The organism is Cohnella terricola (genome assembly GCF_007786475.1).
GTDB lineage: Bacteria > Bacillota > Bacilli > Paenibacillales > Paenibacillaceae > Cohnella > Cohnella terricola.
The window spans coordinates 1-57,671 of the sequence record NZ_VNJJ01000016.1; the positions used below are offsets into that span (position 1 = coordinate 1).

At 55.7% G+C, this 57,671-nt stretch carries 50 protein-coding genes and 1 pseudogene (1 of these 51 running past the window's edge); 4 read left to right on the forward strand and 47 right to left on the reverse strand.

Features of this window, described 5'->3' with window-relative positions; translation table 11 throughout:
* Positions 1–298 precede the first annotated feature (298 nt).
* The 19 genes from FPZ45_RS20760 to FPZ45_RS20850 form a co-directional block, all read right to left on the reverse strand.
* Positions 299–1,627, reverse strand: coding sequence for an LLM class flavin-dependent oxidoreductase (locus FPZ45_RS20760; RefSeq protein WP_144706094.1), 1,329 nt, complete (start codon positions 1,625–1,627; stop codon positions 299–301).
* A 38-nt stretch (positions 1,628–1,665) separates the two neighbouring features.
* On the reverse strand, positions 1,666–2,199 hold the full coding sequence (locus FPZ45_RS20765; protein WP_144706096.1) for a GNAT family N-acetyltransferase: 534 nt from the start codon (positions 2,197–2,199) through the stop codon (positions 1,666–1,668).
* Positions 2,200–2,244: 45 nt separating this feature from the next.
* A complete protein-coding gene (locus tag FPZ45_RS20770; RefSeq protein WP_144706098.1) occupies positions 2,245–2,739 on the reverse strand; it encodes a DinB family protein in 495 nt (164 codons plus the stop codon).
* Between the two features lie 26 nt (positions 2,740–2,765).
* Complete coding sequence (gene solA / locus FPZ45_RS20775; RefSeq protein WP_144706100.1) at positions 2,766–3,911, reverse strand: N-methyl-L-tryptophan oxidase; 1,146 nt, start codon at positions 3,909–3,911, stop codon at positions 2,766–2,768.
* Positions 3,908–5,086 carry an amidohydrolase gene (locus tag FPZ45_RS20780; protein WP_186438489.1) on the reverse strand — a complete coding sequence of 393 codons (1,179 nt, stop codon included), beginning with the start codon at positions 5,084–5,086 and terminating at the stop codon, positions 3,908–3,910. The genes solA and FPZ45_RS20780 overlap by 4 nt, the downstream gene beginning before the upstream one ends.
* A 38-nt stretch (positions 5,087–5,124) precedes the next feature.
* Positions 5,125–6,135 (reverse strand): LLM class flavin-dependent oxidoreductase, encoded by a 1,011-nt coding sequence (locus tag FPZ45_RS20785; RefSeq protein WP_144706104.1) that lies wholly within the window; start codon positions 6,133–6,135, stop codon positions 5,125–5,127.
* Between the two features lie 23 nt (positions 6,136–6,158).
* Complete coding sequence (locus FPZ45_RS20790; protein ID WP_144706106.1) at positions 6,159–6,911, reverse strand: amino acid ABC transporter ATP-binding protein; 753 nt, start codon at positions 6,909–6,911, stop codon at positions 6,159–6,161.
* Positions 6,908–7,618, reverse strand: a complete 711-nt coding sequence (locus FPZ45_RS20795; RefSeq protein WP_144706108.1) for an amino acid ABC transporter permease — start codon at positions 7,616–7,618, stop codon at positions 6,908–6,910. Before FPZ45_RS20795 ends, FPZ45_RS20790 begins: the two co-directional genes overlap by 4 nt.
* 2 nt (positions 7,619–7,620) lie before the next feature.
* Positions 7,621–8,397: an amino acid ABC transporter permease gene (locus FPZ45_RS20800; RefSeq protein ID WP_144706110.1), complete on the reverse strand. Its 777-nt coding sequence runs from the start codon at positions 8,395–8,397 to the stop codon at positions 7,621–7,623.
* 36 nt (positions 8,398–8,433) lie between these two features.
* A complete protein-coding gene (locus FPZ45_RS20805) occupies positions 8,434–9,312 on the reverse strand; it encodes a transporter substrate-binding domain-containing protein (RefSeq protein WP_144706112.1) in 879 nt (292 codons plus the stop codon).
* Positions 9,313–9,874: 562 nt separating this feature from the next.
* Positions 9,875–11,125: a mechanosensitive ion channel family protein gene (locus FPZ45_RS20810; RefSeq protein ID WP_144706114.1), complete on the reverse strand. Its 1,251-nt coding sequence runs from the start codon at positions 11,123–11,125 to the stop codon at positions 9,875–9,877.
* A gap of 207 nt (positions 11,126–11,332) precedes the next feature.
* Entirely contained in the window at positions 11,333–11,899 is a 567-nt protein-coding gene (gene ssuE / locus FPZ45_RS20815; protein WP_144706116.1) for an NADPH-dependent FMN reductase, read from the reverse strand.
* 23 nt (positions 11,900–11,922) lie between these two features.
* Positions 11,923–12,801: a LysR family transcriptional regulator gene (locus tag FPZ45_RS20820; RefSeq protein ID WP_144706118.1), complete on the reverse strand. Its 879-nt coding sequence runs from the start codon at positions 12,799–12,801 to the stop codon at positions 11,923–11,925.
* A 163-nt stretch (positions 12,802–12,964) separates the two neighbouring features.
* Positions 12,965–13,846, reverse strand: a complete 882-nt coding sequence (locus FPZ45_RS20825) for a metallophosphoesterase family protein (RefSeq protein WP_144706120.1) — start codon at positions 13,844–13,846, stop codon at positions 12,965–12,967.
* 28 nt (positions 13,847–13,874) lie between these two features.
* On the reverse strand, positions 13,875–14,213 hold the full coding sequence (locus FPZ45_RS20830) for a DMT family transporter (RefSeq protein WP_144706122.1): 339 nt from the start codon (positions 14,211–14,213) through the stop codon (positions 13,875–13,877).
* 1 nt (position 14,214) lies between these two features.
* Complete coding sequence (locus FPZ45_RS20835) at positions 14,215–14,994, reverse strand: HAD family hydrolase (RefSeq protein WP_144706124.1); 780 nt, start codon at positions 14,992–14,994, stop codon at positions 14,215–14,217.
* 13 nt (positions 14,995–15,007) lie between these two features.
* Complete coding sequence (locus FPZ45_RS20840; RefSeq protein WP_144706126.1) at positions 15,008–16,375, reverse strand: ABC transporter substrate-binding protein; 1,368 nt, start codon at positions 16,373–16,375, stop codon at positions 15,008–15,010.
* Between the two features lie 45 nt (positions 16,376–16,420).
* On the reverse strand, positions 16,421–17,263 hold the full coding sequence (locus tag FPZ45_RS20845) for a carbohydrate ABC transporter permease (protein ID WP_144706128.1): 843 nt from the start codon (positions 17,261–17,263) through the stop codon (positions 16,421–16,423).
* A 33-nt stretch (positions 17,264–17,296) separates the two neighbouring features.
* The gene (locus tag FPZ45_RS20850; protein WP_144706130.1) at positions 17,297–18,178 is read right to left on the reverse strand and encodes a carbohydrate ABC transporter permease; all 882 of its coding nucleotides are present in this window, start codon (positions 18,176–18,178) and stop codon (positions 17,297–17,299) included.
* A 187-nt stretch (positions 18,179–18,365) separates the two neighbouring features.
* Between FPZ45_RS20850 and FPZ45_RS20855 the strand changes: the two genes are divergently transcribed.
* The gene (locus FPZ45_RS20855) at positions 18,366–18,983 is read left to right on the forward strand and encodes a GbsR/MarR family transcriptional regulator (RefSeq protein ID WP_246120530.1); all 618 of its coding nucleotides are present in this window, start codon (positions 18,366–18,368) and stop codon (positions 18,981–18,983) included.
* Here the strand turns inward: FPZ45_RS20855 and FPZ45_RS20860 are convergent.
* From FPZ45_RS20860 to FPZ45_RS25965, 3 genes and pseudogenes are all read right to left on the reverse strand, one after another.
* Positions 18,901–19,731: a lipase family protein gene (locus FPZ45_RS20860; protein WP_144706132.1), complete on the reverse strand. Its 831-nt coding sequence runs from the start codon at positions 19,729–19,731 to the stop codon at positions 18,901–18,903. The two genes, FPZ45_RS20855 and FPZ45_RS20860, sit on opposite strands and share 83 nt — an antisense overlap.
* Positions 19,732–19,832: 101 nt before the next feature.
* The gene (locus FPZ45_RS26075; RefSeq protein WP_186438495.1) at positions 19,833–19,958 is read right to left on the reverse strand and encodes a hypothetical protein; all 126 of its coding nucleotides are present in this window, start codon (positions 19,956–19,958) and stop codon (positions 19,833–19,835) included.
* Between the two features lie 13 nt (positions 19,959–19,971).
* Positions 19,972–20,691, reverse strand: a pseudogene (locus FPZ45_RS25965) (transposase); the annotation flags it as partial.
* 289 nt (positions 20,692–20,980) lie between these two features.
* On the opposite strand from FPZ45_RS25965, the gene FPZ45_RS20870 reads away from it, so the two are divergent.
* On the forward strand, positions 20,981–21,205 hold the full coding sequence (locus tag FPZ45_RS20870) for a hypothetical protein (RefSeq protein WP_144706134.1): 225 nt from the start codon (positions 20,981–20,983) through the stop codon (positions 21,203–21,205).
* Positions 21,206–21,269: 64 nt separating this feature from the next.
* Here the strand turns inward: FPZ45_RS20870 and FPZ45_RS20875 are convergent, their stop codons facing one another.
* From FPZ45_RS20875 to iolD, 15 genes are all read right to left on the reverse strand, one after another.
* Entirely contained in the window at positions 21,270–21,791 is a 522-nt protein-coding gene (locus tag FPZ45_RS20875) for an MgtC/SapB family protein (protein ID WP_144706136.1), read from the reverse strand.
* Positions 21,792–21,853: 62 nt separating this feature from the next.
* Complete coding sequence (locus tag FPZ45_RS20880; protein WP_144706138.1) at positions 21,854–22,897, reverse strand: LacI family DNA-binding transcriptional regulator; 1,044 nt, start codon at positions 22,895–22,897, stop codon at positions 21,854–21,856.
* Positions 22,898–22,966: 69 nt separating this feature from the next.
* A complete protein-coding gene (locus tag FPZ45_RS20885) occupies positions 22,967–23,515 on the reverse strand; it encodes an HAD family hydrolase (protein WP_144706140.1) in 549 nt (182 codons plus the stop codon).
* Complete coding sequence (locus FPZ45_RS20890; RefSeq protein ID WP_144706142.1) at positions 23,496–24,527, reverse strand: ABC transporter ATP-binding protein; 1,032 nt, start codon at positions 24,525–24,527, stop codon at positions 23,496–23,498. Before FPZ45_RS20890 ends, FPZ45_RS20885 begins: the two co-directional genes overlap by 20 nt.
* Positions 24,524–25,588 carry an ABC transporter ATP-binding protein gene (locus tag FPZ45_RS20895; protein ID WP_144706144.1) on the reverse strand — a complete coding sequence of 355 codons (1,065 nt, stop codon included), beginning with the start codon at positions 25,586–25,588 and terminating at the stop codon, positions 24,524–24,526. The genes FPZ45_RS20890 and FPZ45_RS20895 overlap by 4 nt, the downstream gene beginning before the upstream one ends.
* A gap of 28 nt (positions 25,589–25,616) precedes the next feature.
* Complete coding sequence (locus FPZ45_RS20900) at positions 25,617–26,762, reverse strand: ABC transporter permease (protein ID WP_144706146.1); 1,146 nt, start codon at positions 26,760–26,762, stop codon at positions 25,617–25,619.
* Positions 26,763–26,764: 2 nt separating this feature from the next.
* Entirely contained in the window at positions 26,765–27,763 is a 999-nt protein-coding gene (locus FPZ45_RS20905; protein ID WP_144706148.1) for an ABC transporter permease, read from the reverse strand.
* A gap of 98 nt (positions 27,764–27,861) precedes the next feature.
* Positions 27,862–29,835: an ABC transporter substrate-binding protein gene (locus FPZ45_RS20910; protein WP_246120532.1), complete on the reverse strand. Its 1,974-nt coding sequence runs from the start codon at positions 29,833–29,835 to the stop codon at positions 27,862–27,864.
* Positions 29,836–30,127: 292 nt separating this feature from the next.
* Positions 30,128–31,144, reverse strand: a complete 1,017-nt coding sequence (locus FPZ45_RS20915) for a LacI family DNA-binding transcriptional regulator (RefSeq protein WP_144706150.1) — start codon at positions 31,142–31,144, stop codon at positions 30,128–30,130.
* A gap of 81 nt (positions 31,145–31,225) precedes the next feature.
* Positions 31,226–32,050, reverse strand: a complete 825-nt coding sequence (iolB, locus tag FPZ45_RS20920; RefSeq protein WP_144706152.1) for a 5-deoxy-glucuronate isomerase — start codon at positions 32,048–32,050, stop codon at positions 31,226–31,228.
* Between the two features lie 19 nt (positions 32,051–32,069).
* On the reverse strand, positions 32,070–33,101 hold the full coding sequence (gene iolG / locus FPZ45_RS20925) for an inositol 2-dehydrogenase (protein WP_144706154.1): 1,032 nt from the start codon (positions 33,099–33,101) through the stop codon (positions 32,070–32,072).
* A 41-nt stretch (positions 33,102–33,142) separates the two neighbouring features.
* Positions 33,143–34,588: a CoA-acylating methylmalonate-semialdehyde dehydrogenase gene (locus FPZ45_RS20930; protein WP_144706155.1), complete on the reverse strand. Its 1,446-nt coding sequence runs from the start codon at positions 34,586–34,588 to the stop codon at positions 33,143–33,145.
* A 41-nt stretch (positions 34,589–34,629) separates the two neighbouring features.
* Positions 34,630–35,640 (reverse strand): 5-dehydro-2-deoxygluconokinase, encoded by a 1,011-nt coding sequence (iolC, locus tag FPZ45_RS20935; protein WP_144706157.1) that lies wholly within the window; start codon positions 35,638–35,640, stop codon positions 34,630–34,632.
* Positions 35,637–36,554: a myo-inosose-2 dehydratase gene (iolE, locus tag FPZ45_RS20940; RefSeq protein ID WP_144706159.1), complete on the reverse strand. Its 918-nt coding sequence runs from the start codon at positions 36,552–36,554 to the stop codon at positions 35,637–35,639. Before iolE ends, iolC begins: the two co-directional genes overlap by 4 nt.
* Positions 36,555–36,569: 15 nt before the next feature.
* Positions 36,570–38,435, reverse strand: a complete 1,866-nt coding sequence (gene iolD, locus FPZ45_RS20945) for a 3D-(3,5/4)-trihydroxycyclohexane-1,2-dione acylhydrolase (decyclizing) (protein ID WP_144706161.1) — start codon at positions 38,433–38,435, stop codon at positions 36,570–36,572.
* A 153-nt stretch (positions 38,436–38,588) separates the two neighbouring features.
* Between iolD and FPZ45_RS20950 the strand changes: the two genes are divergently transcribed.
* Positions 38,589–39,260 carry a hypothetical protein gene (locus FPZ45_RS20950; RefSeq protein WP_144706163.1) on the forward strand — a complete coding sequence of 224 codons (672 nt, stop codon included), beginning with the start codon at positions 38,589–38,591 and terminating at the stop codon, positions 39,258–39,260.
* Between the two features lie 501 nt (positions 39,261–39,761).
* Here the strand turns inward: FPZ45_RS20950 and FPZ45_RS20955 are convergent.
* The 8 genes from FPZ45_RS20955 to FPZ45_RS20990 all read right to left on the reverse strand — a co-directional run bounded on the left by FPZ45_RS20955 (position 39,762) and on the right by FPZ45_RS20990 (position 55,736).
* Positions 39,762–41,438 (reverse strand): extracellular solute-binding protein, encoded by a 1,677-nt coding sequence (locus FPZ45_RS20955; protein WP_144706164.1) that lies wholly within the window; start codon positions 41,436–41,438, stop codon positions 39,762–39,764.
* A 115-nt stretch (positions 41,439–41,553) separates the two neighbouring features.
* Positions 41,554–42,462 (reverse strand): carbohydrate ABC transporter permease, encoded by a 909-nt coding sequence (locus FPZ45_RS20960; protein WP_144706166.1) that lies wholly within the window; start codon positions 42,460–42,462, stop codon positions 41,554–41,556.
* A gap of 54 nt (positions 42,463–42,516) precedes the next feature.
* Positions 42,517–43,473, reverse strand: coding sequence for an ABC transporter permease (locus FPZ45_RS20965; RefSeq protein WP_425457034.1), 957 nt, complete (start codon positions 43,471–43,473; stop codon positions 42,517–42,519).
* A 330-nt stretch (positions 43,474–43,803) separates the two neighbouring features.
* Positions 43,804–46,092, reverse strand: coding sequence for a helix-turn-helix domain-containing protein (locus FPZ45_RS20970; RefSeq protein WP_144706168.1), 2,289 nt, complete (start codon positions 46,090–46,092; stop codon positions 43,804–43,806).
* Between the two features lie 314 nt (positions 46,093–46,406).
* Entirely contained in the window at positions 46,407–48,509 is a 2,103-nt protein-coding gene (locus FPZ45_RS20975; protein ID WP_144706170.1) for a DUF5054 domain-containing protein, read from the reverse strand.
* Positions 48,510–48,548: 39 nt separating this feature from the next.
* A complete protein-coding gene (locus FPZ45_RS20980) occupies positions 48,549–50,903 on the reverse strand; it encodes a glycoside hydrolase family 95 protein (protein ID WP_144706172.1) in 2,355 nt (784 codons plus the stop codon).
* A 60-nt stretch (positions 50,904–50,963) separates the two neighbouring features.
* Positions 50,964–52,670 (reverse strand): alpha-1,3-galactosidase-related protein, encoded by a 1,707-nt coding sequence (locus FPZ45_RS20985; RefSeq protein ID WP_144706174.1) that lies wholly within the window; start codon positions 52,668–52,670, stop codon positions 50,964–50,966.
* Between the two features lie 24 nt (positions 52,671–52,694).
* The gene (locus FPZ45_RS20990; RefSeq protein WP_144706176.1) at positions 52,695–55,736 is read right to left on the reverse strand and encodes a glycoside hydrolase family 2 TIM barrel-domain containing protein; all 3,042 of its coding nucleotides are present in this window, start codon (positions 55,734–55,736) and stop codon (positions 52,695–52,697) included.
* A 133-nt stretch (positions 55,737–55,869) separates the two neighbouring features.
* Here FPZ45_RS20990 and FPZ45_RS20995 point away from each other — a divergent pair, with 133 nt between their 5' ends.
* A complete protein-coding gene (locus tag FPZ45_RS20995; protein ID WP_186438490.1) occupies positions 55,870–56,757 on the forward strand; it encodes an AraC family transcriptional regulator in 888 nt (295 codons plus the stop codon).
* On the opposite strand, the gene FPZ45_RS21000 is transcribed toward FPZ45_RS20995, so the two are convergent.
* Both FPZ45_RS21000 and FPZ45_RS21005 read right to left on the reverse strand, forming a co-directional pair.
* Positions 56,750–57,058, reverse strand: coding sequence for a hypothetical protein (locus FPZ45_RS21000; protein ID WP_144706180.1), 309 nt, complete (start codon positions 57,056–57,058; stop codon positions 56,750–56,752). The genes FPZ45_RS20995 and FPZ45_RS21000 overlap by 8 nt on opposite strands.
* 309 nt (positions 57,059–57,367) lie before the next feature.
* Positions 57,368–57,671: the final stretch of a hypothetical protein gene (locus tag FPZ45_RS21005; protein ID WP_144706182.1), read on the reverse strand. The gene runs 347 nt beyond the window's last position; the window shows 304 of its 651 coding nt (coding positions 348–651); its start codon lies off the right edge, out of view; it ends in the stop codon at positions 57,368–57,370.

Below are 57,671 nucleotides of genomic sequence, written 5' to 3' on the forward strand. Positions count from 1 at the left end.
GAGTCATGTTGATATTCCTCCGATGAATGTTGTCTCGACAACCTCATTCTAAGAGAGAACTTTCAACATGGCTTTATTTAATGTTTACCAACAGCCATTTTACACAATTATATGGACTCTACTTCACCAATCGCCCGCAAGTCCGGAATTGCTCGAAATAATCGAGCTGCTCACTCACCAATCGCCCGCAAGTCCGGAATTGCTCGAAATAATCGTACTGCTCACTCGCTCGGGAACATCAAAGAGGTTTTGCCTCTCCCGAATGTTCAGGAGAAACAAAACCTCTCAAACTATCGCATCAGCCGCCCACCTTCGCCGTCGCGTAACGGTTCGTCGGAACCTTCAAGCCCAGGTTGCCGCGCAGCGTATCCGACTCGTATTCCGAACGGTAGATGCCGCGTTCCTGAAGGATTGGGATAACGAGCTCGACGAAGTCGCGCAGGCCGCTCGGCAGCGTAGAATGGATAATAAAGCCGTCCGCAGCTCTTTCCTCGTGCCACTGTTGGATCAAGTTCGCGATATGCTCCGGCGTGCCGACGAACGGTCCGCGCGGGGTTGCCGAACGCAAGGCGACCTGCCGCAGCGTCAGCCCCTCCTCCCGGGCCTGTTTCTTGATCTTATCGGTGCCGCTGCGGAAACTGTTGCTGCCTAGATCGCCGATGTCCGGGAACGGTTCGTCAAGCGGGTATTGCGAGAAATCGTGATGCTCGAAAAACCGTCCGAGATAATCGAGCGCGTTCTCGATGCTGACGAGTCCGGCGATCTCCTCGTATTTGCGATCGGCTTCCTCCTGCGTTCTGCCGATAATTAGAGAGATGCCAGGCAGAATAACGATATCATCTTCGGATCTGCCGTAGGCGACCGTTCGGCTTTTTACGTCAGAGTAGAACGCCTGCGCTTCCTCCAACGTCTCGTGTCCGGTGAACACGGCGTCGGCGCCTTTGGCCGCCAGGTTCTTGCCGCTTTCCGAGGAACCGGCCTGGAACACGACCGGCTGGCCTTGCTTCGATCTCGCGATATTCAATGGGCCTTGAACGCTGAAGTACTCGCCTTTATGGTTCAGGCGATGCAACTTCGCCGGATCGAAAAACACCCCTGTAGCTTTATCCCGTACGAAAGCGTCGTCCTCCCAAGAGTCCCACAGCCCTCGCGTCACCTCGAGATGCTCTTCCGCGATTTTGTACCGCTCGTCGTGCGACGGATGATCTGACTTGCCGTAATTCAAAGCCGACCCTTCGAGCGGGGACGTGACGAGATTCCAACCTGCGCGGCCGCCGCTCAAATGGTCGAGCGATGAGAACTGGCGGGCGACCGTAAACGGCTCGCTATAGGAAGTCGACAGTGTACCGACGAGTCCAATGTTGCTCGTGACCGATGCGAGCGCGGAGAGCAGCGTAAGCGGCTCGAATCGGTTCAGGAAATGAGGAATCGACTTCTCCGTAATATAAAGTCCGTCCGCGATGAACACGAGATCGATTTTGCCAGCCTCGGCGATCTGGGCCTGTTCTTTGTAGAAGGAGAAGCTGACGCTGGCGTCCGGCCGCACCTCGGGATGCCTCCAACCGGATATATTGCCTCCCACGCCGTGAATGATCGCTCCGAACTTGATTTGCTTGCGTCTTGCCATTTTCTTTTCCTCCTTTGGGATGCTTTATTTAATGGCACCTATGCGTGAAGAAGCGCGGCTTCCGCCAAGTTCAGCCGGTAGCTTTTCACGAGCGCGGTCCCGTTATGGAACTCTTTGTCGTACGCCCGTTCGAAGCCGAGCCGCTCGTATAGCCGAATAGCAGAATCCATCATATCGGACGTATGAAGATGAAGCGTATGCTCGCCCCACTCCCGCGACAATCTGGCGCTCGCACGGATCAGCTCCGTCGCGATCCCGTGCCCCCGCGCGGAAGGCAGGACGGCTAATAGCCGAATAATCGGATTATGAATCTCGAGCTGCGGAGCTCCGTAGGCGGCTTCGGAGTTATCGTAGATAAACACGCTGCCCGCGACCTCCCCGCCCAGTTCGGCGACGAGCCTTGCTTTGGTCGTCGCCGCCTCGACCGCCTCCAAGATGTTGGTCTTATACTGCGCCCACCGCTCGGGCGATAGCGTCGCTTCATATTGGCTGTAAGCCGCGACAAGAACTTGTTTTACTGCTTCCCGATCTCCATCTTCCGCAAACCTGACAACGACTCGATCGCTCTTCATTTTTCCACCCGCTTTCCCGGATTCGACTTGCATAGCATATGTCTGTCAACTTTCGCCAATCGTTTTGCGAGAGTTGGTTTCCGCTTCTATGATTCTTTCGATTTGACCGATATGGTGTCCGACATGGTCGATAAACGATTGCGCGATGGCAGCGACGGTGACGGTGTGCCCTTTGAAATTCACGCCCGTTTTGTTCCAGTCCGCTTCGGTGAGCCGCTGGAACAGCAGGCTGTTGTATAACAATAATCCCTGAAACGCGGCCAAAATATCGGAGGTCCTGCCTGCGTTCGCCCGCTGCCCCTCCACCCAGAAATCCTGGTTAAACGCGGGCAACCGAACTTCCGAACCGGCCAGCACCTCGCGGATGCGGAAGGAAACGACAATGTTATGGTCCGTCAGATGCGTCAGCACTTCCGTGACACTCCATTGTTTCTCCGACGGTTTCCATACGAGCTGCGCGTCAGTCAAGCCTTCGATCGCCTTTTGCAGACGATCGTAAGTGCGCAAATAACTGTCAATAGATATCGGGGATTGACTCATGAGCATCCACTCCTATTCGGTATGTTTTATCTCGCCTCGGGCAAGGAAAATCGGGAAACGGCAAACCGCCCGATATCCTGCCCCCAATCGTCAAGCTCGATTTTGTTCGCAAGCAGCTCTCCTACGGCGCTGGCGAATTTGAATCCATGACCGGAAAATCCCCCCGCGAGCAGGACGTTCGGGTGGACGGGATGCGTATCGATAATGAAATGTTCGTCCGGCGTGTGCTCGTATTTGCAAGCGGCGCCTCGCAACAGCTTGCCCGCCGCGCCAGGAATGAACGATCCTAGAGCCCGTCTCAAATCCGCCTCGTCCTCCGGCAAGGAGCCGAAAGGGGTAAGCGGCTCGCCGGGGCGCCATTCCTCTCCCCCGTCGTGCCGGCCGATCTTCACTCCCGAGCCGGCGATGCTCGGAAAGCCGTAGAAACCTCCGTTCTCGTCTCCGAACGTAAACCCGGGAAAACGTCCTTCGTCAAACGCGGGCGACGACGGCTCGAACCAGGCGACGACTTTGCGCACCGCCCGTATCGGCAAACGGACGAAAGGCTCGAGCGTCTTAAACCACGCACCTGCACTTACGACGACCTTGTGCGCCATGTACTCGCCTTCGTCGGTCACCACGGTGACGAACGATCGGCTCGGGACGACGTCTTTAACGAACGTTCCCGTCAGCAGCTTTGCCCCGGATTGGATCGCGAGCTTCTTGTAGGCCGCCACGCATTTGTCGCTGTACAAGTAACCCGCGTCCGGTTCGTACATTGCACGATACCGCTCGGGCAGCTGTACGCCCGGCCAACGTTCGCGGACTTGCCCGGCGTCAAGTTCCTCAAAGGTGACTCCGTGTTCTCGGGCATCCCGGAATCTTCCTTCGTAGGAATAAACCGAGGGATCCGCGATATTCAACACGCCTGCCCTGACAAGCAACTGCTCCCCGGTCTCTTCCTCGAGTTCCCGCCAACGTTCGTCCGCGCGCAGCGCCAGCTTCACGTACGTCGGCCCGCCGCTGTAGACGTGGCGAATCAGCCGGGTATCGCCGTGATGGCTGCCTTCGGTATGGGGAGGGGCGAAGGCGTCGATCAGCAGCGTCTTCAAGCCTCTTCGGGAGAGCTCGTATCCCGCGCTCATGCCCATCGAACCCGCGCCGACGACGATGACGTCATACAGTTTTGTCATGGGCGTCCCTCCTCAGCAACAGTGGATTCGGCCAAACGGGACAAAGCGTCCACGGCCAGCGAAGCGAAGAACGACGCTCCAATCGGAAGCGCGCGCTCGTCGACGTCGAAGGCGGGGTGATGCCATTCTTGAGGTCCCGACGTCCCGAGGAAATAAAACACGCCCGGTACGCGCTGTAAATAGAAGGAGAAGTCCTCCCCGGCCGGAGAAGGCGCCGGTTCGACAACGGTCAGGCCAATCGACTTGGCCTTTCCCGCCGACCATTCTGCCCACTCCGCGTCGTTCACGACGGCGGGCGGCCCTTCCAGCCAGCGAACGGCGGCTTTCGCTCCGAGCGCCGCTCCGACACCCGTTACGATCTGCTCGAACCGCTCGCGCACCTTCGCCCGCACGGCGGTATCGAACGTTCGCAAGGTACCGTCGAATACGGCCTCCTCCGCGATGACATTCCAAGCCGTGCCGCTATTCAGCCGCGTGACGCTGACGACCGCCCCGTCGAGCGCGCCGACGTTACGGCTGACGATCGATTGCAGCGCGGTAATGATGTGCGCGGACGCAACGATAGGGTCAACGCCTGCTTCCGGCAGCGCGGCGTGGCTTCCGCGGCCTTTCACTTCGACGACGAAGCCATCGGCAGCGGCCATAATCGGCCCGGCTTTGATACCGATCGTGCCGACCGGCAAATCCGGCTTGTTATGCAGGCCGAATATGGCCTGAACACCCTCTAATGCGCCGCTTGCAATCACCTGTAACGCGCCTTTCGCCTTCTCTTCCGCAGGTTGGAACAGAAAGCGAACCGTGCCTTTCAGTTCGCGCTCCCGCCGTTTCAGCAGTAGCGCAGCGCCGAGTGCGGCAGCCGTGTGGAAATCGTGCCCGCACGCATGCATTTTCCCCGGAACCGTCGAGGCGAACGGAAGCCCCGTCTCTTCCTGCACGGGAAGCGCGTCGATATCGGCGCGAACGGCGACGATCGGTCCGCCGCGCAAACCGCCGACTTCGGCGACGACGCCGGTTCTCAGCGGATATTCCGTGATGCGGATGTCCGCTTCGCGCAGCCAGCCGCGAATCGCCTCGGTCGTCGCGAACTCCTCGTGCGATAGCTCGGGATTGGCGTGCAAGTGCCGCCGGATGGAGATCAATTGCTCGATTAGCGGTTCATCCGCAACAATGCTCATCGAAATCCCTTCTTTCCTCCATGTGTACGCCCAACTCGCTAGACCGGCTGTTCCTCGAATGCTTCCTTCAGCAACCGGAACGAGCGCACCCGTAGCTCGAAGTCGGGAATGATCGTCGTGAAGATTAATTCGTCCGCGCCGAACGTCCGTTGCAGCTCCAGCAGCCTAGCTCGCACCGTCTCCTTGGTGCCTTTAGTAATATCCGCATCGCGCACTTCGGCCGTGTACGTCTCTCCCGCTTGCCGGGCGAATTCCTCCGCTTGCTCGAGCGAGCCTACATTAACCGTCTTGCCGCTGACCAGCGTCACGCGAACGTTCTTGAACTGACCGGCTAGCTCGGCGGCTTCTTCCTCCGTATTCGCCGCGATAACCGACAATCCGAGCAAAGTCCGCGGCTCTCCGCCTTTGGAATAGTTAAAATCGGCGCGGTAGACGTTGAACGCTTCGCGGGCCGCTTCCGGGTCGTTGTTGATGAAGAGGGCGAACGCGTACGGATAGCCCCGTTCCGCTGCCAGCTTGGCGCTGGATACGCTCGTGCCGAGCAGATAAACGTCCGCCGGCTGCTCCGGGAGAGGATTCGCTTGCAGCCCGGCAAGCGGCTCGCTTTCGCCGAGCGGCCCATGCAAGAATTGCTCTAGCTGGGTCAGCTTCTCCTCGAGAGACTCCGGCTCGGAAACTCCCTTCTGCAGCCCCTTCGTCGAGCGGGGCAGCCCACCGGGCGCACGGCCGATACCCAGCTCGACCCTGCCCGGAGCGAGAGAAGCGAGTACGTTGAAATTTTCCGCGACTTTATAGGGGCTGTAATGCTGCAGCATTACTCCTCCCGACCCGATGCGGATTTTCTCCGTCCGGGCGAGCAAGTGGGAGATTAGAACTTCCGGCGAAGCGCCCGCCATCTGCGGGGAATCGTGATGCTCCGATACCCAGAAGCGCTCGAAGCCGAGCTCTTCCGCAAGCTGCGCCAGCCGAATCGTGTTGCCCAGCGCCTCGGAAGGCGTCTGCCCCGGAAACACGATGCTTTGATCCAGTATGCCGAGTTTTAGCGTCATCTCTGTCCACTCCAGTCCGTTGTTTAGATTGAATAGGCGCTATCCGAGGTATACCGCGCCAGAAACTGTCGGGTTCTCTCCTCTTTCGGCGCTTGGAAAATGACTTTGGGCGGCCCTTCCTCGACGACCAAGCCCCCTTCCATGAAGACGATATGATTCGCCACGTCTTGAGCGAATCCCATCTCATGGGTGACGATGATCATCGTGATCCCTTCCCGGGCGATTTTGCGAATGACGGCGAGCACTTCCCCAACGAGTTCAGGATCCAGCGCGGAGGTTGGCTCGTCGAACAGGATCACTTCCGGATTTAACGCCAGCGCGCGGGCGATGCCGACGCGTTGCTGCTGCCCGCCCGACAGTTGGCTAGGATAAGCGTCCAGCTTGTCGGCGAGGCCGACCTTCTCGAGCAGCTCGGCGCCGATGCGGCGCGCTTCCTCCTTTGGCAGCTTTTTGACGACGACGAGGCCTTCCATGACGTTCTCCAGCGCGGTTTTGTGCCGAAATAGATTATATTGCTGGAATACCATGGCCGTTTTGCGCCTTAGCAAGTGGATGTCCTTCTTCGCCGGCTTCCGGCAATTGACGCTGAAATCATCGATCGAAATTTCGCCTGCGTTCGGTTTTTCCAAATAATTGATGCATCTGAGCAACGTCGTCTTGCCTGATCCGCTCGGCCCGAGGATCGCGACGACTTCGCCTTTCTCGACGGTCAGATCGATTCCTTTCAGCACTTCTTGCTTGCCGAAGGATTTGGCGATTCCCCTAAGCTTGATCATGCGACACCTCCGCGATTGTATCGGGTAACCTTTTTCTCCAACAGCGCCGTCAGCCTCTCGATGAGAATTGTCAGACCCCAGAATAGCAGCGCGGCGGCCAAGTATGCCTCAAAAAATTTCCAGTTGGTCGTGGCCACAATCTCGGCTTGCGCGAAAATATCGACGACCGAAACGGTAAACGCCAGCGTGGAGCCGTGAAGCATCCCGATGACACTGTTGGACAAGTTCGGGAGAGCGGCGGCGAATGCTTGTGGAAACACGATCCGGCGCAGCGCCTGCGGCGTCGTCATGCCGATCGCATGGGCGGCCTCGAGCTGGCCCTTGTTCACCGACTGTAATCCCGAGCGAATGATCTCCGAGAAGTAGGCTCCGGCGGTAATCGAGAACGAGATATAGGCAAAACCGATCATCGGGATTTGCACCGACCGGAAAGCCCAACCGAAGCGTTCCGCCAATCCGTCCACGATCAGGGGCAACCCGACGTAGATGAGCAACAGATGGGTCAGCATCGGCGTACCGCGAATGACGGTGACATAGGCCGCAGCCGCCCGATGAAGCACGGGGATGCGGTACATGCGGCAAAGCGCGATAAACGTGCCGATCGCAAATCCGCTCAACACCGAGACGACCGTAATCCGGATCGTGGTCGGCACTGCAGGAAGCAAACCGACGAATGCCGTCCAGATGAACGATAAATCCAGTTGCATGCTCAGGCCCCCCCTTTCGAAAACGCGGCTTTAACGTTCTCGCGGCGATTCAGCCATTTTCTGCGCAAGAGCACTCTCGATTCCTTAATCGTTAAGTTTTCATGCTTCAGCAAACGGCGCTCCGCGAACAGAAACAGCCTCTCAAGCGCCAAGCTGAGGATGAAGTATACCGCTGCCAGCGCTAGATACGACTCGGTGAAATGCCGGGAAATCGTGGGGAGCGTTTGCGACTTGCCCGTCAATTCCATCACGCCAAGCGTAAACGCAAGTGACGTATCCTTCAGCGTCGCGATGACCAGATTGGCTAGTATCGGCACCGATATGGCCAACGCCTGCGGAAAGACGATCCGCGTAAATGCCTTGAAGCCGGTCATCCCAACCGCGTACGCGGCTTCGACTTGGCCCCGGTCCACGGCGGTTACCGCCGCCCGAATGCCTTCGGATACAAAAGCGCCGCTATGCAGGCCGTAGACGAGAATGACGAACGCGAGCACGGGAAGTCTCGTGATATCGACGTGAACCAGCTTCAATATTTCCGGTAGTCCATAATAGAGCAGGAAGAGCTGAATCAGAATCGGCGTACCGCGAAAAAAGGAAGCGTACAGCTGCGACAACCGCTGCAGGACGGGAATCCGATAGAGTCTGGGAAGAGCGGCGAGCAAGCCGAAAATCAAGCCGAGAGCGATTGATGCGGCCACGATGATCAACGAGATCCGTACGTAAGGCAGCAGCTTCACGAAATAATCGAACACGTACTGAATATCGAATTTGGCTCCCATCTTGCGGGTCACCCCTCGCCGTGAATTTTCATTGGTCTATTGATCGGCGGTAAAGTCGTGCCCCAGCCATTCCGTGCTTAGCTTGCCAAGCGTGCCGTCCGCCTTCAATTCCTTGATCGCGCCGTCCACGGCGTCGGACAGCTTCTGCGCCTCCTCGTCGTTCTTGCGGAACATGAATAAAATGTCCGCTTCGGAGAGCGTATCGCCCGTTGTTTTCAACTTGCTTTGCGGATCGATAAGCGGTAGAGCGAAATCCGCGGCGAGTGTCGCATCCACCCGGCCGCTGACGATCTGCTCGACCGTGTCGTTGGTTCCGCCGTTTGTGTAGACGATTTTAATGGCGTCTCCGTGATCCTTGTTGTAATTCAGAACGATTTGCGCCTCCGCACTAGTCGCGCCGACAAGCACTTTCTTGCCTTTTAAGTCATCCAGCGTGTGGATCGAATCGTTATCCTTCGCGACAACGATCTTGTTTCTCCAGTGCGCGTACGGTTCTTTGTTGAATAAATACTTCTCTTCGCGCTCGGGGTTTTTCTCCATCTCGTGCGCGACGAGGTCGATTTTCTTAGTTTCCAGACTAAGGAGCAGGCTCTTGAATTCTTGCGTTTGAATGTCGAATTCGTATTGCGACAGGCGCTTGTCGATCTCTCGGACGAGTTCGACATCGAATCCGGTAAGCTTGCCGTTATCGTCTATGAAGCATACCTTCGGAAAATGCGTACCGGTGCCAACGATAATCTTCGTGACTTTCCCGGGCGTATTTCCCGAATTCGAATCGTTTGGCGATTCCGACGCCGGTCCCGATGCCGGGGCATCGGAGGAAGCGGAGCCGCCTGCGCTGTTGTTTTTGTTCCCGCAAGCCGCGAGAATAAGCGCCAAAACGAGAATAGCGACGGTCAAGCTTGTTTTTTTCATAAAATGGATCCCTCCGTTTGATCTGTTTTAAACTTATAATTCCTAGCGGTTAAGTAAGAATTATTGTTGGGAATAACAATAACATCTCCCATCTTTTTACGTCAATGGATACGATAATAGAGATCTTCTATTGATTAATAAGAAAGTCCGATCGAATGGCAAGACGCCTGATTTTGTTATAACGCCGCATAAGAAAAACCGTCAGGGATAAGTTCATTCCCTGACGGTCCTAATGAGTGTGTTCGCTCCTTTTAGTGATGTTTTCCATCGTACTTGCTCCCCATCAGTACCCCGCGAGGCGGAAGTACGATGTTTTTCATCACTAATCACCCCCTGAGGCGAATAAAAAGTGGAGGCTTGCTCCTCTTAGCGATGTTTTTCATCGTACTTACTCCCCATCAGAGCCCCACAAGGCGGAAGTACGATGTTTTTCATCACTAATCACCCCAAGAACCAAAAAACGAAAAGGATGAAGACCTGTTTCACCCCTGGAAACTTATAAATTCTATACTGTTAAAAAATACTCCCCGAATCTACCGATTCAGGGAGTACTGAGACCCGCTTAGTTTTCCGATACCGCATCCGTCCTAAGCGCTTGTTTGAAGTCGTACCCGGCGGGGTTCTGAAAAATTCTCAATCCGAACGTTGGCGCGGCAGCGAAAATATGATCGAAAATATCGGCCTGGACCGACTCATAGACGGCCCAGTTCGTATCGTTGACGAAAGCGTAAATCTCCAAAGGCAAACCGTTCTCGGTCGGCGCCAACTGCCGAACGATCAGCGTCATATCCTGACGGATTTTCGAATGCCGCTTCAAGTAGTTCTCGATATATACTCGCAATACGCCTATGTTCGTTAACTGTCGACCGTTTACTTCAAGCGACTTGTCGATACGGTTATGAGCGTTGTGCTCCAAGATTTCTCGCTTCTTGTCCTTCATGTAGTCGGTCAAATCATGAATCTTGCTGAATCTCTCGATCATCTCCTGAGTACAGAAGCCGATGCTGTTGGCATCGATAAAGACGGCGCGCTTGATGCGCCGGCCTCCCGACTGCCGCATGCCTCGCCAGTTGCGGAACGAATCGGAAATCAGCGCATAACTCGGAATAGTCGTAATCGTCTTATCGAAATTCATGACTTTTACCGTATTAAGCGAAATATCGATAACGTCGCCGTCTGCATGATATTTGGGCATCTCGATCCAGTCTCCCACCCGCACCATATCGTTGGCGGAAAGCTGTACGCCGGCGACGAGCCCCAAAATCGAATCCTTGAAGATGAGCATGAGTACGGCGGATAAGGCGCCCAAGCCGCTAAGCAGAATCAGGGGACTTTCGCCGATCAGATTAGCGATCATAATGATGACGCCAATAATGAAGACGAGAATCTTCACGACTTGAATGTAGCCGCGAATGGGCTTTTGTTTGGAAATGTCGTATGTATTGTAAATATCATTGCATGCGTTCAAGAAAGCATCGAAGACCATCATGCTTACGATCATGATATATACGGCTGCGCCCTTCTCAATAGCCGTTTGAGTATTGGGGAAGACGGGCGCAAAATAATAAATGATGATGGCCGGCACGATATGGGACAGCTTAACAAACACCTTCCGTTCCAAAAAAACGTTGTCCCATGTAAAGCGGTTTTTCATGATGAACGCGGCAATGATTCGCAAAACGATTTTCTTGGTGACGAAATTCGCCGCGACGCTTATTCCGACGATGAGCAGAAGGACGGTCAGATTCGCGAGATATACCGCGACTTGAGATGAAACTCCCTGTTCGACCATCCAATTTTTAATAGAATCCATTTACTTCTCCTTATGCATATGCGATGATGTCGATCTATTATAGCACCCTTATTCGACTTTACGCATAGGGCTTCAATCCCGAAGCCTCATGCAAAAAAGGAGCGAAGCTATGCTTCACTCCCGAGTCTATCGGCTTCCGCGAGTTGTGTAACGGTCTCGCAGACCGTTACAGCCGCCGGATAGCCATAATTTGCTCAAAAAGGACGATTACGAGTTAACGCCGCTCTCCTTGGCCCTTAGGTCGAGCCATTCGATTTCTTCGGCGAGTTCATCCGCGGACCGGTCCAAACGTTCGGCCAACTCATCCGACAGCTCGAACCCGCCGTTCTCCAGTCTCTGCACCCACTGGTCGATCGCGAATACACCTGCGAGAATGTTGCGGCTGCCCAGCACCGATAGCACTGGCTTTAGCGCGTAATCCAGGCTTAGCAAGTGAGCGATCGTCCCGCCGATAAACAACGGAAGCGTAACTTTGCCCTTTAATCCCGTTTGCGGGAGCAAATCCAGGAACGCTTTCAGGATCCCGGTGAAGGACGCTTTGTATACCGGGCTTGCGATAACGACGCCGCTAGCGGATTCCACCAGTGCCAATGCCGCCAATATTTGCTCGTCTTTAAAGTTCGCATGAAGAAGCGCCTCGGCCGGCAAATCGGCAACGCGGATATGGCTGATCTTGATGCCTTTTTCGTTCCATTTGCCTTCCACAAACTCGATTAGCCCGTTCAAGCGGGACCCCGGGGTTGGACTGCCGGAAATAATGACGATATGACTCATGAGCGATTCCTCCTATTGGATGCTTAGTTGTTTTTTAATTCCATAATAACGTTCAAGAGATGCGAATGCTCTCCCAGATTGGAGATGACATTCGTTTGCAGGGAGATGCCTTCCGTCTCTGGTACGCGAATCGGCACAAGCTTGCCTTCGGCGGTTTCTTGCCGTACGCACAATTCCGGAAGAAAAGAAATGCCGGCTTTTTTCATGACAAGCTTTTTCGCCATCTCGGAATTGTCCGTCTGAATCAAAATATTCGGGGGGCGATCCAGATTCTCGAACACCCGATGGATTCTTAACCAATCCAATGCCCCACATTCGAAAAAGACAAGCGGCTGCACTGCGATCTCCTCGACCGTAAGTCGTTCAGCCCCGACAAAGGGATGATCCGCATAAGTGTAAAGGGTAATCGGGTCCTCGTAAAACTTGACGGATTGGAGATTCGGATGATTGACGCCGCGCACAAATCCAATATCGACTTCCTTATTGAGCACCTTCGTTACAATTTCATCGGTTTTACCAGTGACAAATTTGAAATGCGTATTCGGAAAGCTTAGACTCAGTCTCGGCAGCAATTCCGGAATCATGTAGTTGGACACCGACACTGTGCAACCGATCCGGATTTCCTCAGGCAGCGAACGCTTCTGATTTACGTGCAGCTTTCCTTTCTGATACGTTAATAGAAGCTGTTGTGCGTAAGGCAGGAACCGTTTGCCTTCCTCCGTAATTTGGACCTGTTTGCCCAGACGGTCGAATAGCTTGCAATCCAACTCGCGCTCAAGCGTCTGAATCCGGGCCGTCACCGATGGTTGGGATAAGTATAACGCCTCCGCCGCCTTATTGAAGCTTCCCCAGTGGATCACATATACGAACGCTTCGATGTTTTCTATGTTAACAAAAAACACCTCCAATTGCACCGCTTCAATCAGGCTTCAATCGGGTATTATATTTATCCAATAGGATAACTCGGAATTATGAAACTGTAAAGGGGATTTTTTTGCGAAGCTGAATACAAAAAAAAGCAGCTTTTGAAAGCTGCCCGCCAACAGTGCCATCAGCAATTAGCTGCTAGCGACGAGAAGGAACCTCAAACTGCGCGCCCGGAATCCAGGTTCCTGTCGTGAAATCTCGGCCCTTGACCAACACTTTGTCCTCGTAAACGTCAACGTAATAGCCTTGGCTGCCATCTTTATGTTCGTCCAAGTCCGTCCAAAGGTAGGCGACCGACGCCGCATTGAACATGGCTGGCATCGACGCGGTTTCAACCGAACGCGCATATCCCGCTTCCAGCTCCCAATGCGTATGTCCCGTAAACAGGACGACATTCGGATAATTGGACAGAATCTCTTTCACCCGTTCGTCCTGCGTTACGCCATACCAGCCTTGCGCCTTAAACGAGCCCCCGACGGTATCGAGCAATGGCTGATGCAGAAACAGAAACTTAGGCTTATTTGCAACGCTATTCTCGGCTAGCTTAGCTTCCAGCCATGTCAGCTGCTCGTCCGACAAATCGCAAAACAGCTCCAAGCCCCGCTCCGTTCCGAGAAAAATGAAGTGGTAGCCCGCAATCCAGTGGTCGTGATAAGGCGCCTGCATACCGGTTTCCTTCAGAAATCGCCCGATCCTACTCTCCCATATTCCCAAGCCTACGTCATGGTTCCCGGTAGTCAACAGCAGCCTCGGAAGTTCCGCCGCGTTATCGGCCAATATCCGATGCAGCTCGGCGAATTCCGCGTCCAAGCCATGATCCGTCACATCTCCGACGTGCATAATGCCGATGCTGTCCGGGCAATTGACCAATATATCTTTAAGCGCTTTGTCCAAGTTGCGGTTATGAACATGTTCCGACTCCGCTCTTACATGCGTATCCGTAATGACCTGGAACGATACGATCGGCCGCTCTTCCGCAGACCGCCGCTCATCTAACTGAGAATGCTGTTGTACAGCCATCAAACCATCTCCCTAGACCCCTCTATATTCAATGCGTCTTCGCACTTATATTCAAACCAATCACGCCAACGATAATGACGAACATCCATAACAGCGAGGACAGCGGAAGCCGCTCCGCGAATAGAAAGTAGCCGGCCAAGGCGATCAGAACGATGCCAACCCCCGACCAGATCGCATACGCGACACTTACGTTCATATAATGCAGCGCGAAATTTAAGCAAGTAAAGCTCGTTCCATAAAATACGAACATAAAAATGGACGGCCACAGCCTCGTAAATCCTTCCGATAGCTTCATAGAAACCGTACCCGACAGCTCCAACGCAATTGCCAGCCCCAGAAATACCCAACCCAAGCTGCTTTCCTTCATACTAGCTCCTTCCAAACGATAGCTCGTCATAGGATGTCACGATCACATCCGCCGCTTCTAGTAGTCTTTTCCCGTCCGTCTGCGCTGTGTCGATAATGCCGATGCCAACAGCCGCGCGGGCTGCGTGCGCCATCATCATATCTCCGTTCGTATCCCCGATAACGGCCACCTGGGAGCAGTCGAGATTCAATTTCCGGCAAGCCAGCTCAACCATATCCGGAAAAGGCTTGCCCTTCTCCACTTGATCCGTACCGATCACTTCGTGAAAATAATGCCGAATATTTAGCCACTCGAGATGCCGCAGCGCCATCTCCGTTTCGTCGGCGGTAACGACCGCCAAGCGCAAGTTCCTTTGTCTGCACGCTTCCAGAAAAGACAAAACGCCCGCCATCGGCTTAACGGGGCGTTCCCTTTCCATTGCCGCATCGGCAAGTTGCTTGCATTCGTAAGCCATGCGCTTGGCATCCGCCCACGATAAACCCGACGCGTACCCTTGCGAGGCGAGAATGGAGATCAGCTCTCCGATCGTCCCCATCGCAAGCGGTCCATTGCGATCGTAACCTATAGCCAAACCGTTCCGGTCCAGCGCGATTCCCCACAAGGCATACAAATCCGCGCCGCCCCAATTTCCTTGCCGTTCTGTCAACCGTTGCGAGAAAGCCTGGAGCAGATGACAGCTCCAGGTTCCCCACATCGAGACGAAGTCCAGCAGCGTTCCATCCTTATCGAACAAAATCCCTTCGATCGGAAAACTCGACTTTCCGGCCACAAGCTCCGCCATATCGGAATCCTCCTTACTTCTGAAGCTTATCCAACGCTTTCTGAGCCGTCTCCTGCGCTTCCTTAAGCGCTTGGGCTGCCGGCATATTGCTGATTTGCACATTGTCCGCCGCGATTTTCAGCGCATCGTTGATTTTGCCGCCTGTCGGATCCTTGAACGGGCTCGATCCGTGTGCCGCTTGCATAAGCGGAACTTTGCTTTGCGGATTTGTCTCGCTGAACGCCTTGAACGCAGGATCTTCGATTGCGGACTGACGTACTGCGATATACCCCGTATTCATCGACCAGAACGCCGTGTTTTCGGTGTTCGAGAAGAAGCTGAACCATTTGAACGCCGCTTTCTTCTGTTCGTCGCTTGCTTTCTCCGGAATGCTGGCAAGAATCGCTTCGGCGACAGGTTTGCCTGCGCCTACGCCTTCCCATCCCGGCTGCTCCATCGCAGCCAGCTTCGTGAAGTCCAGATCGCCTTGGTCGCCGCTTGATCCGGTATATCCCGCAGCATTCCCCTTCATGACATCGTCGATCGTTTTGTACCAATACTCCCAGCCTTGTCCGCCGGAATGAATGCGCATGATTTTATCTTCGTGAATCCATTTGCGGAACATTTCCCACGTGTCGATCCACTCTGGCGTATCGATCGTAACCGTTTTGCCGTCCGCGCTCAGAACCGAACCGCCTTTGGCGAATACGGCATCCATCATGTTGTCCTTGCCCCACATTGGCTCCCAGCCGTAGAAGGACGTTTTCCCGCCTTCTTTTACCGTCATTTTTTTCGCGGCTTCGGCAAGAGCTTCCCACGTTTTCAAGTCTTCCGCCTTCAGGTTTTGCTTCTCAAGCGCTTCCTTGCTGTAATACATCACTTGCGTCGTTCCATACATTGGAATGAAATATTGCTTGCCGTCCACTTTTCCTTGATCGAGGAACGTCTGTACCATGTCGCCCGGATTGAAATCCGGCTGCGCCGCGATCAGATCGTCGATTTGCGCAAAGTAACCTTTGCGGGCCCAATCCACGTTTGACGTCAATACGGCTGCGGGAACGTTGCCCGCTGCGATCGCTGCTTGCAGCTTTTTCTCCGTCTCGGAGTAATCCGCTTGAACGACTCCTTTTACGATGACTTCGCTCTGAGAGCTGTTGAACTTGTCGATCAGCGTCTTCATGTTCTCGCCCAACTTGCCGCCAAGCCCATACCAGAATTCAATCGTTACCGGCTCTGCAGCCGATGGGGACTCGGAAGCCTCCGTCGTTTGGGAAGCCGGAGCTTGCGATTCGGAAGCGTCCGGCGAACCAGCGGATTTCGCGTCATTTTTCGCTCCGCATGCCGATAATAGAACAAAGCTCGATACCATAACTGCCGCGATCCACTTTTTATTCGTTAACATGTACGATCTCCTCCGCCACTCTATCCTCATTTTTTGTATTCCGGTTTAACCTTTGCTGACACCCGCTGTCAAATTGACACTGCTCATAATCGTTTTTTGCGTAAATGCGAACAATAGCAATAACGGCGCAATCGTGAATGCGCTGGCGGCCATGATCAGCGGCCATTTCAATCCGTATGCACCTCCTTCCACAAAGAAGCTGCGGAGTCCGGACGAAATCAATTGCAGTTCCGGACTTTTCGTAATGAGCATTGGCCAAAAATAGTTGTTGTATTGCTCTATGAAAGTAATGAGCGCCAATACGGCAAAAGAAGAACGCGTCAACGGAACAAGAATCGTCCACAATATCCGCAGGTGTGTCGCGCCGTCCATCTGTCCGGCCTCAACCAGTTCATGAGACGTCTGCAAAAACGCCTGACGAATGAGAAAGATCGAAAACACGCTCACGCAGTTGGACAAAATAAGGCCAGTATAAGAATCTAGCAAGCCGAGCTTGCTGAGCACCATATAGCTGGGCAAATACACCGCGGTGCTCGGGATCATGTACCCGACCAGAATGAGCGCGGTAAATGCGTTGTTCAGCCGGAATTTCATATGGGTAAGCGCATAAGCCATCGTTGCCGAATTGAATATTTGAATGATCACGATCGCTCCCGCTACGATAATGCTGTTCAGCATGTAGCGCCAGAACGGGGCTTCCACCCAAGCATCGAAGTAATTTCCCCATTGCGGACTGACCGGCCACAGCGTCGGCGGAAACTGCCAAATCTCATCGTTCGTCTTCAGCGCGCTTGTCGCCATCCAATAGAAAGGAAACGCAACGATGAACGCCGATGCCGCCAGCAGCAACTGCCGGACGAGCAGCCCCAACCTACTCCCCTTTTGCATTTCTCTCGCAACCTTTCTTTGCTCCGATTTGAATTAGGAATAATGAACCGTACGGCGCCCCACGACGAAGGATACGATCGAAAGCAGCACGCAGCCGAACACAAGAACGACGGACACGGTAGAGGCTTGGCCGATATTAAAAGCTTCGAAAGCCGATTGGTAGTAAAAATATAGGATCGTGCGGGTCGACCCCGCCGGGCCGCCTTGCGTTAAGACGTTGATTTGATCGTATGCCTGCAGCGCTTGAATGACCTGAACGACGATCAGGAAAAAGGTCGTAGGCGAGATTAACGGCACGGTAATATGCACGAATTTGCGCCAACTGTTCGCCCCATCCAATTCGGCAGCCTCAAGCATGTCGCTCGGAACGTTACGGATCGCTACGAGATAAAAAATCATCGACCAGCCTGCGGATTTCCAGATCGTCACGAGCAGAATGCCGACAAGCGCCCAATGCGGATCGTTAAGCCAAGTAATACCATGGATGCCGAACGCCCCCAATATGCTGTTCAATAGCCCGACTTCCGGCTCGAAAATCCATGACCACACGATCGAAACCGCAACGGTAGGCGTCACCCAAGGGGAAAACATAAGCGTCCGGTAAAGCCCGCCCCCCTTCATCTTGCGGTTAAGGAGCAAAGCGAGAGCCAGCCCGCACACCAATATCGGAATGACGCTCCCCAAGCAGAAAAGGACGGAAACCCGAACGGATTGGTGGAAGTTTGAATCGGTGAACAATTCCCGGTAGTTGTCGATCCCGACGAACAGCTTGTCCGGACTCATAAAATCCCATTCCATAAAGCTGAGGTAAATTAAATACACTAACGGACCGAACCAGAATACTGTAAGAGGGACCATAGCAGGCAGCGTGAATGCAAAAGCCTTGATGTTCTCCCCGCGTTGCAAAGGTTTCATAATTTCCTCCCTGTTTCAAACAAAAATGCTTTAATATTTGCTATAATACGGTTGATTACATGTGATTTCCCCTTCTGTACAAAAATTATTGTACATTCACCTTAGAAATGAATGGTTAACAGACTGTGAAATGTGATTATGATCTTTGTTAACTTTCGCAAAATAATGTAAGTAGGAAGGGTAGGCCATGAAGAGATCTAGCAGGGATAGCTTGGAGCATGCTCCTACGCAGCACAATGAGCTCCGAGCGAAGATGATCGATGCAATCGCGCAGACGATGGATTTATACGGGGCTAACTACTCTTTCGGGCAGTTGTACGGAATTATGTTTTTCGAGGACAAGCCGATGACGCTCGAAGAGATGAAATCTCATATGAATATGAGCAAAAGCAACATGAGCTACGCCGTCCGCTCTTTGACCGAGTCCAAGATGCTGACGAAGCTGAAGGAAAAGGAAGACCGCAAAGATTTGTACGTAGCCGAAACGGACTTCTACCAAGCGTTCCAAAATTTCTTCGCGTTTAAGCTGCAGAGGGAAATCGACGTCATGCAGGGAACGATTCGGTCGGTGACGCCGGAGCTTGCGGAATTGATCTTATCGGAGCATACGACGGAGGAAGAAAGGCAGTTATGCCTGAAAGACTTTCACAAGCTGCAGCATGCGGATAGCTATTACGATTGGCTGCAGCAATTCGTGGATAGCTTGAAGGAAGGGCGCCTGTTCAAACAGGAGCAACCAGGGAAGTCCGGGTCGACGATTCAAACCGATAACGGGACGGACTCGGACAAAAACCGGGATTCATAGCGTTTAAGCTTTCCACGAACCGCGGATCACGCTTGGCCAGTTCCGAGTAATAGCTGCCGATGGCATGGTTGCCGGGTACGGATCCGTTGTTGAAAGTGAGCTGTTCGGAGTCTCTTACGTGCTCGTAATGAAAGGTGATATCCCTTTTGGGCAGCGTAAACTCGGCCGGAGGCAACAGGGGAACGACGTCGAAGCGGTTGTGCACGCGGTAGCTTCGTCCGACTTTGCCCTGGAACGCGCCGGTAAAGTCAGGGTCTCCGACGCGCGGTGAAGCGAACGAATAAACTGTCGGCGCGGGAAATTCGGTATTGGCCGCCATGTCCATCCCGCATAACGTCGAGAGCGCCCCTCCCAAGCTATGGCCGGTCAAGTACATCGCTTTATCCGTATTTATTCCTTTCAGGAGGCCGAGAATGCCGTCTCTGGCCGAACGGTAAATATTCGAGAATCCTCTGTGGCTCATGCCGGCATTATCGGCCCATCGATACTTGACCTGGCTCGCCATCGCGTCGGAAACCCAGTCCGATGTCGTGCTGGTGCCCCGGAAAGCGATGATCACATGCGTGTCGGACTGAAGAACGAACCCGAATCTCTCGGACCTGCCGGTCAGCGATCTCGCATGAATCTCGCCGATCTGCTCGTAAGGGCGGGGAACGACGAACTCTCCCTTCGGATCGTTGAATTGCGCGTAGGTCTGGCTGCATACCGCAGCCAGGAAAATCGCCGTCCGATTGTCGAATCCGTCCATTAGCCGATCACCTCTCAGCATCTCTTTCGATACTGTATTAAGAAGAGCGGCTAAAGGTGCCTATTGGATTCGTTTTCGTTCCCCTCTTACGCGAAGGCGCGTTACTCTTCCTCAATCTCGCCACCGACGTGTTTCCTGATCAGCCTGGATGCCTTAGTCTGGCTGATGCCCAGCGCGTTCGCGACCTTCCTGCTGCTCCTGTGCTTCTCGTACGTCTGAAGGATCATTCCGCGCTCCAACTTTGCGGTGATACGTGCTGTATTTGACGATCGCTTCGATTTCGTTCTGATCCAATTAGTCGTAATTTTCCACGCGCACCATAACCCGCATCAGCTATGATGGTCCCTGGTAACTTGCCTAACTGCGATTTTAATTTTTCGAGATGAGGGATGAGGCTGCGTGTATCCGTCGGTCGTTTGTGCAAACTGTAGCCAACAATGAATTGATTATCGGTACCGATCTGCACATTGTAACCAGGCTTGAGCTGACCATTTCTCATGTGGTCTTCTTTCATTCGCATAAATGTGGCGTCATGATCCGTTTTACTGTAGCTGTTTCTCGTGCCTAAAATGGCTTCATGAGTCTCGTATCTCTGAAGGCAGGAAGCAAATCCCTGCGAAGCGTGCGTACCGCCTTTTTCAGCGGCTTATCTTTTGGCTCCTCTTGCTGCCGCTCTTCCAAAAAGTAATGCTGAAGCTGTACGTAGTTCTCCTCAAACGGTAATTGAAGAACCGCAGTAAACACGGTCTCCAGTACGGCTTTCATTCGCTCCGAACGAAACTGATTAATGGTGCGAAAATCCAGGCGTTTCCTGCCTGCAATCCACATGAACATGATGTTTTTGCGGACGGCTTTCGCGATTTGGCGTGAGGAGTAAAGTCGCTAAGTGTAGCCGTAAATGATGATCTTAGTAAGCATGTTCGGGAGGTAGCAGTCCCGTCCGCCACCGGGATAAGCGGCAGCTCTTGAAGGAGCGAAGCGTTTGCCTCTTGTGGGCGTGAAAACTCCTTGCAACGAGTTTGCCAATTCAGATTATCACGACCACAACCAGGGGTCCCCGCAAAGTAATCGGAATAAGTTGCAAAGCTTTTCTTCACTTTGTGGGGTGGAGCAGCAACCGTAAAGAGACACATCCCCACAAAATATGATGAGGTGTCCCTAAGTCAATGGTATTGGGACACCCTCTTTTTGTCTTTGATTTGCCTTCTCGGGCCGATATCCATCATTTACGGTCTGCGAGACCGTTGCAATGCCCGTGGACGGGAGTTCAGTGTCTGTAACGGTCTGCGAGACCGTAACAATGCCCGTGGACGGGAGTTCGGTGTCTGTAACGGTCTGCGAGACCGTAACAATGCCCGTGAACGGGGGTTCAGTGTCTGTAACGGTCTGCGAGACCGTAACAATGCCCATGAACGGGGGTTCGGTGTCTGTAACGGTCTGCGAGACCGTAACAATGCCCGTGGACGGGAGTTAGGCGGATTGGAATCGTGAAATTTCACGATTTGTAAGTTCGCGCACGAAAAAAAGGGCAGCCCATATCACTTATGGGACACCCTCATTTCCTCTCGCTTATCGCGCATCTTCGACTGGGCCTTGTCGTGCTCCCACTTCTCGATCCAACCACCGATCCGAACGAATCCGAAGATAACCGCGATCGTGAACAGCACGATCCCGTAGAAGCCGGCTCCAATGCCGATGCCGACACCCCCGGCGAAGAGGATCATCGCCGCGGAGGTCAGGCCTTTCACTTCGAACCCCGACTTCATGATCAATCCTGCCCCGAGAAAGCCGAGCCCGGTCACGATCTGCGCGGCAAGGCGCATTGGATCCATCATTGTCCGATCGTGAAGCACGCTGTACTTGTCGACGCTTTCCAGCGAGACAATCGTGATCAACGCGCAGGCGACCGTCACGAACGTAAACGTTTTAACGCCGGCGGGCTTACTCTTGTGCGTCCGGTCGAACCCGATGAGCAGTCCTAGTGCCGCGCTGATCAAAATGCGAAAATAAACTTCATGCTCTCCGAAAAATTCGGAAACGAACCGCTCTAAATGCTCCATGAAAGGACAACCCCTCTTGGTGCTACTAATAGTGAATGCTTAAAATCAGAGGGTCGGCCGCCCTAATCGCCGTTCCCGGACGTACGGACCGGCGAGCAGGACTCCCTGATGTTGATCCGGCTGCTGACGATCCACTCTCGCTCGTACTCGCCTTCGACAATGCCTAGCCGGTGCAGCAGCAGCTTGACAGCCTGCGACCCTAGCTCGGACGGCACCAGGTCCATGCTCGTCAGCGCAGGCGAAGTTCGGTACATCAGCTCCAAATCTCCGCAGACGACGAACAATGAGACGTCTTCGGGTACGCGAAGTCCCGCGTCCTTGATCGCGTTCATCGCGCAATAGGCGGTCCGGTCGTCATCCGCGATGATCGCCGTCGGTTTAGTGCTTCCGCCCAGCGCGCGTACCGTCTCCTCATAGCCGTAATCCAAATAGTGCTCGGAATGGATGGGCGGCTTGTAATGAACGCTGCAAGAGTCGAACGGGATGTCCTTCTCGCCCAGCACCTTCTCGAACGCCTTTGTCCGAACTGTCGCGACGGTCGTTTGCTCCGCGGCGTTCAGGAACGTCATATGTCGATGGCCCAAGCCGGTCAGATAGCCGACGATGTCCCGCATGATGACTTCGTTATCGTTATTGACCGTCAAAGGATCCGTAACTTGCGAATTCAGGATTTTGCCGACGGTGACGAAAGGAATCTTGTTCTGGTGCAGCATGTCGATCCGTTCGTCCTCTTCCGTCGGGCCGAGCACGATGGCTCCGTCGATCGGGTAGCTGGCAAGCGAAGGGGTGTCGATCTCCCGGTCCGCGATCATATCCAGCAACACCCGATAGCCGAACGTAGAAGCTTCCAAGACGACTCCGTTGATGAATTGGGTATGGAACGCGCTGAAAAAGAAGTTGCCGTGCGGAATCGTCAGCCCGATCGCCATCGTCTTCTTCGTGACGAGGCTTCGAGCGATATGATTCGGCACATAATTCAATTCGCGGGAAGCCCGCAACACCTTCTCCGTGACTTGCTTGCTCGTCGGTCTCTTCTGGCTGAACACGTTGGAAACCGTGCCCTTGGAGACGCCCGCGGCGCGGGCGACGTCGTCGATCTTGGCCATGAAACGGTATGCATCCTTTCTGCTTGCGTCAGCCTGAGTATTCGTCTGCTACGAGTTGCCCAACCGCGATCAGCTTGCGTCCGCGATCTCTTGATTCAACCGTTCCGCCAGTTCGACGAGATCCATCGGATTGTCGATCGTGTATGAAGGCATTTCCGATTCGTCCGCAGGCGTCTTCGGATACCGCGGCGTCCATCTGAGAAAGACGCTCCGGATGCCGAGCCGGTTCGCTCCCTTCATATCCCGGCTCAGGTTGTTCCCGACCATGATAATGTTCGGGATGTCCGCTTCGGTCAGCTCCATCGCCCCGAGCGCCGCCTTGAACATGCGTGCGCTTGGCTTGAACGCCTTGATCGTCTCTGAATAGATCAACGTCTCGAAATAGTCGATCAACCCATTGCTCGTCAACAGGTTCTTGAACGATTGCGCCGTGCCGTCGGCCACGATGGCCAGCCGGTAGCCGCGCTCGGCCAGCGTCTTCACCGCAACGTCCGCTCCTGGAATGACGCTGCCAGAGATCACCGTTCCCTCGTCGTCCCGAATTTCGGTTCCCTCGTCGATGATCGTATCTCCGCAATCCATGAATATAATCAGTTTTTTAGGCTCGTTTGGCTTCATTGGCTTGGACTCCCTTCAAGTTTAACTCTCCGGCGTAATGGCAAGCCGAGAAATGCCCATTGTCGACTTCGCGCAACTCCGGCACCTGCTGAACGCATTTGTCCGTCCGATACGCGCATCTCGGATGGAAGTGGCAGCCGCTCGGCGGGTTGGCCGGGTTAGGCACTTCCCCTTCCAGGATGATCCGATCCTTCTTCCGCTCGGGATCGGGCTGGGGCACGGCGGACATGAGCGCCTCGGTGTACGGGTGCAACGGACGGGAGAACATCGCTTCCGACGGAGCGAGCTCAACGACCTTGCCCAAGTGCATGACCGCGACGCGATCCGATATGTTCTGAACGATTGATAAGTCATGTGAGATGAAAATGTACGTAATCTTGAAGCTTTCCTGCAAGTCCTTTAGCAGATTGATGATCTGGGCCTGGATCGACACGTCGAGGGCGGATACCGCCTCGTCGCAGACGATCAGCCGAGGCTGCATGATGAGCGCCCGCGCGATCGCGATACGCTGCCGCTGCCCGCCGGAGAACGCGTGCGGGTAACGCCGCAAATAGCTGACATTCAGACCGGTCTGGCTTGCGATCTCCGCGACCTTCTCCTCGATCTCCGACTTCTTCAGCTTGAAGTTGGCGACAAGCGGCTCCGCGATAATGTCGAACACGCTCATTCTCGGGCTAAGCGAGGAATACGGATCCTGGAAAATCATCTGAATATCCTTGCGCAGCTTCTTTGCTTCCTTGCCCTTCAATTTCAGGAAATCGACGGTGTCGCCTTCTTCCGTCATGTAGTTCACTTCACCGGAGGAAGCGGAAATTCCTTTCACGATGCAGCGACCGAGCGTCGTCTTGCCGCAGCCCGATTCCCCTACGATACTGAGCGTCTCCCCTTCGTACAGCTGGAAGGAGATATCCTGCAGCACCTGTACGCGGGTTGGTTTGCCCCATAACGTTTTCTTGGATTTCACTTCGAAGCTTTTGTTCAGGCTGACGACATCGAGAATGGGCTTGCTCATTGTGCTTCTCCTCTCTGCTGGTCCGAATACAGAAAACATCTCACCGAATGATCGTCGGAGATGCGAGTCTTCGGTACCGACCGCGCGTTGCAGACGCCTTCTATCCGGTCCGTGCAACGTTCGTAGAACCCGCACATCGGAGGCATATCGATCGGCATCGGCACGGAGCCTTCGATCGAATCGAGCCGAACACTCTTCTCTCCGCCCAGTCTTGGCATCGACTTAAGCAGCCCTTTCGTGTACGGATGCTTCGGATTGTAGAAAATTTCTCTCACCGGTGCCTGTTCGACGATCTTGCCGAGGTACATAACCGCCACTTCGTCGCACATCTCCGCAATAATACCCAGGTCGTGCGTCACGAGCAGGATGGCCATGCCGAATTCGCGCTGCAGCGACTGCATCAACTCTAACACCTGGGCTTGGATAGTCACGTCGAGAGCCGTCGTCGGCTCGTCGGCGATGAGCAGCTCCGGATTGCAGGAGAGCGCCATGGCGATCATCGCCCGCTGCCTCATCCCGCCGGAAAATTCGTGCGGATATTGGTCAAATCGCTTCTCCTGGTCCGATATGCCGACTTTTCCGAGCATCTCCAGCGCGATTTTTTTCGCTTCCTTCTTGTTCTTGGTTCGGTGGATCCGGATCATCTCCACCATCTGGTTGCCAATCGTATACATCGGCGAGAATGCGGTCATCGGCTCCTGGAAGATCATCGCGATCTTGTTGCCGCGGATCGAACGGATTCGCTTGCCCTTCGGATCGAGGGACAACAGGTCGATTGGATCGCTCGCGCTGCCCTCGGACGCCAAATCGTACTTAATCACTCCCGTCGTCTCGCACTCCTTCGGATTGATGCCGATGATGGCCCGGCTCGTCAAGCTCTTGCCGCAGCCGGACTCGCCGACCAGTCCGAGCGTCTTGCCCTTCTTAATCTCGAAATCGACTCCGTCGACCGCCTGCATGACGCCGTTGTCCATCTGAATGCGAATTTTCAGATCCTGCACGGACAGCAGCGGTTGCCCGTCGTCGGCTTTGCATGCGGCTTGCGCCGTTTGTGTCGTCATGCTATCCCCTCGCTTGTTCTAAAATCGGCTATTTCTTGTACGGATCGGCGGCGTCCCGAAGTCCGTCGCCCAGGAAGTTGTAAGCGAGAACGGTCAGAACGACGATGCCTAGCGGAATGAGCTTCCACGGATAGAGCGCCACGTTCTCAACCTTCTGCGCTTCCTGAAGCAGTACTCCCCAGCTCGTCGCCGGCGAACGAATCCCAAGACCCAGGAAGCTCATCGCCGTTTCCGAGAGAATCATATTGGGGATCGCGAGCGTTGTCGCCACGACTAGATAACTCATAAAACCGGGCAGCAAGTGCTTCACGATGATTTTCGTATTGCCGACGCCGGCGATTTTCGCCGCGACGACGTAGTCCTCGTTCTTGAGCGAGATGAACTTGCCTCGAACGACGCGCGCCAGGTCGGTCCAGCCGATAAGCGCGAAGATGATGACGATGTACAAATACATAGTCACGACCGGAACCCGAGGCGGAATAGCCGCGGAAAGCGCCATCCAGAGCGGCAGCGTTGGGAACGAGCGGATAATCTCGATAATTCTCTGGATGATCGAATCGAGCCAGCCTCCGAAATAACCGGAAATGCCGCCGATGATGAGACCGAGCACGAAGCTGATCCCCACTCCGACAAGCGGAATGCTGAGCGAGATTTGGCTTCCGAGCACGATCCGGGAGAACATATCCCTACCCATGGCGTCCGTGCCGAACATAAACAGTCGTCCGGGCTGCTCTACGCCGAATAGGTGAAGTTTCGTCTTGAACATGCCGAGGAACTTGTATTCCTCGCCTTGGACGAACCATTTCAAAGCGTAACGCTTCTCCGTGTCCGAGACGAAAATTTTGCGCATCGTATCCGGGTCTCGAGCTGACTTGAGCTCGTAGACGAACGGCCGAAGATGGAACTTGCCGTCCGCATCCACGAACCGCAGCGTCATCGGAGGCGCGTTCACGTACTTGCTGTCGTAGCTTTGCAAGCTGTACGGTGCTATGAATTGGGCGAACAAAGCGACGAAATATAGAACGCCCAATACGATCAGGCTGATTCGCGCCAACTTGTGCCTCTTGAATTTCATATAGATGAGTTTCCACTGCGAGCTGTAATTGATGTCTTTGGCCGCGCTCTCAAGGAAAGCTTCCGTCTTGGCTCTTTTGAATATAGGTAAAGTTCTCATCTCTAGTTACCTCTGAACTCTGTGCGGATTTTGGGATCGAGCCAGGCCAGCAAAATGTCCGAGATCAACGTTCCCAACACGGTTAGCAAAGCCATGAAGAGCAGCCAGGATCCGGCCAAATACATATCCTGACCAAGCAACGCTTTATACATGACAGGCCCCTGTATAGGCAGGTTCAATACGATAGCGGTAATCGTCGAGCCGGTGAATATGGAGGACAGCGACCAGCCGAACGTGCTGACGATCGGATTAAGTGCCGCTCGCGTCGGATACTTGAACAAAATTTTCGTTTCGGACAACCCTTTGGATCTTGCGGTAACGACGTTCGGTTTGTTCAATTCGTCCAGCATCTGTCCCCTCATGACGCGGATGAGGTCCGCCGTGCTGGCGAGACCAATGACGATGACTGGAATGACGAGATGCTTGAGCAAATCGACGACTTTGTCCCATGACCAAGCCGCGTTGACGTATTCGTCGGAAAATAGGCCGAGCAGCGGATCTCCGAACCACGTGTAGGAAAAGTACATCAAAATGATCGCGAGCAGAAAGTTCGGCGTTGCCATGCCCAGAAAGCTTAGGCCGGAGAAAAAGTAATCTCCCGCGGAATATTGCTTAACCGCCGTGTAGATTCCGATCGGAATCGCCACGAGGTATTGGAAAAGCATCGTCACGATAGAGACGACGAGCGTCAGTCCCATGTACTGCTTGACGACGTCGATAACCGGCTTGTTGTAGTTGAAAGAATAGCCGAAGTCGCCTTCGAACACGATTTTCTTGATCCATATCGCGTATTGCTCGTAGACCGGCCGGTCCAAACCGAGATTCGCCCGCATCTGGTCCATATCATCCTGCGTCATGATCTCGCCGGCCGCCGTCATCTGAGCGGAGTAGCTGGAGACGTAGTCGCCCGGAGGCAGTTGGATGATATAGAACACGATGAAGGAGATGAAAATGACGACGGGTATCGCCATTACGATCCGCTTAATTGAATATTGGAGCATGCATACCCAATCCTCTCCATTGCTGTTGGACCCCGTATCCGGAAACCGGCAACGGGGGAAGCTCTTTCCCCCGTCTCCGGCCCGTTGCAAGACATGCCTTATTGCTTAAGGAAAAATTGCGCCGGATGCGCGTGACCTACCGTGCGGTATTCGTCGGCCCATACGAGGCCTTCCGGAATGTTGCGCAGCTTGTTCGATGCGACCAGCAGCATCGGCGTCGGGCCGGCGTAGCCGATGACCCATTGGTTCTTCATGTGCAGCTTGTAGATTTCGTTCGCGAGTTGATCGATCTCTTCCTTGCTCTTGCTTGCCTTGATTTTGTTCCAGTTGTCGAGGATTGCCGCCACGTCGCCTTCCGGTTTCACGCCTTCCGTACCACCTGATTGGGTATACAGGCCGTAGTGACCGAACCAAGGTGTAATGATGCGCAGCGGAACCATCGTGTCCGGACGGAAAGCCACGTTCGCGACGGAGATGTTCTCCGTATGGATCGGCACTTCGTTCGCGTACTTCAGGTCGAAGAGCGCGCCGCCTTCCACCATCTTCACGTTCATTTTCAGGCCCATATCTTCGTAGTACTTCTTAAGCAACTCGAGGAACGCGCTCTTATTCGTATCGGATTCGAACACGGTCAGCGTCAAGTCGGAGCCGTCCGGGAACATGCGGAAGTTGTTCTTGTCGCGTTTCGTCAGACCGATCTCGTCGAGCAACTGATTGGCACGTTCCGGTTCGAACTCGGCCCAATGCTGTGCCCAGCCTTCCTGATAGCCGATAACGCCTTCCGGAACGGAAGCCTGGATCGGCTCGCCCAAGCCGCTCGTGACGATGTCCGTTACGACCTGACGGTTAACGCCGATCGAGAGCGCCTCTCTAAAGCGGATGTCCTGGAACAGCTTACTCAGGTTCGGATCTTTCGTCGTTTGGTTCAATTGGACGCCCGCGCTGGACCAGGTCGGCTGTGTCCAAGGGATGACGCGGAAGTCGCCTTTTTTCTCGTTTTCCTTTAAGACCGTGAAGTTCGCAGTGTCGAACGTCGCGAAGTTGTATTTGCCGGCCAGCGTGCCTAGCAGCTGTTGGCTCGGATCCTGGATTTGGTTCTCGATGATACGGTCCATATAAGGCAGTTGGTTGCCTTCGGAGTCCGTTTTCCAGTAGTACGGGTTACGCTCCATGACGAATTGCTCGCTGTTTGCGTCTGTCTTAGCTACCCAAGCAGCTAGCGTCGGGATTTCGGGATGCAGCCAGAAGTAGTAGCCCGTCTCGACGAGGAACTGCTTCGGATCTTCATAGCCCCATTGCTTCGTGATTTCGAGCGTCTTGGCGTCGCCGACGAATTCCGGCAGGATCGTCTTATGGAAATGCGCTGGAGCGAAAAACCATTTGTTGTCGATCGCGACGCGCTCGAGGAACTGAACGCTCGGGTATTTGTGCGTCACGGTAAACGTGTAGTCGTCCACTTTCTTCACTTCGGCAAGCGCTTTGTCGCCGGTAACCGGATCAACCGAATAGTAAGCGTCATAGATCTTCTTGCCGAACGTTTCCTTTGTCAGCATATGCTCCCAGTAAAACAGGACGTCGTCGGCCGTGAACGGCATGCCGTCGGACCATTTCATGCCTTCGCGCAGATGAATCGTGAAGACGGTGGAATCATCGTTGACTTCGTAGCCCTTCGCGACGTTTGGTTCGACAGCTTTGCCTTCCTTATTGAAACGGAAGAGCGCTTCTTCGTTTATCATACCGACGCCCCATTTATCGGCAGGGCCCTTCCAAGACATGTTCCAATCGCCGCCGAATTGGCCGATTTCTTCTACAACAGGCTCGATCATAATGTCGGATGCGACCGGCAGACGTTCTTCGAGCGGAGGAAGCTTGCCGGCTTTCACGAGCTCGGCCAGCATCGGCGCTTCCTTGCCGCCGCCCGCTTCGCCGGGAGCGACCGCCGCTTCCTTCGGCTTTTGAGATTCTACCGCTTTCGATTCTTTGCTGGTCTCGGCGTTGTTTCCCCCGAAGCACCCTGTTACGAATACGACCATGCTCACAAGCGCAATCATGAACCCTCTACTTCTTTTCAAGAGAACCCCTCCATGAATAAATTGAGATTGGCTAATCTTTCCTTTCCCACTTGCGCATTGCCTTTCTAGCCGATCCGTCTCACCTCCCCAATGGAGTTAAACCGGTTTAACAGAACACGTCGCGCGATCGCGTATTGTCCCATTCAGCTTAACCTTCGATTGTTAAACCGGTTTAATATGGATGTAAAATTTAGCATGACTTTTCTTTACAGATCCCAAGTTACGCTATGTAAACGCTTGCTGTAAGCGCTTTATAAATTGGCTGAAATACACGTGTAACTTATGCGCCGTTTTAAGCTTCGAGTGTCGGCTTCCCCGTCGACTCCCGAACGATCAGCTCGGGGGACATGACGATCCGTTGGCGGATCGCATCGTCTCCATCCGCGTCCTTGATGAGCAGCCCGAATGCCAGCTTTACCATCTGGTCCATCGGCTGGGCGATCGTCGTGAGCGCCGGATTGGTCACCGTCGACAGGATCGTGTCGTCGAAGCCGATAATAGACAGCTGCTCCGGAACCCGGATCCCCGCTTCCTTGGCGGCTTGCAGGGCGCCGATGGCGAGAATGTCATTGACGCAGAATATCGCGGTCGGCCGTTCAGTCGCTTGCAGCAGTGTCTCGGCCGCTTTTTTCCCCGCCTTGATACTGGAATCGCTCGAGACGATGCTGCCGTCTTCAAGCCCGATTCCCTTCTCGAACAACGCGAAGCGGAAACCTCTAACCCGTTCGATGCTGCTGCTGACTTCGAAATTTTCCGAGACGATCGCCATACGCCGGTGGCCGAGCTCGAGCAGGTGCTCCGCCGCGAGTGTGCCGCCCTTGAAGTCGTCCGTCAGCACGCTGTGCGCCGAGACATCAGCCGATTCCCGCGCGATCATGACGATCGGAACGGACTTCTCGGCCAACTGCGTGAGCAACTCTCCGTTTTCCATGCCGGTCCCGATCAAAATGCCATCGACGCTTTTCTGCTCGAGCAGCCGCAAGTACTTCTCCACCCGCTCGTTCCGATTGTCCGTGCTGCAGACGATGACGCTATACCCTTCCGAATGGGCCAGATCTTCCACGGTCCTTGCGATCTCGGAGAAGAAGGGGTTGGAGACGTCCGGAATGAGCAAGCCGAGCGTGTACGTCTTCTTTCCCATCAGAGCGGAGGCGATGACGCTGGGCTGGTATTGCAGCCTCTCCATCACTTTGAAGATTTCGTCCCGCTTTTTCTTGCTGACCTTGCCCTTCCCGTTTATCGCGTTCGAGACGGTCGCGATGGACACGCCCGCTTCCTTGGCGACGTCATAGATCGTGGTTGTTTTCATAGCCATCCTCATTCATCTTCGGATATAGGTTCTTTCTGGTCATTATCCGACGATTCTTCTTACAATGCAAGACGGAATTCGTTACTTGGCCGGTACTTGCCCGGCTTTCGCGATCCACTCGTGATCCGGATCGTTCCGGAATTTCCAGGTGCGGGTCGGACCGGCCATGACGTTCAAGTAATAGACTTGATACCCTGGCGGAGCCGACACGGGATGATAGCCTTCCGGTACGAGTACGACTTCGCCGTCCTTGACGGCCAGCGTCTCGTCGAGGGAACGGTCATCCGTGTAGACGCGCTGAATCGCGAACCCTTGCTCGGGCTCAACCCGGTAGTAGTACGTCTCTTCGAGCAGCGATTCCTCGGGAAGCGCGTCCTTGTCGTGCTTGTGCGGCGGATAGCTGGACCAATGGCCCGCGGGCGTGAACACTTCGACGACGAGCAGGCTGTCGGCAGGCTGCTGTTCGGGCAAAATGTTGTGAATGAAGCGCTGCGTCGTTCCCTGCCCACGAACTTCTACGCCGATCTGCTCGGGCAGAATGAGGCGGGCGGCGTGATTGCCGTAGCCCGGTGCTTGACATACCGCGAGCTCCAGCTCGGTGATCGCCTCGACCTCGTACCGGTCGCCGTTCGGAACGTAGACTGCGGACGGCGGCTTCCCTTCGAACACGCTCATCCGCTGCCCGACGTCACGCCACTCCCGGTTGGACGTCTTGACGTGCGCTTTGCCCGCGACCAGCACAAGGCAGACTTCGTTCGACTCCGTCGACCGGATTAACTTCTCCCCGGCCTTCAGCCGGTAAGTCTCGAATCCGACGTACTTCCAACCCGCCGATTCAGGTGAGACGGACACCATAGGCGTCGCGCCGTCGGCCGGCTTCCCAGGGCTTACGATCAAACGGCTCAAAAGCAGCATCTCCTTTCGCTTACATGATTTCCGATAGTTTCACCGGACGGTTCTTCTGCAGGCTCATTTTCGCGGCTAACGCGATCCGTTCCGCCGCCAGGCCGTCGTTACCGTCAACCGGCGCCAAGTTTCCTTGCAGCAAGCAATCGACGAAGCTTTCCGTCTCCGCGAAGTAAGCGGCTTCGTAGCGTTCGAGGAAGAAGTGCAACGGCTTGTCGCTCCAGACGCCGCTCTCCGTGCTGAGCACGGCCGTGCTCGGGTGATCGTTAGCCGAAGCCGCGCTGCCTTTCGAACCGAACACCTCGGCTCTCTGATCGTAGCCGTAGGAGGCCTTGCGGCTGCAGTCGATGACGCCGAGCGCTCCTCCTTCGAATCGCAGCGTGACGATCGCCGTGTCCACGTCGCCGTGCTTGCCGAATACAGGGTCGATTAGGACGCCGCCTTGGGCGTATACTTCTTCGACCTCAAGCCCGGACAGAAACCTCGCCATGTCGAAATCATGGATCATCATGTCCATGAACATGCCGCCCGAGCTTTCGATGTACTCTTCCGGAGGCGGCGCGGGGTCGCGGGACGTAATTTTAACGAGCTGAACGTCTCCGATCGCTCCCGCCTGCACGTGCTCGCGGATGCGCTTGTAGTTATGGTCGAACCGCCGATTAAAGCCGACTTGAAGTTTCACGCCCGCCGCCCGGACCGCCTCCAGCGCTTCCTCCGTCTGCCGGTAGTCCATGCTGATCGGTTTCTCGCAGAACACATGCTTGCCTTCCTGCGCTGCCCGTTTGATGAGCTGAACGTGCGTGTCCGTGGAAGAGCAGATGAATATGGCGTCAATGTCCGGATTCGTCAAGATGTTTTCGCTGTCTTGGGTCACCAGCGGGATGCCCCGCGATGCCGCCCATTCAAGAAGCTCATCGCCCACGTACAAGTCGCTGATAGCCGCGATCTGCGCGCGAGGGTGCCGCTTGATGTTGTCTACGTGAATTTTGCCTATTCTTCCTGCGCCGATGACGCCGATTCTGATCTTGTTGCCGATTCTGATTTTGTTCATGTAAGTTGCCATCCTCTTCTTACCAAAAGTCGTGTCCCGGTTTACCAACGGGCGGTCATCATTTTTTTGCGAGTATAGAATTCGACCCCGTCCGTTCCGTTCGCGTGAAGGTCGCCGTAGAACGACTTCTTCCAGCCGGAGAACGGGAAGAACGCCATCGGGGCCGGAACGCCCAGATTGATGCCCAGCATGCCCGCATCGATCGTCTCGCGGAATTGGCGCACGCTGCTTCCGCTGTCCGTGAACAAGCAAGCTCCGTTGGCGAACTCCGAGCGATTAGCGATCTCGATCGCTTCCTCCAGTGAATCCGCCCGCATGACGGACAGCACCGGAGCGAAAATCTCGTCCTTCCAGATCTTCATCTCGCAGCTTACGTGGTCGAAGATCGTCGGACCGACGAAGTAGCCGGTTTGCCCAGCGGCCTCGTCCTTGCGTCCGTCCCGTATGAGAACGCCGCCTTCCTGCTCACCGGACGCGATATAGCCAAGCGTGCGTTCCTTGTGCGACGAACGGATGATCGGTCCGAGGAAGACGCCTTCACTTTGACCGTTGCCGATCGTGATGGCGTCCGCCGCGGCGGACAGCCGGTTCACGAGCTCGTCGCCTATGCTTCCGACGGCGACGACGACAGCGCAGGCCATACACCGTTCGCCCGCGGAGCCAAACGCCGCGTTGAGGATTTCCTTGACCGCCAGATCTAGGTCAGCGTCCGGAAGGACGATGGAATGATTTTTCGCGCCGGCCAGCGCCTGTACTCTCTTTCCGTTCGCAGCGCCCGTCTTGTAGACGTACTCGGCGACCGGCTGCGAGCCGACGAAAGAGATCGCCTGAATGCCGGGATGCTCGAGCAGCCCGTTCACGACGTCGTGCGCGCCATGGACAATGTTTAGCACGCCGGCAGGAAGGCCTGCCTCGTGGATCAGCTCGGCCAGCCGGTTCGCGAGCAGCGGCGTCCGTTCCGATGGCTTGAGTACGAACGCGTTACCGCAGGCGATCGCCAGCGGGAACATCCAGCAAGGCACCATCATCGGGAAGTTAAACGGCGTAATACCTCCAACGACTCCGATCGGATACCGGTACATGCCGGATTCCAGGTTTGACGCGATATCGGGCAATTGCTTGCCCATGAGCAGGTTCGGCGCTCCGGCGGCGAATTCGACGCATTCGATGCCGCGCAGCACTTCCCCGTACGCTTCTCCGTAGCTTTTGCCGTTCTCTTTCGTAATGAGCCGGGCCAGCTCTTCCCAGTGCTTGACGAGAAGCTGCTGGTACTTGAATAAAATTCTCGCTCGTCGCGGAACCGGCGTACGGCTCCAGGTCGCGAAGGCTTGCTTGGCGGCCCGGACCGCCGTATCGACGTCTCCCGCCGGGGACAGCGGCACGCGGGCGACGATCTCTTCCGTCGCCGGATTGTAAACGTTCTCGTAAGCAGAAGCGGAAGATTCGATCCATTCGCCTCCGATCCAGTTTTTCAGCGTTGCGGTCACACGGTTCCCTCTTTTCCGTAAGTTGCTCTTGCTCGCCGTCGTTAGTTGGCCGTAATCTCGCCGCGAGCGCACTGTTCGATGTAGTCGTCGACTTGCGAAACCGTCGGCATCGCGTCGGAGCAGCTGTGACTGGAGATGACGATGCAAGCGGCGGCGCTTCCGTATTCCATGCTCTTGCCGATCGTCCAGCCGCTCATTAGCCCGTGCAGGAAGCCCGCTGCGTAGGAATCGCCAGCCCCGAACGTTTTGACCACCTTCGCCGGGAACGACCGAGCGCGATGTTCTCCACCGTCCGCGCTGTAAGCGATGGAGCCCTCCTTGCCGTGCTTGATGATGACAATGTCTGCCGAGTGGCCAAACCATTTCGATGCGGTATAGCGGTCGCTTCGATCCGGATTGTGCTCGAACTTCTCGGTACAGTCGAATTCTTCTCTCGTGCCGATCAGAATGTCGCTCTTCTCGGCCACCAGGTTGTAGTACGTTGCCGTCTCCTCTTCCGACTTCCACGTGTACGGCCGGTAATCGAGATCAAACGCGACGATCGTGCCATGCCTGCGCGCGTAGTCGACGGCCAGAAGCACTGCTTCCCGGGAAGGGCTGGCGGCGAGCGCCGTGCCGGAGACGAGCAGCACCTTGCTGCTCGCGATCAGCTCTTCGTCCACTTCCGACGGACTGAGCTTCAAGTCGGCGACGTTGTCCCGGTACATTAGAATACTGCAGTCTGTCGGGCTCATGATTTCGGTAAAAGCAAGCCCCGTCACAGCCCCGGTCCGATCGTCGACGACGTTGCGGGTGTCGATGCCTTCCTTGTCCAGATAGCCGCGGATGAACCGCCCCATCTGGTCGTTGGCGATTTTACCGATAAACGCGGTCCGATGCCCTAGCCGACTCATGCCGATCGCGATGTTCGCGGGGGAACCCCCGACGTATTTCGTAAACGTCATCGTTTGCTCCATCGGCCGGTTGATTTCGTTCGCGTTCAAGTCGATGCACAGCCGACCGATGGCCGTAAAATCGAAGCTTCTGCCGATGGGAAAAGCAACGCCCGTCATGCTCTCTCGCCTTCTTTCGCTTCGAGAATGGAGACTAGGTAGCTTAGCGCCTTGGCCGCGTAAGCGCGGGCCGGGTGCTCCGCCGGATCCTGCTCGCCTTCGAGTAGCGCCCAGCCGCCGTAATTCCGTTCGATCAATTCGTTCACGATCGGGCGGAAATCGATGTGGCCGTCTCCCGGTACGGTGAATACGCCGTTGCGGATGCAGGTGACGAAGTCCCATCCGGCTTCGCGCGCCTGCGTCAGCCTGGCGAGGCGAACGTCCTTCAGATGAACGTACGCGATACGGTCGTAGTGCTTCTTGAGCAGCTCCAGCGGATCCGAGCCTCCATACAACGCATGACCGGTATCGTACAGTAGGAAAACCGCTTCCGGATCCGTTAGCGCCATCAGCTTGTCGATCTCCTCCGGGCTCTCGACGACCGTGCCGCCGTGATGGTGGTACGTCAGCTTCATGCCGAGGCCGCGGGCAATCCGGCCCGCCGCGTTCAGGCCTTCCGCCAGGGAAGCCCAGCCCGCGTCGTCCAGCCGGAGCACTTCGCGTTCGTTAGGCGTGCGGCGCGGATCGAAATGCAGCGAACCGCCGACCTCGCACGTACTGATCACGTTGCTGCCCAAGTCCTTCAGAAATTCGGCGTGCTTCCGGAACGCCTCCAATTCCCGCTCCCGGTAAGCCGGATCGGAAAACAGCACCGATTTCCATTGCGAGACCAATTGGATGTTCCGTTTGGCCAGCTCTCTTTTCAACGTCGCAACTTCGGTCGGGAACTTGCGCCCCATCTCCGTCCCGGTCAAGCCGAGCGCCTGTATGTCGTCCATAATTTCTTCGTATGTCGTGTCGTCTCCATGCTCCTTGACGTCTTCCCCGACCCAGTTGATCGGATGCACGCCCAGGCGAAAAGGAAATCGAACCATCCGCGTTTCCCCCTCTTAATAGGCTCTTGCTTGCGATTTGCGGGTTTCCATCTTCCGGTGCGCCTCGACGACCTTCGGGCTCTCGGACACTTCGGGAACGCCGACATTCCACCAGGATTCGTAGCCGTCCGTGTTCGTGCCCGCCAGCACGGATATTTCGATCAGCGTCGTTCTCGTCTCCGCCTTCGCTTGCTCCAGGGCGTTCCGCAACTCCTCCGCCGTGCTCGCCTTGTAGGCGGCCGCTCCGAGGCTGCGGGCGTGGCCCGCAAAATCGATCAGCATCGTCTCGCCAGAGTAGCGTCCCGTCGAATGCTCGCGGTATCGGAACTCGTTGCCGAAGCCGTCGCTGCCGTGGCCCCGCTGCAGGTTATGGATGCATTGGAAGCCGTGGTTATCGAACAGCAGCACGGTGAATTTCCGACCTTCCTGCAAGCTCGTGACGAGCTCGGAATGCAGCATCAGGTAGCTGCCGTCCCCGACGAACGCGTACACTTCGCGATCCGGCTCGGCCAGCGCAACGCCGAACGCTCCGCTGACCTCGTAGCCCATGCAGGAGAAGCCGTATTCCATGTGGTAGCCGCGGGAATTGCCGGTCCGCCAGACGCGTTGAAGGTCTCCGGGCAAGCTGCCCGCGGCGCAGACGATGACCGAGCTCTCGTCGATCGTCTCGTTGATGACGCCGAGCGCTCTCGTTTGGGCAAATCCGTCGCTCCGTTCGACCGCGTATAACCGGTCGACCTCGCCGTTCCATTCTCGGCGTTGCGCCGCGATCTCCCCGTCACCGTAAGAAGCAGCGTAGCCTGCTTCCGTGAGAGCCTCGCCGAGCAGCCGAATCGACTCCAAGGCGTCTCCCGCCAAAACCGTTCCGTCAAGCTTCACGGCATCCATCCGATTGACGTTCAAGTTCAGGAATCGTGCTTCCGGATGAACGAAAGCGGATTTCGACGCTGTCGTGAAGTCGGAATACCGCGTCCCGATGCCGATGATCAAATCCGCCTCGCGTGCCAGCCGGTTCGCGGTCCGGGAGCCGGTCACCCCGATGCCTCCGACGTACAGCGGATGGTTCCATGGGAGCGAGCCTTTGCCCGCTTGCGTCTCCGCGACCGGAATGCCGAACTTCTCGGCGAACGCCGCCAGCTCTTCCCCGGCGCCTGAGTATTGCACTCCGCCACCGGCGACGATAAGCGGCCGTTTCGCGCCGGTCGCGAGCCGGGTCGCCTGGCGGAGAGCCTCCGCCGTCGGAGCTTGACGGTCGACGCAGTGGACGCGCTTCTCGAAGAAGGAAGCCGGATAGTCGTAAGCTTCGGCCTGAACGTCCTGCGGAAGAGCGAGCGTCACCGCACCTGTCTCTGACGGGTCTGTGAGTACCCGCATCGCGTTCAGCGTCGCGGTCATCAGTTGCTCGGGACGGACGATCCTGTCCCAATATTTGCTCACGGGCTTGAAGCAGTCGGTCGCCGAGATCGTGTAGTCGTGGCTAGCTTCGAGCTGCTGGAGCACCGGGTCGGGTTGCCGGGAAGCGAAGTTGTCGCCGGGCAGAAGCAGCAGCGGAATCCGGTTTACTGTCGCCGTCCCGGCGGCCGTCACCATGTTTAGAGCGCCAGGGCCGATCGAGGACGTACAGGCGTAGATTTTCCTGCGCAGCGATTGTTTGGCGTAAGCGGTCGCCGCGTGCGCCATTCCTTGCTCGCTCTTGCCTTGCACGTAGACGAGGCTCCCAGGGCTGCGCTCGAGCGCCTCGCCAATGCCAGTCACGTTGCCATGGCCGAAAATGCCCATGACCCCGGTGACGAATTTCGTTTCGATACCGTCGACGGAAACGTATTGCCGATCGAGGAACCGCAGCAGGGCTTGCGCCATCGTCAAGCGAATCGTCGTCATTAGGTTATCTCCGATCTAAAATTGTTAAGCGCTTATAATGATTGCGCTTTTATAATTAGTTAATGCCATGTATAATAATAGGTAAAGCGCTTAATCAAATCATACATCGAAGCGCAGCCAAAATCAATCTACTTTTTTAGGAGGCCGTCCAAAATGACTTTATCCGCCGATTTCCCGCACCGAGAAACCGTTCTGCGACTCGCTCCGATTCTGTGCGTCGACCGGAACGAGCCTTTCGATCCGATCCGGATCGGGGTGACCGTATTCGAACAGACGGCTCTTTCTCCTTCATTCGACCGTACAGTCGTCGTTGATCCGGAGCATACGGCACTCGTCGTCGAGTACGCCGTCTACTGGGACTATGATATCCAGCACTTATACGACCTGGAGCACGTCTGGATTTACGTCGGCCATGACGGACGGATTCGCAGCTGCGAAGTCAGCTTCCACGGCCGCTACATGGTCGGGCTGATGCGCGACCACAGCAACATGACGGAGGATGGCCGGACGAAGGTGTACGTTCAGCCCGGCAAACACGCGATGGCTGCGATGGAGGAGCTGTTCCGCCTGCTTCCGAACGTGGAATCCTGCTGCCTGGAGGAAGCCGGAAAGGACGGCCTGCTCGAGCCCGAAATGTTCCGCGGAACCTTCAAAACAGGACCGGCAGACGACGCGCTATCGGAGCGGATCTTGCGCACGTTTGCCTTCCAGCCTTCATTCGAGTACGTACCGGCCGAGCTGTCGGACGACATATTCGTCTCTTGGAAGGAGCTACGTGGGGAGATCCCGGTACGCATGAATGCTTTGCTAGCCTCGTACGCTTGATCGCTCATTTGTACGCCGAAGTCGGTCCATCCGAATGTCTCTGCGCCAAGCTGCCTCTATCGGAAATGAATGGCGACGGCACCGGGGCGCGTTGTCACGATATTGTCCCTCTAAGAAAAACCGTCAGGGATAAGTTCGTTCCCTGACGGTCCTTTTGAGTATGTTCGCTCCTTTTAGCGATGTTTTTCATCGTACTTGCTACCCATCAGCGCCCCACAAGGCGGAAGAACGGTGTTTTACATCACTATTCACCCCGGAGACGAACAAAAAGAGGCGGCTCGATCCTCTTAGCGATGTTTTTCATCGTACTTGCTACCCATCAGCGCCCCACAAGGCGGAAGTACGATGTTTTTCATCACTAATTACCCCAGGAACCCAGAAAAAACGAAAAAGATGAAGACCTGCTTCACCTCCGGAAACTTATAAATATTATACTGTCAAAGAATCAGGCGCTTCGCAAAGAAGCGCCCGACTCGTTTATTCTATCCTCGGCTCCTTGACTTAGGAAGAAGCTTTCATCGTGTTGTCATATGCCGTTTGAAGAATTTCAATATAGCGGTCCAGCTTCAGGTTTTGCAGCCCTTTGACGTAGGCGTCCCAGTCTCTGTCCAGATCCTTATTCCCTGTTACGAATTGAAGCGCGTTCTGCTCGATGTAATTGCGGATGTTCGTCTGCAGCATGCTCGACTCGTCAACAGTCGCCGGATCGACCCAAAGAGCCCAGATCGGGAACAGTTCTTTAGGCTCGTGCCCTTGATAGAGCAGAGTCGCTTGGTACAACCGACGCTCATAGTTCGCCTGATCGTAGATATCCGTGCCTTGCACCCAGCTATCGCGATATTCTTTCGGCATGTAGAAGTGTCCCATGCCGCTCCAGCCGGCGTTGTGCGGCGTCTCGCCCGTCTTGGTTGGAATCGGCTTCACCACTGGCGTCACTCCTTCTCCCAAAGCTATGTCGCCCGGTGCCGGATCTTCCCAGTCGATGCCTTTCATACCGCTGCCGCCGTTCGTTTGGCCTTCCGGCGTGTACATATAGTTGGCAAGCTTTATGAGAGCCACCTTTGCCTCTTCGCTTGCTTTGTTCGTGATGACGAACTTCGCGCCAGGGGATGCCCCGCCATTGTCGTGAGTGGCCATGGAACCGCCCGGACCCGTAAGCGGAGGAACCGGATTGTAATCCGGGGAGCGAGGACCGTCCAAGTTCACGAAGATAGCCGGATGCATGCCCGCAGCTGCGCCTAGAATTTCAGCGTCCGCGTTCTCCCCGATTTTTTTGAACGCTTCCGAGTTTTGCGTGAATGCGCCCGGATCGATCAGCCCTTCGTCGTAAAGCGATTTGACATAAGCCAAGCCCGCTTTCCATTCCGGCTTGATCGCGGCGGATTCCACCTTGCCGTTCGTGAAATTCAAATAGTTGCGATCGTCGTTATAGACGAACGGATTCATCAGGAACGGCAGGACTCGAACGCCGAAATCCTCCGTGGAGCCGCTCAACGCCACCTCGTCCGGTTTGCCGTTGCCGTTCGGGTCCTGAGTCTTGAATGCCTTCAGCACGTTCTTGAATTCTTCCGGCGTCGTCGGCATTTGCAGGTTCAGCTTTTCAAGCCATTTTGTATTGATCCACATCTTGTTCGGATAAGAACAGTGGAAGCATTGCGTATAAGCACCCAGACCGTAAATATTGCCGTCGGGAGCCGTATTCAACGTTCGCAGATCGATGTTGCTTTCCATTGCCGCCTTGATGTTCGGCGCGTATTGGTCGATCAGATCGTTCAGCGGCACGATGACGCCTTGTTTACCGAATTTCAGCAGATCGGCTTGCGAGAATTGATCATAGTAGTGCGTCAAAATATAAGCATCCGGATAATCCCCGCTGGCAAGGGAGATTTGGCGCTTTTCTTTGGCGCCGTCGGACGGAATTGTCTCGAACTTGAATTTGATATTGAACATTTCTTCGGCGAATTTCGTGAACTTGTTGGTCGCCAGGTCGATGCCTTGCTCCTGGACGGCAAAAACGCTAATCTCCACAGGTTTGGACGGATTTTCCGACGGAGCCGAAGCGCCTTGAGAAGGCGAACTGTTGGTTCCGGAATTGCCTTTGTTGCCCCCCGAACAGGCTGCGAGCAAGAGGCTAAACACGAGTAAGACCGATAACAGACTCCATGCCGTTTTTTTCATTTCGATCGTTGCTCCCCTTTGCATGTTGGAATTTAGTATACCAAATCGGTGTTTCGAAGACTTCCGAATTTACATCCGACTCACCACCTTAACGAAGTGTACAGCGGACGGGGAATCAGCCCTTGACCGAGCCGACGAGCATCCCTTGCACGAAAAACCTTTGCACGAATGGATAAATGACGAGCACCGGAAGCGTCGCAACCACGATCAGCGAATACTTGAGCAGCTCCGCCATCTGCGCTCTCTGCACCTGAATACTCGGGTCCATGACGCCGGCGCTGTTGTTCTGGATAATGATGCTTCGAAGGACGAGTTGAAGCGGATACAGCTTATCGGATTTCAAGTAGATCAGGGCGTCGAAATAGGCGTTCCACTGTCCGACCGCGTACATGAGTACGAGCACCGCGATGATCGGCTTGGAGAGCGGGATGACGACGCTGGCCAGAAAACGCCAGTCGCTGCACCCGTCAATCTCGCTCGCTTCAATCAACTCCCCCGGAATCGTCGACTGGAAGAAAGACCGCGCGATGATGACCTGCCATACCCATACCGCGTTCGGAATAAGCAGAGCTAGGCGGGAGTCAATCAGTCCGAGTTCCTTGACGACCATATAGGTCGGAATCAATCCCCCGTTGAACAACATCGTGAACGTGACGAGCATAAGGATCGCGCTCCGTCCGAAGAACGATTTTCGGGACAGCGGATAGGCCAGCATGATGGTTAGGATCACGCTGACGATCGTGCCTGCCGTCATATAGAACAAAGAGTTGCCGTATCCGGTCATGATCTGAGGCGTTCGAAAGATCGTCTCGAAACCTTTGAACGAAATATCCACCGGCCACAGCCACACTTGTCCCGAAGTGACGGCGGTAGGGCTGCTAATGGAACTGCTGAGAATGTAGATGAGCGGATAAAGAACGACGATCAACACGACGGTCAAAATCGCATAGATTGCGATCATAAACGTCCGGTCGCCGGCCGATTCCCGGATTTTGCGCCGTGGCGCCGCTGCGGATATAGCCATGTGAACTCTCTCCTTACTTGAACTTGGATTGCGACGAAATGCCCGCTGCACCTACTACCAGATGCTCGTGTTGGATAGACGCTTCGCTAGGGTATTTACTGTCACGAGAAGGATCAGGTTGATCACCGAGTTGAACAATCCGACGGCTGTCGCAAAACTGTAATTGGCGTTTAGCAGGCCCATACCGTAGACATAAGTTGCGATGACCTCGGATGCAGGCAGATTAAGCGAGTTTTGCAGCAAATAAATTTTCTCGAAGCCGATCGTCATGACATTGCCGACGTTTAAGATCAGAATAATCGTAACGGTCGGCAGAATACCGGGCAGATCGACGTGGATGATTTTCTGCAGCCGGGACGCCCCATCTACTTTGGCCGCTTCATACAGCGTCGGATCGATGCCGGCCAGCGCCGCCAAATAGATGACTGCCGAATAACCCGCAGTCTGCCAAATTTCTGACCAAACGTAGATCGATCTGAACATGCCCGGCTCGCCCAGAAAATTGATCGGCTCTAATCCGAAATGCTGGAGCGCGACGTTCGCAAAACCGAGCCTCGGCGCCAAGAACAGCATGAGGATGGACACCATGACGACGGTAGAGATGAAATACGGGGCGAACGTGACGAGTTGGACGACGCGCCTGAATCGCCCGCTGCGTATTTCGTTCAACATGAGCGCGAGCAGAATCGGAATCGGGAAGCCCGCTAGTAGAAGGTAGAAGCTAAGCAGCAGTGTGTTTTTGAGCAAGGTCCAGAAAATCGGGTTTTCGAAAAACAATTCAAAGTGTTTGAGGCCGACCCACGGGCTGCCCCAAATGCCTTTAATAACATTAAAATCTTTGAATGCCAGCACCGCGTTAGCCATCGGGTAATACTTGAATATTAGAAAAAACAGCAGAGGAGGCAGGATGAGCAAGTAGAGCTGCCAATGATTTTTAAGGCTTTTGACCGCCTGAGCCGCATATCCCTCCCGCGTTCTCCGAATGCGCTTTAACGTTTGTTTTTCCAAAATCTCGGACGATTGCAGAATGATCCCTCCTGTTCGGTGAACGGCTTATGATAGCGCTTTCTGTGCTTGATATTAGGACATTTCCATGCTTTTCGGATAGGTACAATTCGGTGTTTTTGCATCCCTTTCTCCCGATTTTCGGGGGACATTTCGCCGTCTCCCGGCCACGAATCGCAGCGCTTTCATTTTGTCGTTTACGGGGGATGTTCCGCGCGTCAAAAAGGACCTCGATCCCCGTTGGTTCGGGAATTCGAGGTCCTATAAGTCAGTCCTAGTCGGTGCCGTTAGCTCAAACAGTACGGCTAGCCATATGTGAAGATGCTCGGTTCCGCGTCAATCCTCCGGCGTCTGGCGATACGCGCTCGGTGACACACCGATCACGCGCTTAAACGCTCGCCGGAACGAATGGGAGCTGTTGTAACCGACGAGAGCGGCGATCTCATCGATCGTATGGCCGTATTCTTTCAGCAATTGACCCGCCCGATCCATTCGCACCCGCTCGATATAATCGGATAAGTTGTCTCCCGTCACTTCCTTAAAAAGTTGCGAAATGTATTTCTCCGGCCGCCCGACTTGTTCCGCGAGCCGGTACAGGCTGAGATCAGCATTGTTATATTGCTCCGCGACGTGTTCCTTCAACTGCTCGATGAGACGATAGTGCTGGTCGTTCCTTTTGCTCGCAATCATACCGCATAAGGCTTCCATAATTTCCAAGATCTCGTCCATCAAGCTGCCAATCGGTTCAGACGGCTGAATGGCGACAATGCGGTTCTTGATCGGATCGATTGTTTCGGAACACGCGAACGTTTTTTGGTCCAGAAGTTTCAGGAGTGTCCCCTTCATCTCGAGGGCGAGCTGGTGCCTCATCTCGGGGGACAACTCTCGCGCGACCGTATTCTGCTCGGAGATCCGGTGGACAATTCTCCGCGCTTCGGCGATCTCGCCGGCCCGAATCGTGCCGATTAGACGCATCTCCACGTCGAGCGGGTAATAATAAGCTACGCTGTCCAGTGGCATCTCGTCGTACCATGTGATCGTCTTCGCTTGGTTTAATGCCGCCGCATTCTCTATCGTCTGCTTCGACTGTTCGTAAGCGTGGCTGATCTCCGTAATTGCCGCGAATTCGCTGACCGCCGCTTTCACGGAAATCTTGAATTCACGGAACAGCGAATCGGCGAGCCTGGACAGGACAGCATCGATCTGCCCCCGGCCGTAATTCCCGTCGCTTAATTCGGTCGCGAAGAGCGCCACAACTTTATCAGAGCCGAGATCAGTCGCCGGAACAGGCCCGATCATCTCTTGAAGCGTCTGCTTCAGCACGAGCCGGGCGGCGTGAAGCTCATTCAGAATATCGACGCTATCCATGCCGGAATATCCTTGAATTTGAACGATTGCCACGTACCCGGACGTACCGCTCAAGCCCGCGTTCGACTGAACTGCAGCTGCGACAATCTCTTCGTGCGACTGAAACTCTCCTGCGATGAGCCGCTTATAGAACGCGTCCCGCACGAGCGGCTGCTGACGCCGCAATTCGGACTCGAGATGTTTGTTGTTCGTGATCATCTCGGCGATGTTCCCATGCAGAAAATCGTATTCGTTCCGGTCCTCATTCGTTTCGGTGACTTGGGCAAACGAATTAAGGAGTCTGTGGATCGGCGCGCTGTTCCAATAGGCCATCGTGAGCCCGATCAGCAATCCCAAGACGACGGCTCCGCCGATAACCGTCCACGAAATCCATTTGATTTTATTCGCGTTCTCCATAAGCGCTTTTTTCGGAATGCCAGCATGATAAACCCAGCCGTTCGTCTCCGAACGGATCGTGACTACGAGGTCGTCCTTGAAGAACTGGCTTGTACGCGTTCCATCGAAACGGGCGTCCGCGGCTAGCGCCTCTGCGATCTCCTCGTTATCTCCCTGGCGGCTAATCGTGCGACCTTGATCGTCCAGAATGTGAACCCATCCGCCGTTCTTGTCCGTTATGCCCGACAGCAAGCCGGCGATCGATTTCTCGTCGATGATGACGACGACGACGGCCGGGGAAGAATCCCCGAAGCTGTCCAGCGGCAAGGATTGCATATAAGAGATAGCCGTCGTCCGGGAGTTGGTGGTCGTGAACGGACGCAGAGGCATCATTTCTCTTCGATGCGTTTCGTTCAATACGAGCCTCCTCCATTCGGAGACGGACAAATCTTCGTATTTATAATTTTCGTAGTAATGCTCCGGACGGAAATAAGCCGAGCCTGGAGTCATCACAACGTCGTAATTACGCAAATAAATAAAGAAGTGTTTCAAGAAATCGTTTGTCTGCCCAAGCGTCGACAAGTCTTTCATCGTCTTCCAAATGCCGAACACATTCTGCTTATTGTCCGATCGGGGCTCATTCATCAGCACATTTAAATCTTGATTGATCGCGAGGGTCCGCGTAAAACCTTCCACCTCGGCAATTCTTCGTTCCAGAAGCTCCATGCTTTTCTGCAACTGATTAACGCTGTTCTCGATGGAAAGGGATTCCGTGACGGAAATCGAAGTTCTATAAGACATGTAACCGGCGATGCTCGGAATGAGCAGAATCACGATGTACGAAACGAGAAAATTTCTAAAAATTCTGGAATGTCTAGGCATGCCAAGCCTCCCCCCCTGATGAGAGCGCTATCATAACAAAAAAAATGCGAGCTACGCAAGTTCCTGCCATAAGGAAGAGCAACATCCGATCGGATCGCGATCGGCGTTGCTCGTTATCTACATTATTTCCTTATACATCGAAACGCGACTTAATGAATTGAGCTAGCATCTCGATAGCGTCACCGTATTCGAAATCTTACCGGATGGGGCAAGCTGGCGTAAAGGTACAATTCCGGAATTAGCGTACGATTATCCCTCGCCGAATCCTGAAATCGCACCGTACGAACTGTTCCCTACGCTTGCATAATGGCGGATTACTGCGGATTCGACCGCAAACGAAGGCGAAAACGGAATTTCGCATCTTCCCCGTACCACATCGGGAAATTCGTACCCCAGATGTTATTGTGCAGATTGAAGTGCCAGCCTCTGTCGAGCGGAGCGAAAGATTGGTCGAATTGCAGCAGCCTGCCGCCCCCTGGCGCGGCCAATGCGGCGTCCAGCGTCTCAATGCATGCCGTTCCGTCCGCTCCCTCGTAATGAACGCCTTGGCCGACGCCGTGCAAATTGCGGTTGCCGCCCTTCACGACGTTCAGCGGCGAAAAACGCTGTCCGAGCTTGTCCATCTTCCACAGGTTCGGATTGTCCACGTTCAGCGCGCACTTGAACCAGCTCGCTTCGGGCAGTCGGTTGGCCTCCTTGCCGAACCACTGCAACGAGACGTCGATCATCTCCGATCCGAAGGCATAGACGATCTCAAGCTCCGACGGAGCGCCGTATTCCTCATGCGCTTCGGCAGGCATGGCCAGACGAAGCCGATAGCGCCCATCGTCCAACCTTTCCAGATCGGTCAGGCTCGGCGCGTACAAGCGGTGGCTCGGCAACGGACGAACAAATTCGAAGCCCGGCTTGCTGAAATCCGCGTCTGCCCACGGATGCGTGACGGGCAAGTTCTGCATATACGTGCGGAAGTACCGGGCGTAATCTTCCGTGCCGAACGTCTCGTAGACATACGCCCCGAACGGATGCGCCTCGTCCGCCCAACTTTTCCCGCACGCGTCGGACAGCAGGACGAGCGCCCCGCTACCGTCGAATTGCGCTTGCCAGCCATAGCCGGCATTGATGCTTGCCGCCGGACTAAGCTCGGCGCCGCTCGATCCGCCCGGCTTCGGCTTCAACTCCTCGAAGGCGCGCTCCGCCTCGTCGCGCAAACTGGCGTCCAGATGCGACACCGCCAGATCCACGTACCGGCGCTGCTCGGCCCAGGAGCTCTCAATTCTCGAATACGAGCGGCGGCTCTCTTCCTGGGAGAATAGATGGGCGGAATGCTTGTCGAACTCGTTCATCGCGAACGCCCCGATATAGCCGAACTTCGCCGGAATGTCGTTTGCGTCCACTTCATCCTTAAGCCGAGCGGCCTGAAAATCGCGCTTGGCGTAGTTGCGAAAATCGGGCAGCCATTTTTTCACGTCCAGCCCCCACGTATGCTCGGCGACCATCAGCATGTCCATGCTCATACGACGGTACGCCTCGTCCGTTCGCTTCAGCTTCCCTTCCGCCAGCCATCCGTCGCGCAGGCGCTGAAGCTCCCGGAATCGCGCCAGCTTGAGCGGATCCGTTCCCGCGCCGTGAATCCACGTATCCCCCAGCTCTTCGCGAACGACGGGAAGCTCGTTTCGCGCTTCCAGCAGCTTACGCGCGAACGCGTCCATCGTCGAAGCGATGACTTCCGCCCCGGGATAACGCTTGGAGATCTGCGCGAACTGCTCCCGAATCTCCTCTACGGATGGCGGGCCGCAGTTGTCACCCGTATGGGCGAAAACAAGTACGTCCCGAAGCCCTTCAAGACTCAGATCTTCTCCGTACGTACCCGCGTAATTGACGATGAGTTCCGAGCCGTCCTCCGCCTGCCAGCGGAACAGCCTCGGCACGTCCGGCCGCTTCGATGCCGGATTAACTCCCAGATGCAAGTAGCGAAGCCCCGCTTTCGCCATAAGAGGAACGATGCCCAGCGTATGGCCGGGAACGTCGGTCATTTTCGCCGCGATCGTTTCTTTGCCGTACCTGGCGTCCAGATCGCGGCCGATCGACAAGCCGAACCGGAACAGCTCCTCGTCCATCAGCTCGGTGTGCGTCGTGCACGGAAGTCCGTGCCAAGCGATATGCCCCCGGGCGATGGCGTTCTCCATCCGGCGTCTTTCCTCGTCCCCGGCCGTGTCCATATAGTGCTGGATGAGCCACGAGCCGGTCGTCCAGACGAATCCGGCCGACCCTCCCTCATCATCCAGCCTTTCTGCGAGCGCGATCGCCTTCGGAATATATTCCTGTCGGTACTGCTCGGTCACCCGGGCCGCGAGATGGGTAAAACCGATATCCAAATGCGTCTTGAAAACGACATGAACTCTCTCAATCGTGGTCATATTATCGTCTGCTCCATCCTTCCGAAGACTAATCGCCATCTATACTCTTGAGCGGCGAATGCAGTACGTCCGGCCCGTCTCGGTAACGAACCGGATTGTTCCTTGTTCCGAGCGTTGAACGGGAATATCCGCACCGTCCAACGTAACGGTAAGACCATCGGCCTCCGCGATCTCGCAATCCCGGCCGCGCAGGGAGCGAACGCTCGCCTCCTCCAGGCGGCCTTCCCGCCAGCGAATGTCGACCTCGAAGCCGCCGCGGGCGCACAGCCCTTCTACACTGCCGTTCGGCCAGGCTTCCGGCAATGCGGGAAGCAGCTCCAAAGCCTTCTGATGCGACTGCAGCAGCATCTCGATAATACCGGACGTCGCGGCGTAATTGCCATCGATCTGGAACGGCGGATGCGCGTCGAACATGTTCGGATACAGGCCGCCTCGGGAATAGTTCATGTCCCCTCCGGACAGCCTCATCAAATTTTGTAGCAGCTCGAAGCCTTGATTGCCTTGACTGAATCTCGCCCAGAGACCGATCTTCCAGCCGAGGCTCCAACCGGTTCCCTCGTTGCCGCGAATTTCCAGGGAACGGCGCGCCGCGGCGAATAGCTCCGGTGTGTCACGGACAGTCAGCTGCCGACCCGGATAGACGCCGAACAGATGCGACACGTGGCGATGATGCGGATCCTCGTCCTCGAAATCCTCGAACCATTCCTGCAATCTTCCGTCCCGACCGATCTGTGGCGGATATAGCTTGGCTCTCGCGCCGCGGAGCTCTTCCGCGAACACTTCGTCAGCGCCCAACGCCTCGGACGCTTCGATGCAATTCGTGAACAAGTCCCAAATGAGCGCCATGTCCATCGTCGAGGCTCGGCTTATTCCCGCCGTCTTACCGTCATAGCGGAATTTATGTTCCGGCGAAGTCGACGGACAGGTGGATAAACGTCCCATCACGTCCTCCTCGAGGAAATCGAGGCAGAACAGCGCAGCTTCCTTCATTATCGGATAAGCGTTGTCCCGCAAATAATCGAGGTCGAGACCGAAAGCGTAATGCTCCCACAGATGCTGCGCCAGCCAGACGCCGCCCATCGGCCACATCGCCCAGGAGGCGTCGCCCTCGCCGCGTCCGCCCGCCGGAGCCGAATGCCCCCAAAGGTCGACGTTATGGTGGGCGACCCATCCCCGGCTGCCATAGTGAAGCTCGGCGGTTTTCCGCCCGGTCTTCGCAACTCTGCCGATCAGGGAGATCATCGGCTCGTGGCATTCGGACAGATTGGCCGTCTCCGTCGGCCAATAGTTCATCTGAGTATTAATATTGATCGTATAGTTGCTGCTCCAAGGCGGGCGGGTCTGATCGTTCCATATGCCCTGCAAGTTCGTCGCCTGCGTTCCGGGACGGGAGCCGGCGATCGTCAGATAACGTCCGTAATGAAATAACAGCTCGACGAGATTCGGATCGGCGGCGCCGTAAGCGGTGATTCTCTCGTCCGTCGGCATCTCCTCCGAAGCGCGCCGTTCTCCAAGCGACAGGCTGACTCTGTCGAACAATGCGCGATAATCGGCGATGTGATCATCGCGAAGCGCGGCATAGCCCTTGCCCACAAGCCTGTCCAATTGCTTCTCAGCCTCTGCGGCCGCATCCGGCGCGCCATTAAAGGTCGTCGCCGCGGAGAAGAGGAACGTGATGCTGTGAGCTCCTCGCACCTGTAGGCCGTCCCCGTCCGCTCGCACCTCGCCGCCATCCGCTGTAGCGTGCAGAACGCCCGCAAAACGGATCGCCTCCGACGTCTCGTCGTCTCCGTACACGATCGGATTCGAAGTATCGTAATAGCTCGGATCGACATGCTCCGGAGCGATTCCGCGGAGAATGAAGCGTCCGTTAGCTGCCGAGGTCTCATAACGCAGCGGGCTGTCCAGCCGAGCGCGAACATCCAGCACTCCCGGCGCGTCGGCTTCCAGCCGCAGAACGAGGACGTTGTCCGGGTAGGAGACGAAGAGCTCCCGGGAATGGCGAACTCCGCCGATCTCATACTCAACCCGCGACACCGCGTCTTCCAGATCCAGAGATCGCCGATACGAGCGGTGAACATCCCCGTGGCCGAAAGCCAGAACGAGATCCCCGAACGGCAAATAGGACTGCGAGAAATCCCCCATCATTTCCTTGCTCTTCCGGTCGGCCTCCTCATACAACCCCGCGCTCACGAGCCTGCGAACCTCGGACAGCACCTTCAGCGCGTTCTCGTTGTTGACTTCCTTCGACGGCGTTCCCGACCAGAGCGTATCCTCGTTCAGGCCAATGCGGTCACGCTCGACTCCGCCGAAGTGCATTGCTCCGATTCGTCCATTGCCGAGCGGAAGCGCTTCTGTCCACTTGGCCGCCGGCTTGTCGTATTGCAGCTTCACGGGTACCACTCCTTTAACTGTTTCGCTCGATTATGATCGATTCGCGAAGCTTGGACGCTCCTATTCCATTCCATGATAACAGTTGTCTCGGACATCGACGTCGCTGCATGCGAGCAGCCGAACCGTGTCCTCCGGCGCAGTCGGTCCCGTGGCGGAACGAATCTCGTTGCCGAAGAACGCGATACCCTGCGTGCTCTTCGCTTCCAGCAAGAAGGAGGCTCTGCTCGTCTCGAAAACGTTGACCGCGACGCGGATGTTGCGATGGACTGGCGCATCTTCGTCGACCTCTTCGTTCTCAGGCATGATTGAGATGACCGCGCAGCCGGGTTCCCCGCATGCGACGAACCGGTTGTCCCGGATCGTCAGGTCCTCGACGCGGCCGGATTCGTACCAGGATGCCGCGTCGTCCGCCACGAGCACGGCGCTCATCCGCAGCCGCTTGAAGACATTGCTGGCAAGAACGACCGGACGCCTCGTCGTCGCAAGGACACCCCGGGTCGGAATCCGGGAGAATGAGCAGCCCGTCACGCGGAGCTCGGGTGTCCAAGTGACGTTCTCGATGACGTCTCCTTCCCCGATTCCTTCCGGAAGCCGATCTTCCAGCTTCAGCAGCATGACCCGCGGCTCCGTCAGCCGGGCTTCCTTGACGCGGCCGGTCGCGTACGGGAGCAACGTGCCGGGCCGCACGAATTCGATCTCGTCTCCGGCGCCGAACGCCTCGAAGCCGTACGTCTGCGGGTGCATGAACCGGACGGCGAGCTCATCGCCGGTCGGCGCGCCGACGATCCGAAGATGCGTGCCGTGCACATTGATCGCGTCGTCGTGGGCGCCCGAGAATACGGAATCCGCGATCTCGACAACACCCCGGCAGCCCGATAGATGGACGAAATCGGCGAAAGCGGCGACCGTGCGACCTGTCTCCGGACGTGGCGACAAGTTCAATTGGCGAAAGTTCAAATTTTCGCTGAACTGCCCTACGATGCCCAAGCCGTGCATAAAATGAACGCCGACTCGCTCCCACCGCACGTCCTTGCATCGATGGATGAACGCGCCTACCTGGTCGCGGATGCCATCCCTCGCTTGCAGCACCCAACCCGCTTCAAGAGCTTCGCCGGAATCACGACCCTCGTAGAAGAACCGGATGCGGCCAGGCGCAGTCTCTTCGACTTTCGCCGCCCGAGCGAGCACGTTGCCGATTCGCCACGTCGCATCGCGAATCGGGTCGTACGCCTGCACCGGACCTTCAAGGAAGCTCCAGCCGTCCCCAACCCAGCGCAGCTTACCGTCATGGACGTCATAACGCGTATCCGCGTGAACAGTAACGTCCATGAAACCTTCCCCCAGCTTGTCGATCGTCATCTCGACGACCGTCGGCCGGGAATAATCGAAACCGACGTCCCGAATCGTCGTTCTCACACAGCCGTCGAGGGCCAGCATCGTCATTTTCCCATAGAAAACGAATAGGGAACCACCGCCGTCCAGCTCGAAATCGTTCATGTCTTTCAGCCAGATCGCGATTGTTTTGACGGGATCCGGATTTTCCTCTTCGCTCGCCGTGTTCGTCACGTAATAGGGAACGCGGTCGGCGGATTCAGGATGGAAATCGTACCGCCCCGGAGCTACAGCCAGCTTGACCGGTCCCCGGTGTCTCTTGGCCGCAGCAATCGCCCGCCGGAGGCCGGGACCGGCATCCTCTCCGGAATCCGGCCGAACGCCGAAATCCACGAGCGACAGCTCGAGCGGCTTGTTTTCGTTAACGTTTACCATCCGCCTCTCTCCCTCCCTATCCGTTTATTCGTCTTCCTTGAACACCGGCTTGACGCGAAGCCGGAACTTGATCGCACGCTCGGCTAACCGATAACGCTCGGCCAGTTCTGGCCCGCAAGAATTGGAGCCGACTCCGCTCATCTTGTAATCGACGTTCACATAGGTTTCTTCGCTCTTACGCAGCAGGTGATGATGCGTCGCACGGGCAAGCTCCCCGGCGGAATAGTGCGAAGCGCCGAACGAGAACGGATCGTCGCTCTCGAACCTTAAGCCCATTCCTAGCTCATTGGAGGCGATGGCCCATTCCGTGCCGTAGCGGGCGCCGTTTTCCTGCGGCCGGATATACGGCTCGAACAGGTCGTCCACGGTCGTGAGGTAATGTCCCTTTTTCGCGCTTTGCCGCTTATCGACGTAGCTCTCATGTGGGCCGTAGCCGAAATATTCGACCTCTTCATTGCCCTTTGGCATCGTCAACTCCAGGCCGAACCTCGGCAAATACGGCAGCCCTTCGCGAACTTCCGCGTTCACGGCCAACGAGATCTCTCCCGCGCCGTCAAACGTCCATACGGCCTCTCCGCGCAGGATCGGCTTACGGGTATGGCCGCCCAAGGCAAAGCTTACCGCGATTTCCGCGTTCGCGTCGTCCAGCCTGCGCCATTCGCAGGTATAGGTTTTCATTCCGGCGCGATCGTAGCCTTCATTCAACCATTGCCTTTTCACGTGCATATCGTTATCGGTTGGCGCTCTCCAGATCGACAGGCGTGCGGGAGCGGACAGCATCTCGAGCCCGTGCTTCGCGATACCGCGAAGCGTTCCCTCCGCCAGATCGAAGCTGTGCCGGAAATCGGATCCCTCCAGCACGAGCTCGGATCCTTCTTGCCGAATCCGGAGCTTTCGCGCGTTTCGCGAAAAAGACGAACCGTCCGATGTCCCTTGCTCCGCCTCCGGACGCGCCGCCTCCAGCTCAAATTGCGCGAATGCTAGCTCGTAACCTGCTTCCGCCCAAGCTGATTGCTCCTTCGTTCGCGTCGATAGCGTCAACAGGCGGACGCCGTTTCCGGCGGACGTTTCCAGTTCCAAGCGCTGCGTCGCTCCCGGACCGGCATCCAACTGCCAGACCGTTCCTTGGCGAACGACGTTCCCGTTCTCCTCCAGCAGCCAATGGACATAAATGTCAGACAGATCGGAGAAATCCCGCAAATTCGCGATCTCAAGGGATACGCCGTTCTCGGTCATCCCGAGCAGCCCGATCCGCACGGGAGCGATGACCTGCTTCAGCTCTAGCAAACCGACATGCGGCTTGCGGTCCGGAGTGACGAGGCCGTCGATGCAGAAGTTGCCATCGTTCGGCACGTCTCCGAAGTCGCCGCCATAAGCGAAAAACGGAACGCCTTCGGGAGTCGCCGTCCGAATGCCGTGGTCCGTCCATTCCCACACGCATCCGCCCATCAGCTTCGGATAACGGTAAATGACGTCCCAGTAATCGCGTAGATCACCCGGTCCGTTGCCCATCGCGTGGCTATATTCGCACAGGAACAGCGGCTTGGTGTTGGCCTGGTCCAACGCGTACTCTTCGATCGCATCAACCGTCGCGTACATCCGGCTCTCCATATCAAGACTGTCCGTATTCGTGCTGCCTTTATAATGAGGAGCCGCTCCTTCGTAATGGACGAGGCGAGACGGATCGCGTTCTCTCGTCCATTCCTGCATCGCGATATGGTTCGGCCCGTATCCCGATTCGTTGCCCATTGACCAGATGAGCACGCAAGCATGGTTTTTATCCCTTTCGACCATGCGGACGGCCCGTTCAACGAACGCTTCCCGCCAAGCCGGATCATCGGTCAGCAGATGACTGCCCCGCTCGTCCGAAGGATCCCCATGTCCGAGACCGTGGCACTCCAGATCCGCTTCGTCGATGACGTAGAAACCGAGCTCGTCGCACAGATCGAGAAACCGGGGGTCGTTCGGGTAATGCGACGTCCGCACCGTATTGACGTTATGGCGTTTCATCAGCTTTAAATCCCGGATCATATGATGAAGCGGAATCGTCTGCCCTAGAGAAGGATGCGAATCGTGGCGGTTCACCCCTTTCAGCTTAATCGCCCGGCCGTTCACCGTGAACACGCCATCGATCACCTCGACGCTCCGGACCCCGACCGCGAAGACCAGCATTTCATCGCCCGCCCGGACGCTAAGCCGGTACAAATAAGGGTTTTCCGCGTTCCACAACGCTGGCTTGTCCACCGCAAGCGAGATCGTTCCGCTTCCGTTCAAAACAATTTCGCCACCGCCGACTTCATGCCCTTCCTTGTCGATCAATCTAACGGTCGCTTCGACTTCTCCCGTCGTTTCCAGTTCGATGTCTAGTCGGGCCGAGCCGAGATCGTCGGACAACTGCTGCCGTATAAATACGTCGCGAATGTGTTTTTTATCCCTCGCGAGCAAATAGACGTCCCGAAAAATGCCCGAATACCTCCAAGCATCCTGATCCTCAATGTAAGAGCCGTCGCACCACTTGAGCGCCAGCACTGCGATCCGGTTGACGCCGGTCTTTAGACCCGTCAGGCGGAACTCCGACGGAACGCGGCTGCCTTGGCTGTAGCCGACAAAGCTTCCGTTTACCCACACATAAAAGCAGGAATTGACGCCTTCGAAAACGACGTAAGTATCTTTTTCCGCCCAGCTTTCCGGAATCTCGAATTCTCTTGCGTACGCCCCGGCCGGATTCCGGTCGGGCACGAACGGAGGATCGCACGGAAACGGATAGTTGATGTTCGTATAATGAAGCTGGTCGTAACCGTTCGTCTGCCAGCAGGAGGGTACGAGAAGCTCGTCCCAGTCCGCGAGGTCCGCGTCAGTCCGCTGAAAGCCGTCTGGAACGTCCGTAACACTGTCGTAGTAGCGGAACTTCCAAGCTCCGTTCAAGGTCCCATAATACGGGGAACGGCCCCTCTTGCCTTGCTTCGCGGATTCGAAGTCGGCGTAGGGAACATAGTGGGCGCGCGCGGGCTCCCGGTTCGTGTGTAAAATGGAGGGATTCTCCCAATTTCTCGGTATAACGATCATGGTCGGCAACCTTCCTTTCCCCATCGTTGATCTTGGACTCAGTATCATTATAAAATGTGCTATACTGATTCCGACAACTTGCGAAAAGGACACATCCTCGTACAAAATGGACATTCTGAGAGGGGGAGCTCCGATGAAATTTGAATTCCGCTCAAATTTGTTCGCGGAGGAGGCCGTTCTTCCTTTTACCGTATATACGATAGGCATGGAACAGCAATCTGCCATCAGCCGAACGGAGGGCTTTTCTGCCCATCAGCTGCTCGTCACCGCTTCTGGCAAAGGCCGCGTGCATCTGTTCGGACAGAACAAATGGGACATCGTCGGCGAGAACACCGTCCTGTACATTCCGGCCGGTTTCCCGAACGAATACGTACCGGTCATCGACGGAGACTGGCTCGTCGGCTACGTATCGTTCCACGGCTCGGCGGTCGCCCGCGCTTCCTGGGGACTCGGCGATTCGCCAGCGGTGTTTCCCGTCCGTTCGGTCGACCGGTTGATAGAGTTGCTCGGGCGAATCTGGGAGCATTCGGGCGCGAAATACGACACTTGGGCCGCTTCGGAGCTTTTTTTCTCCTTGCTGATCGAGCTTCGCAGACAAATGCCGGACAAGCGTTCCTTGTCCTCCGCTCACGGCCCCGCTCCAGGCGGCTCACGTGAATCAACCGTGCTCCAGGCGGCGAAATTCATGCAGGATTACTTGCACCGGGACATCAGCATCGCCCGCCTCGCGGAGCAGGTCGGCTATTCCCAGAAGCAGCTCACGCGGCTGTTCCTCCGGACCTTCGGAACGACGCCGCTGCAATATTTGCGCCACGTCCGGCTGAAAGCAGCCGAGTTGCTGCTCGAGTCCGGCGGCACGATGTCCATCGCCCAGATCGCCCGGCACGTCGGCATGGAGCCGACTTATTTCACGCGGGCGTTTCGTCAAGCGCACGGGGTCGGCCCGGGGGAATACCGGCGGATCAAGGATCGGGAGACGCAAGAAGCAGCGCTGTCCGGCAACGTTCCGACGTTTAAGTGACGTCTTCGCGGGCATTGCAACGGTCTCGCAGACCGTTAGAGCGTACAACTTCCGCTTCGGCGGACCCGTAACGGTCTCGCAGACCGTTAGAGCACACAACTTCCGCTTCGGCGGACCCGTAACGGTCTCGCAGACCGTTAGAGCACACAACTTCCGCTTCGGCGGACCTGTACCGGTCTCGCAGACCGTTACAGTCGCCAAAACTTCGTTCGCGGGCAATGCAACGGTCTCGCAGACCGTTAGAGCACACAACTTCCGCTTCGGCGGACCCATAACGGTCTCGCAGACCGTTAGAGCACACAACTTCCGCTTCGGCGGACCCGTAACGGTCTCGCAGACCGTTACAGCTGCCAAAACTCCGTTCACGGTCTATGCAACGGTCCCGCAGACCGTTACAGCCGCCATAGCCCGAAACTCATTCATCTCCCCCCTTATCGCAGAACTCCCGTCAGAATCATAGTCACAAATTCCACTCCAACCGGGCGACATGTGCCGGCATCAATTCCACTATTGAACGGGCACGATCGGCGATTAGAAGTGGGCTCGTTTCTTTTTCAAGAAAAAAGCCGTGAATTCCGTAATAAAACGGAACTCACGGCCTGCGCGATGGCTAGGATTTGCTCTTGTCGTTGCGTGCTGCTCTGCGTTTCAGATGATTTTGATACGATGCTTCGAGCAGGCGGTTCATGCCTTCTTCGAACTCCCGGTCCGAAGGGGAATTGTCGATCTTGGAGTCGGGAAACCGGATATCCTTGATCTCCCAATTGTTCGTCTCCAGATTGTGCTTAAAACCTTTCGCGAGAAGAAACTTCCTTCTATTGTCCTTATATTCCGGAGCTTTGGGCGCTTCCTCGCGTGGCGCAGGTTCCTCCTCCGGTTCCTCGGGAGGTTTCGCAGCCGGTTTGATTCCGCGC

Bases quoted from the DNA above. Each gene is read 5' to 3' on its own strand.
- FPZ45_RS20875 (WP_144706136.1), bottom strand. From the start codon at position 21,791: ATGGAGCATTTAGAGCGGTTCGTTTCCGAATTTTTCGGAGAGCATGAA.
- FPZ45_RS20800 (WP_144706110.1), bottom strand. From the start codon at position 8,397: ATGGGAGCCAAATTCGATATTCAGTACGTGTTCGATTATTTCGTGAAG.
- FPZ45_RS20790 (WP_144706106.1), bottom strand. From the start codon at position 6,911: ATGATCAAGCTTAGGGGAATCGCCAAATCCTTCGGCAAGCAAGAAGTG.
- FPZ45_RS20835 (WP_144706124.1), bottom strand. From the start codon at position 14,994: ATGGCGGAGCTTGTGGCCGGAAAGTCGAGTTTTCCGATCGAAGGGATT.
- FPZ45_RS20850 (WP_144706130.1), bottom strand. From the start codon at position 18,178: ATGAAACCTTTGCAACGCGGGGAGAACATCAAGGCTTTTGCATTCACG.
- FPZ45_RS20960 (WP_144706166.1), bottom strand. From the start codon at position 42,462: ATGGCTATATCCGCAGCGGCGCCACGGCGCAAAATCCGGGAATCGGCC.
- FPZ45_RS20840 (WP_144706126.1), bottom strand. From the start codon at position 16,375: ATGTTAACGAATAAAAAGTGGATCGCGGCAGTTATGGTATCGAGCTTT.
- FPZ45_RS26075 (WP_186438495.1), bottom strand. From the start codon at position 19,958: ATGATCCTTCAGACGTACGAGAAGCACAGGAGCAGCAGGAAGGTCGCG.
- FPZ45_RS20785 (WP_144706104.1), bottom strand. From the start codon at position 6,135: ATGACGCTAAAACTCGGCATACTGGATCAAAGCATCGTGTTTCCGGGG.
- FPZ45_RS20780 (WP_186438489.1), bottom strand. From the start codon at position 5,086: ATGAGCATTGTTGCGGATGAACCGCTAATCGAGCAATTGATCTCCATC.
- FPZ45_RS20760 (WP_144706094.1), bottom strand. From the start codon at position 1,627: ATGGCAAGACGCAAGCAAATCAAGTTCGGAGCGATCATTCACGGCGTG.
- iolC (WP_144706157.1), bottom strand. From the start codon at position 35,640: ATGACGGGCGTTGCTTTTCCCATCGGCAGAAGCTTCGATTTTACGGCC.
- FPZ45_RS20890 (WP_144706142.1), bottom strand. From the start codon at position 24,527: ATGAGCAAGCCCATTCTCGATGTCGTCAGCCTGAACAAAAGCTTCGAA.
- FPZ45_RS20970 (WP_144706168.1), bottom strand. From the start codon at position 46,092: ATGCCTAGACATTCCAGAATTTTTAGAAATTTTCTCGTTTCGTACATC.
- FPZ45_RS20885 (WP_144706140.1), bottom strand. From the start codon at position 23,515: ATGAAGCCAAACGAGCCTAAAAAACTGATTATATTCATGGATTGCGGA.
- FPZ45_RS20990 (WP_144706176.1), bottom strand. From the start codon at position 55,736: ATGATCGTTATACCGAGAAATTGGGAGAATCCCTCCATTTTACACACG.
- FPZ45_RS20895 (WP_144706144.1), bottom strand. From the start codon at position 25,588: ATGACGACACAAACGGCGCAAGCCGCATGCAAAGCCGACGACGGGCAA.
- FPZ45_RS20955 (WP_144706164.1), bottom strand. From the start codon at position 41,438: ATGAAAAAAACGGCATGGAGTCTGTTATCGGTCTTACTCGTGTTTAGC.
- FPZ45_RS20975 (WP_144706170.1), bottom strand. From the start codon at position 48,509: ATGACCACGATTGAGAGAGTTCATGTCGTTTTCAAGACGCATTTGGAT.
- FPZ45_RS20880 (WP_144706138.1), bottom strand. From the start codon at position 22,897: ATGGCCAAGATCGACGACGTCGCCCGCGCCGCGGGCGTCTCCAAGGGC.
- FPZ45_RS20985 (WP_144706174.1), bottom strand. From the start codon at position 52,670: ATGGTAAACGTTAACGAAAACAAGCCGCTCGAGCTGTCGCTCGTGGAT.
- FPZ45_RS20995 (WP_186438490.1), top strand. From the start codon at position 55,870: ATGAAATTTGAATTCCGCTCAAATTTGTTCGCGGAGGAGGCCGTTCTT.
- FPZ45_RS20765 (WP_144706096.1), bottom strand. From the start codon at position 2,199: ATGAAGAGCGATCGAGTCGTTGTCAGGTTTGCGGAAGATGGAGATCGG.
- FPZ45_RS20950 (WP_144706163.1), top strand. From the start codon at position 38,589: ATGACTTTATCCGCCGATTTCCCGCACCGAGAAACCGTTCTGCGACTC.
- solA (WP_144706100.1), bottom strand. From the start codon at position 3,911: ATGACAAAACTGTATGACGTCATCGTCGTCGGCGCGGGTTCGATGGGC.
- FPZ45_RS20825 (WP_144706120.1), bottom strand. From the start codon at position 13,846: ATGGCTGTACAACAGCATTCTCAGTTAGATGAGCGGCGGTCTGCGGAA.
- FPZ45_RS20905 (WP_144706148.1), bottom strand. From the start codon at position 27,763: ATGCTCCAATATTCAATTAAGCGGATCGTAATGGCGATACCCGTCGTC.
- FPZ45_RS20830 (WP_144706122.1), bottom strand. From the start codon at position 14,213: ATGAAGGAAAGCAGCTTGGGTTGGGTATTTCTGGGGCTGGCAATTGCG.
- FPZ45_RS20805 (WP_144706112.1), bottom strand. From the start codon at position 9,312: ATGAAAAAAACAAGCTTGACCGTCGCTATTCTCGTTTTGGCGCTTATT.
- FPZ45_RS20795 (WP_144706108.1), bottom strand. From the start codon at position 7,618: ATGCAACTGGATTTATCGTTCATCTGGACGGCATTCGTCGGTTTGCTT.
- FPZ45_RS20810 (WP_144706114.1), bottom strand. From the start codon at position 11,125: ATGGATTCTATTAAAAATTGGATGGTCGAACAGGGAGTTTCATCTCAA.
- iolE (WP_144706159.1), bottom strand. From the start codon at position 36,554: ATGGTTCGATTTCCTTTTCGCCTGGGCGTGCATCCGATCAACTGGGTC.
- FPZ45_RS20915 (WP_144706150.1), bottom strand. From the start codon at position 31,144: ATGAAAACAACCACGATCTATGACGTCGCCAAGGAAGCGGGCGTGTCC.
- FPZ45_RS20845 (WP_144706128.1), bottom strand. From the start codon at position 17,263: ATGCAAAAGGGGAGTAGGTTGGGGCTGCTCGTCCGGCAGTTGCTGCTG.
- iolG (WP_144706154.1), bottom strand. From the start codon at position 33,101: ATGAACAAAATCAGAATCGGCAACAAGATCAGAATCGGCGTCATCGGC.
- ssuE (WP_144706116.1), bottom strand. From the start codon at position 11,899: ATGAGTCATATCGTCATTATTTCCGGCAGTCCAACCCCGGGGTCCCGC.
- FPZ45_RS20855 (WP_246120530.1), top strand. From the start codon at position 18,366: ATGAAGAGATCTAGCAGGGATAGCTTGGAGCATGCTCCTACGCAGCAC.
- iolD (WP_144706161.1), bottom strand. From the start codon at position 38,435: ATGACGACGATTCGCTTGACGATGGCGCAAGCCCTGCTGCGGTTCCTC.
- FPZ45_RS20900 (WP_144706146.1), bottom strand. From the start codon at position 26,762: ATGAGAACTTTACCTATATTCAAAAGAGCCAAGACGGAAGCTTTCCTT.
- FPZ45_RS20860 (WP_144706132.1), bottom strand. From the start codon at position 19,731: ATGGACGGATTCGACAATCGGACGGCGATTTTCCTGGCTGCGGTATGC.
- FPZ45_RS20770 (WP_144706098.1), bottom strand. From the start codon at position 2,739: ATGAGTCAATCCCCGATATCTATTGACAGTTATTTGCGCACTTACGAT.
- FPZ45_RS20870 (WP_144706134.1), top strand. From the start codon at position 20,981: ATGCCCGTGGACGGGAGTTCAGTGTCTGTAACGGTCTGCGAGACCGTA.